57 protein-coding genes and 1 pseudogene (1 of these 58 running past the window's edge) are annotated in these 56,362 nt (G+C 74.7%); 11 read left to right on the forward strand and 47 right to left on the reverse strand.

Features of this window, described 5'->3' with window-relative positions; genetic code table 11:
• Positions 1–100: 100 nt before the first annotated feature.
• Complete coding sequence (locus ACZ6O5_RS22210; RefSeq protein ID WP_465979750.1) at positions 101–943, forward strand: GNAT family N-acetyltransferase; 843 nt, start codon at positions 101–103, stop codon at positions 941–943.
• Between the two features lie 30 nt (positions 944–973).
• Here the strand turns inward: ACZ6O5_RS22210 and ACZ6O5_RS22215 are convergent, their stop codons facing one another.
• The 5 genes from ACZ6O5_RS22215 to trpC all read right to left on the reverse strand — a co-directional run bounded on the left by ACZ6O5_RS22215 (position 974) and on the right by trpC (position 6,527).
• Positions 974–2,161 carry an FAD-dependent oxidoreductase gene (locus ACZ6O5_RS22215; RefSeq protein WP_465979752.1) on the reverse strand — a complete coding sequence of 396 codons (1,188 nt, stop codon included), beginning with the start codon at positions 2,159–2,161 and terminating at the stop codon, positions 974–976.
• 11 nt (positions 2,162–2,172) lie between these two features.
• Positions 2,173–3,408 (reverse strand): prolipoprotein diacylglyceryl transferase, encoded by a 1,236-nt coding sequence (lgt, locus tag ACZ6O5_RS22220; RefSeq protein ID WP_465979753.1) that lies wholly within the window; start codon positions 3,406–3,408, stop codon positions 2,173–2,175.
• Between the two features lie 242 nt (positions 3,409–3,650).
• Positions 3,651–4,454: a tryptophan synthase subunit alpha gene (gene trpA, locus ACZ6O5_RS22225; RefSeq protein ID WP_465979755.1), complete on the reverse strand. Its 804-nt coding sequence runs from the start codon at positions 4,452–4,454 to the stop codon at positions 3,651–3,653.
• 4 nt (positions 4,455–4,458) lie between these two features.
• On the reverse strand, positions 4,459–5,685 hold the full coding sequence (trpB, locus tag ACZ6O5_RS22230) for a tryptophan synthase subunit beta (protein ID WP_465979757.1): 1,227 nt from the start codon (positions 5,683–5,685) through the stop codon (positions 4,459–4,461).
• A 38-nt stretch (positions 5,686–5,723) separates the two neighbouring features.
• Positions 5,724–6,527, reverse strand: coding sequence for an indole-3-glycerol phosphate synthase TrpC (gene trpC / locus ACZ6O5_RS22235; RefSeq protein ID WP_281938492.1), 804 nt, complete (start codon positions 6,525–6,527; stop codon positions 5,724–5,726).
• Between the two features lie 443 nt (positions 6,528–6,970).
• On the opposite strand from trpC, the gene ACZ6O5_RS22240 reads away from it, so the two are divergent.
• Positions 6,971–7,246, forward strand: a complete 276-nt coding sequence (locus ACZ6O5_RS22240) for a hypothetical protein (RefSeq protein WP_107157569.1) — start codon at positions 6,971–6,973, stop codon at positions 7,244–7,246.
• Here ACZ6O5_RS22240 and ACZ6O5_RS22245 read toward each other — a convergent pair.
• The 4 genes and pseudogenes from ACZ6O5_RS22245 to ACZ6O5_RS22260 form a co-directional block, all read right to left on the reverse strand.
• Positions 7,239–7,802, reverse strand: coding sequence for a Trp biosynthesis-associated membrane protein (locus ACZ6O5_RS22245; RefSeq protein ID WP_465979759.1), 564 nt, complete (start codon positions 7,800–7,802; stop codon positions 7,239–7,241). The genes ACZ6O5_RS22240 and ACZ6O5_RS22245 overlap by 8 nt on opposite strands.
• On the reverse strand, positions 7,799–8,221 hold the full coding sequence (hisI, locus tag ACZ6O5_RS22250; protein WP_281938494.1) for a phosphoribosyl-AMP cyclohydrolase: 423 nt from the start codon (positions 8,219–8,221) through the stop codon (positions 7,799–7,801). The genes ACZ6O5_RS22245 and hisI overlap by 4 nt, the downstream gene beginning before the upstream one ends.
• A gap of 252 nt (positions 8,222–8,473) precedes the next feature.
• A pseudogene (locus ACZ6O5_RS22255) lies at positions 8,474–9,040 on the reverse strand (phosphoribosyl-AMP cyclohydrolase); the annotation flags it as partial.
• A gap of 162 nt (positions 9,041–9,202) precedes the next feature.
• The gene (locus ACZ6O5_RS22260) at positions 9,203–9,592 is read right to left on the reverse strand and encodes a MerR family transcriptional regulator (RefSeq protein WP_465979761.1); all 390 of its coding nucleotides are present in this window, start codon (positions 9,590–9,592) and stop codon (positions 9,203–9,205) included.
• A 106-nt stretch (positions 9,593–9,698) separates the two neighbouring features.
• Here ACZ6O5_RS22260 and ACZ6O5_RS22265 point away from each other — a divergent pair, with 106 nt between their 5' ends.
• The 3 genes from ACZ6O5_RS22265 to ACZ6O5_RS22275 are packed head-to-tail and all read left to right on the forward strand — an operon-like array spanning position 9,699 to position 11,832.
• Complete coding sequence (locus ACZ6O5_RS22265; protein WP_465979902.1) at positions 9,699–10,424, forward strand: ABC transporter ATP-binding protein; 726 nt, start codon at positions 9,699–9,701, stop codon at positions 10,422–10,424.
• Positions 10,421–11,176 carry an ABC transporter permease gene (locus ACZ6O5_RS22270; protein ID WP_465979763.1) on the forward strand — a complete coding sequence of 252 codons (756 nt, stop codon included), beginning with the start codon at positions 10,421–10,423 and terminating at the stop codon, positions 11,174–11,176. Before ACZ6O5_RS22265 ends, ACZ6O5_RS22270 begins: the two co-directional genes overlap by 4 nt.
• A complete protein-coding gene (locus tag ACZ6O5_RS22275; RefSeq protein ID WP_465979764.1) occupies positions 11,173–11,832 on the forward strand; it encodes a TetR/AcrR family transcriptional regulator in 660 nt (219 codons plus the stop codon). The genes ACZ6O5_RS22270 and ACZ6O5_RS22275 overlap by 4 nt, the downstream gene beginning before the upstream one ends.
• On the opposite strand, the gene ACZ6O5_RS22280 is transcribed toward ACZ6O5_RS22275, so the two are convergent.
• Positions 11,829–13,604 (reverse strand): ABC transporter ATP-binding protein, encoded by a 1,776-nt coding sequence (locus ACZ6O5_RS22280; RefSeq protein WP_465979766.1) that lies wholly within the window; start codon positions 13,602–13,604, stop codon positions 11,829–11,831. The genes ACZ6O5_RS22275 and ACZ6O5_RS22280 overlap by 4 nt on opposite strands.
• 55 nt (positions 13,605–13,659) lie before the next feature.
• Positions 13,660–15,528, reverse strand: a complete 1,869-nt coding sequence (locus tag ACZ6O5_RS22285; protein ID WP_465979768.1) for an ABC transporter ATP-binding protein — start codon at positions 15,526–15,528, stop codon at positions 13,660–13,662.
• Between the two features lie 193 nt (positions 15,529–15,721).
• Between ACZ6O5_RS22285 and ACZ6O5_RS22290 the strand changes: the two genes are divergently transcribed.
• The 3 genes from ACZ6O5_RS22290 (at position 15,722) to ACZ6O5_RS22300 (ending at position 19,369) form a co-directional block, all read left to right on the forward strand.
• Positions 15,722–16,351, forward strand: a complete 630-nt coding sequence (locus ACZ6O5_RS22290; protein WP_465979770.1) for a TIGR03085 family metal-binding protein — start codon at positions 15,722–15,724, stop codon at positions 16,349–16,351.
• Between the two features lie 126 nt (positions 16,352–16,477).
• Complete coding sequence (locus ACZ6O5_RS22295; RefSeq protein ID WP_465979772.1) at positions 16,478–17,425, forward strand: terpene synthase family protein; 948 nt, start codon at positions 16,478–16,480, stop codon at positions 17,423–17,425.
• 117 nt (positions 17,426–17,542) lie between these two features.
• Positions 17,543–19,369, forward strand: coding sequence for an AMP-dependent synthetase/ligase (locus tag ACZ6O5_RS22300; RefSeq protein ID WP_465979774.1), 1,827 nt, complete (start codon positions 17,543–17,545; stop codon positions 19,367–19,369).
• Between the two features lie 82 nt (positions 19,370–19,451).
• On the opposite strand, the gene ACZ6O5_RS22305 is transcribed toward ACZ6O5_RS22300, so the two are convergent.
• Both ACZ6O5_RS22305 and yczR read right to left on the reverse strand, forming a co-directional pair.
• Positions 19,452–20,759 (reverse strand): low temperature requirement protein A, encoded by a 1,308-nt coding sequence (locus ACZ6O5_RS22305; RefSeq protein WP_465979776.1) that lies wholly within the window; start codon positions 20,757–20,759, stop codon positions 19,452–19,454.
• A gap of 74 nt (positions 20,760–20,833) precedes the next feature.
• Positions 20,834–22,285: a MocR-like transcription factor YczR gene (yczR, locus tag ACZ6O5_RS22310; protein ID WP_465979778.1), complete on the reverse strand. Its 1,452-nt coding sequence runs from the start codon at positions 22,283–22,285 to the stop codon at positions 20,834–20,836.
• Positions 22,286–22,344: 59 nt separating this feature from the next.
• Here yczR and yczE point away from each other — a divergent pair, with 59 nt between their 5' ends.
• A complete protein-coding gene (gene yczE, locus ACZ6O5_RS22315) occupies positions 22,345–22,977 on the forward strand; it encodes a membrane protein YczE (RefSeq protein ID WP_465979780.1) in 633 nt (210 codons plus the stop codon).
• A 116-nt stretch (positions 22,978–23,093) separates the two neighbouring features.
• Positions 23,094–23,555, forward strand: coding sequence for a hypothetical protein (locus tag ACZ6O5_RS22320; RefSeq protein WP_405090508.1), 462 nt, complete (start codon positions 23,094–23,096; stop codon positions 23,553–23,555).
• Positions 23,556–23,601: 46 nt separating this feature from the next.
• Here the strand turns inward: ACZ6O5_RS22320 and hisF are convergent, their stop codons facing one another.
• The 12 genes from hisF to hisD form a co-directional block, all read right to left on the reverse strand.
• Positions 23,602–24,369, reverse strand: a complete 768-nt coding sequence (gene hisF, locus ACZ6O5_RS22325) for an imidazole glycerol phosphate synthase subunit HisF (protein ID WP_107157581.1) — start codon at positions 24,367–24,369, stop codon at positions 23,602–23,604.
• A 74-nt stretch (positions 24,370–24,443) separates the two neighbouring features.
• On the reverse strand, positions 24,444–25,454 hold the full coding sequence (locus ACZ6O5_RS22330) for an NADP-dependent oxidoreductase (RefSeq protein ID WP_465979782.1): 1,011 nt from the start codon (positions 25,452–25,454) through the stop codon (positions 24,444–24,446).
• A 114-nt stretch (positions 25,455–25,568) separates the two neighbouring features.
• Positions 25,569–25,994: an organic hydroperoxide resistance protein gene (locus ACZ6O5_RS22335; RefSeq protein WP_107157583.1), complete on the reverse strand. Its 426-nt coding sequence runs from the start codon at positions 25,992–25,994 to the stop codon at positions 25,569–25,571.
• A gap of 2 nt (positions 25,995–25,996) precedes the next feature.
• A complete protein-coding gene (locus ACZ6O5_RS22340) occupies positions 25,997–26,443 on the reverse strand; it encodes a MarR family winged helix-turn-helix transcriptional regulator (RefSeq protein ID WP_281936551.1) in 447 nt (148 codons plus the stop codon).
• Between the two features lie 111 nt (positions 26,444–26,554).
• Positions 26,555–26,968, reverse strand: coding sequence for a RidA family protein (locus ACZ6O5_RS22345; RefSeq protein ID WP_465979785.1), 414 nt, complete (start codon positions 26,966–26,968; stop codon positions 26,555–26,557).
• Positions 26,965–27,693, reverse strand: coding sequence for a bifunctional 1-(5-phosphoribosyl)-5-((5-phosphoribosylamino)methylideneamino)imidazole-4-carboxamide isomerase/phosphoribosylanthranilate isomerase PriA (priA, locus tag ACZ6O5_RS22350; RefSeq protein ID WP_465979787.1), 729 nt, complete (start codon positions 27,691–27,693; stop codon positions 26,965–26,967). Before priA ends, ACZ6O5_RS22345 begins: the two co-directional genes overlap by 4 nt.
• 19 nt (positions 27,694–27,712) lie before the next feature.
• The gene (locus ACZ6O5_RS22355) at positions 27,713–28,033 is read right to left on the reverse strand and encodes a hypothetical protein (RefSeq protein ID WP_281936557.1); all 321 of its coding nucleotides are present in this window, start codon (positions 28,031–28,033) and stop codon (positions 27,713–27,715) included.
• A gap of 115 nt (positions 28,034–28,148) precedes the next feature.
• On the reverse strand, positions 28,149–28,775 hold the full coding sequence (gene hisH, locus ACZ6O5_RS22360; RefSeq protein WP_465979789.1) for an imidazole glycerol phosphate synthase subunit HisH: 627 nt from the start codon (positions 28,773–28,775) through the stop codon (positions 28,149–28,151).
• Positions 28,775–28,942, reverse strand: a complete 168-nt coding sequence (locus ACZ6O5_RS22365; protein ID WP_199199777.1) for a hypothetical protein — start codon at positions 28,940–28,942, stop codon at positions 28,775–28,777. The genes hisH and ACZ6O5_RS22365 overlap by 1 nt, the downstream gene beginning before the upstream one ends.
• A 61-nt stretch (positions 28,943–29,003) precedes the next feature.
• Positions 29,004–29,615, reverse strand: coding sequence for an imidazoleglycerol-phosphate dehydratase HisB (gene hisB / locus ACZ6O5_RS22370; protein WP_281936562.1), 612 nt, complete (start codon positions 29,613–29,615; stop codon positions 29,004–29,006).
• Positions 29,612–30,685 carry a histidinol-phosphate transaminase gene (locus ACZ6O5_RS22375; RefSeq protein ID WP_465979792.1) on the reverse strand — a complete coding sequence of 358 codons (1,074 nt, stop codon included), beginning with the start codon at positions 30,683–30,685 and terminating at the stop codon, positions 29,612–29,614. The genes hisB and ACZ6O5_RS22375 overlap by 4 nt, the downstream gene beginning before the upstream one ends.
• Positions 30,682–32,004 carry a histidinol dehydrogenase gene (gene hisD, locus ACZ6O5_RS22380; protein WP_281936566.1) on the reverse strand — a complete coding sequence of 441 codons (1,323 nt, stop codon included), beginning with the start codon at positions 32,002–32,004 and terminating at the stop codon, positions 30,682–30,684. Before hisD ends, ACZ6O5_RS22375 begins: the two co-directional genes overlap by 4 nt.
• 106 nt (positions 32,005–32,110) lie before the next feature.
• Here hisD and ACZ6O5_RS22385 point away from each other — a divergent pair, with 106 nt between their 5' ends.
• Positions 32,111–32,815 carry an LON peptidase substrate-binding domain-containing protein gene (locus ACZ6O5_RS22385; protein WP_465979794.1) on the forward strand — a complete coding sequence of 235 codons (705 nt, stop codon included), beginning with the start codon at positions 32,111–32,113 and terminating at the stop codon, positions 32,813–32,815.
• On the opposite strand, the gene ACZ6O5_RS22390 is transcribed toward ACZ6O5_RS22385, so the two are convergent.
• The 22 genes from ACZ6O5_RS22390 to ACZ6O5_RS22495 form a co-directional block, all read right to left on the reverse strand.
• On the reverse strand, positions 32,781–33,824 hold the full coding sequence (locus tag ACZ6O5_RS22390) for a DUF2567 domain-containing protein (RefSeq protein ID WP_465979796.1): 1,044 nt from the start codon (positions 33,822–33,824) through the stop codon (positions 32,781–32,783). The two genes, ACZ6O5_RS22385 and ACZ6O5_RS22390, sit on opposite strands and share 35 nt — an antisense overlap.
• Before the next feature lie 48 nt (positions 33,825–33,872).
• Positions 33,873–35,456, reverse strand: a complete 1,584-nt coding sequence (locus ACZ6O5_RS22395; RefSeq protein WP_465979798.1) for a MinD/ParA family ATP-binding protein — start codon at positions 35,454–35,456, stop codon at positions 33,873–33,875.
• A gap of 141 nt (positions 35,457–35,597) precedes the next feature.
• Complete coding sequence (locus tag ACZ6O5_RS22400; protein WP_465979800.1) at positions 35,598–36,452, reverse strand: hypothetical protein; 855 nt, start codon at positions 36,450–36,452, stop codon at positions 35,598–35,600.
• 2 nt (positions 36,453–36,454) lie between these two features.
• The gene (locus tag ACZ6O5_RS22405; RefSeq protein ID WP_107157595.1) at positions 36,455–37,399 is read right to left on the reverse strand and encodes an RluA family pseudouridine synthase; all 945 of its coding nucleotides are present in this window, start codon (positions 37,397–37,399) and stop codon (positions 36,455–36,457) included.
• The gene (gene lspA / locus ACZ6O5_RS22410) at positions 37,396–38,004 is read right to left on the reverse strand and encodes a signal peptidase II (RefSeq protein WP_465979802.1); all 609 of its coding nucleotides are present in this window, start codon (positions 38,002–38,004) and stop codon (positions 37,396–37,398) included. Before lspA ends, ACZ6O5_RS22405 begins: the two co-directional genes overlap by 4 nt.
• Before the next feature lie 70 nt (positions 38,005–38,074).
• Positions 38,075–38,494, reverse strand: coding sequence for a TraR/DksA family transcriptional regulator (locus ACZ6O5_RS22415; protein ID WP_107157596.1), 420 nt, complete (start codon positions 38,492–38,494; stop codon positions 38,075–38,077).
• Positions 38,495–38,714: 220 nt separating this feature from the next.
• Positions 38,715–40,220, reverse strand: coding sequence for a potassium/proton antiporter (locus tag ACZ6O5_RS22420; protein ID WP_465979804.1), 1,506 nt, complete (start codon positions 40,218–40,220; stop codon positions 38,715–38,717).
• A gap of 22 nt (positions 40,221–40,242) precedes the next feature.
• Positions 40,243–40,551, reverse strand: a complete 309-nt coding sequence (locus ACZ6O5_RS22425) for a DUF167 domain-containing protein (protein ID WP_281936580.1) — start codon at positions 40,549–40,551, stop codon at positions 40,243–40,245.
• 2 nt (positions 40,552–40,553) lie between these two features.
• Entirely contained in the window at positions 40,554–41,411 is an 858-nt protein-coding gene (locus ACZ6O5_RS22430) for a hypothetical protein (protein ID WP_465979906.1), read from the reverse strand.
• Between the two features lie 73 nt (positions 41,412–41,484).
• Positions 41,485–42,291: a DivIVA domain-containing protein gene (locus ACZ6O5_RS22435; RefSeq protein ID WP_107157600.1), complete on the reverse strand. Its 807-nt coding sequence runs from the start codon at positions 42,289–42,291 to the stop codon at positions 41,485–41,487.
• 41 nt (positions 42,292–42,332) lie between these two features.
• Positions 42,333–42,638, reverse strand: a complete 306-nt coding sequence (locus ACZ6O5_RS22440; RefSeq protein ID WP_091059628.1) for a YggT family protein — start codon at positions 42,636–42,638, stop codon at positions 42,333–42,335.
• A gap of 28 nt (positions 42,639–42,666) precedes the next feature.
• Positions 42,667–43,377: a cell division protein SepF gene (locus tag ACZ6O5_RS22445; RefSeq protein ID WP_465979807.1), complete on the reverse strand. Its 711-nt coding sequence runs from the start codon at positions 43,375–43,377 to the stop codon at positions 42,667–42,669.
• Between the two features lie 195 nt (positions 43,378–43,572).
• Positions 43,573–44,319, reverse strand: coding sequence for a YggS family pyridoxal phosphate-dependent enzyme (locus ACZ6O5_RS22450; RefSeq protein WP_425787762.1), 747 nt, complete (start codon positions 44,317–44,319; stop codon positions 43,573–43,575).
• Between the two features lie 9 nt (positions 44,320–44,328).
• Positions 44,329–45,444 (reverse strand): cell division protein FtsZ, encoded by a 1,116-nt coding sequence (ftsZ, locus tag ACZ6O5_RS22455; RefSeq protein ID WP_107157603.1) that lies wholly within the window; start codon positions 45,442–45,444, stop codon positions 44,329–44,331.
• Between the two features lie 217 nt (positions 45,445–45,661).
• Positions 45,662–46,480, reverse strand: coding sequence for a cell division protein FtsQ/DivIB (locus tag ACZ6O5_RS22460; RefSeq protein ID WP_405090522.1), 819 nt, complete (start codon positions 46,478–46,480; stop codon positions 45,662–45,664).
• Positions 46,477–47,958: a UDP-N-acetylmuramate--L-alanine ligase gene (gene murC / locus ACZ6O5_RS22465; RefSeq protein WP_465979809.1), complete on the reverse strand. Its 1,482-nt coding sequence runs from the start codon at positions 47,956–47,958 to the stop codon at positions 46,477–46,479. The genes ACZ6O5_RS22460 and murC overlap by 4 nt, the downstream gene beginning before the upstream one ends.
• Before the next feature lie 85 nt (positions 47,959–48,043).
• A complete protein-coding gene (murG, locus tag ACZ6O5_RS22470; protein ID WP_465979810.1) occupies positions 48,044–49,150 on the reverse strand; it encodes an undecaprenyldiphospho-muramoylpentapeptide beta-N-acetylglucosaminyltransferase in 1,107 nt (368 codons plus the stop codon).
• On the reverse strand, positions 49,150–50,565 hold the full coding sequence (locus ACZ6O5_RS22475) for an FtsW/RodA/SpoVE family cell cycle protein (protein ID WP_465979903.1): 1,416 nt from the start codon (positions 50,563–50,565) through the stop codon (positions 49,150–49,152). Before ACZ6O5_RS22475 ends, murG begins: the two co-directional genes overlap by 1 nt.
• Positions 50,566–50,810: 245 nt before the next feature.
• Positions 50,811–51,938, reverse strand: coding sequence for a phospho-N-acetylmuramoyl-pentapeptide-transferase (gene mraY / locus ACZ6O5_RS22480; protein WP_343445943.1), 1,128 nt, complete (start codon positions 51,936–51,938; stop codon positions 50,811–50,813).
• A complete protein-coding gene (locus ACZ6O5_RS22485) occupies positions 51,935–53,344 on the reverse strand; it encodes a UDP-N-acetylmuramoyl-tripeptide--D-alanyl-D-alanine ligase (RefSeq protein WP_465979811.1) in 1,410 nt (469 codons plus the stop codon). Before ACZ6O5_RS22485 ends, mraY begins: the two co-directional genes overlap by 4 nt.
• Complete coding sequence (locus ACZ6O5_RS22490; RefSeq protein ID WP_465979812.1) at positions 53,341–54,903, reverse strand: UDP-N-acetylmuramoyl-L-alanyl-D-glutamate--2,6-diaminopimelate ligase; 1,563 nt, start codon at positions 54,901–54,903, stop codon at positions 53,341–53,343. Before ACZ6O5_RS22490 ends, ACZ6O5_RS22485 begins: the two co-directional genes overlap by 4 nt.
• 52 nt (positions 54,904–54,955) lie before the next feature.
• On the reverse strand, positions 54,956–56,362 hold the 3' portion of the coding sequence (locus tag ACZ6O5_RS22495; RefSeq protein ID WP_465979813.1) for a peptidoglycan D,D-transpeptidase FtsI family protein. 804 nt of this gene lie beyond the right edge of the window; the window shows 1,407 of its 2,211 coding nt (coding positions 805–2,211); its start codon lies beyond the right edge, outside the window — the gene reads right to left on this strand; it ends in the stop codon at positions 54,956–54,958.

Below are 56,362 nucleotides of genomic sequence, written 5' to 3' on the forward strand. Positions count from 1 at the left end.
TCGGCCCGCTGGGGTTTATTGAGTCTACGTTAGGGCGTGCCACGCAAGGCCAGTTCAGATTGATCACACTTCCAGATGCTGGGACGTGTAGTCTCGCGCGGTGGATCTCGTGCGTACTGACGTGCTCGACCGGTTGGAGCGGTTCTACGACGCGGTGCCCCGGGACGCGGCCCGGGTGGAGGAGTTCGACACCCTGGTGCTGTTCGTCCGGGACGGGGCCGGTTGGCCGTTCTACGCCCGGCCCCGGCCGGGCGCCACGGAGGCGGCCACGCTCGCCGAGGTGACCGCGGTCCGGGAACGGCAGCGCGAACTGGGCCTGCCGGAGGCGTTCGAGTGGGTGCACGAGCACCAGCCGAGCCTGCTGGCGGTGGCCCGCTCGGCCGGGCTGACCGTGCTGGAGGCGCCGCTCATGCTGCTGGAGGCGGAGCGGCTGCCCGACCCGGGCACGCTCAGCGACGTACCGATGCGGGTGCTGGACCCCGACGACCCCGGCTTCGCGGCGGACATCGCGCTGCGCCGGGCCGTCGCGGCGGTCGGCTTCGCCCACGGCGGCACCGCCCGGGGCGACGCCGGGCCGGCCGAACGGGACGCCGCGCTCGCCCGGCTGGACGTCGACGCGCTGGACGAGGAGGCGGCCCGGGTGGCCGACGGCCGGCGCGTCTCGGTGCTCGCCGGCACCCCGGCCGACGGCCCGCTGGCCAGCGGCATGGCGATGCGGGTCGGCGACGTGGCGGAGATCGCCGGGGTGGCCACCCTGCCGTCCGCCCGACGACGCGGGCTGGGCGCCGCGGTGACCGCCACGCTGGCCCGGGAGCTGCGCGCCGCCGGCACCGACCTGGTCTTCCTGAGCGCGGGCAGCGAGGACATCGCCCGGGTCTACCTGCGGGTCGGCTTCCGCCGGGTCGGCACCGCCTGCATCGCCGAGCCGGCCGCGGTCATCTGAGCACCCCCGGCGCAGCCCGCGCCGGGGCGGTCAGGACGGTGGTTGCCAGTCGGCCGCCGCCGCGGCGGCGGTGTTGCGCAGCCGCGGGCTGATCGTGCCCAGCGCGGCGTCCCGGGCGCGCAGCGCCAGCCGGCCCCGGGTCTGCAACACGGCCGACATCCGGCGGGTCTGCCGGACCATTGTCGCCGCCCGGGGACGCCGCAGCCGGTCGTACGCGGTCACCGCGTCCGGCAGCCGCGACTCGCGCAGCAGCCCGGCGAGCGTCGCCGCGTCCTCGAACGCCAGGCAGGCGCCCTGCCCGAGGTGCGGCGGCATGGCGTGCGCGGCGTCACCGAGCAGCACCACGCCGCCCGGACCGACCGGAAAACCGTACGATCGGGGCAACGGCCGCAGCTCGCGGACCTCCTGCTGCACCACGTCGACCGGATCGGTGGCCTCCAGCAGCGTGGCGATCGGCGCGGGCCAACCCGCGAACCAGCGCTTGAGCAGGGCGAGCTGAATCTCCGGCGGCTCGGGCCGGGGCGCGCCGGCGGCGGTCGCCACCCAGTAGATGCCGCCCCGGCGCGACGCCCCGGCGGTGCCCCGCTCGCCGAGCGAGGCGGCCACGAACCGGTAACCGGCGCCAAGCGTCTCGCCGTGCACCGGCTGGTCCTCGGGAAGCTGCGGGGCGCGGTACCAGGGGATGACCGCGCGCCAGGCGGCACACCCGGAACTCACCACGGCGGTCTCCGGGGCGAGCTGCCGCCGGATCTCGCTGTCCGTGCCGTCGGCGGCCACGACCAGGTCGGCGGAGAACGTGTGCCGGCCGTCGTCCACCGCCGGCCGTTCGCCGTCGACCGCGCGCACGCTGCGCACCGTCACCCCGGTACGCAGCTCCACCCGCTCGCCCAAACCGGCGATGAGCGCGTCGTGCAGGTCCTCCCGGTGCACCACCACCGGCATCCGCTCGGCCGGGACGGGGCGGGGCTGCACCAGCCACTGCCCGTCCGGGCGGCGGATCCCGCCGTCGGGCAGCGGTGTGGCGATCGCGTCCAGCCCGCCGCCGAGGCCGAGCGCGCGCAGCGCGCGTACCCCGTTCGGCCAGAGCACCACGGCGGTCGCCTCCGGCCGGACCCGGTCGGCCCGCTCCAGCAGCGTGACCTCCCACCCGGCGCGGGCCAGCGCGCCGGCCACCGCCATTCCGCCGAGGCCGGCGCCGACCACCACCGCGCTGCGCATGACTCCCCCGCTCAGCTGTCCCGGTCCGCCGGGCGCCCGACGCCGTCCGCCCGCCCGGCGTCCGCGTCGGCCCGGTCGGCGTCGTCGGCCCGGTCGGTGTCCGCGTCGATCCGGTCGGCGTCGTCGATCCGGTCGGCGTCGTCGGCCCGGTCGGCGTCGTCGGCCCGGTCGGCGTCGTCGGCCCGGTCGGCGTCGTCGAGCGCCGTGCCGTCGGCCGCCGTGGGCTCCGTCGGGGGCAGCGCGCCGGTCTCCCGGTACGTGCGGAACTGGTCCTCGGTCACCACCCGGTAGCCCTCCGGCGCCACCGTGGCCGCGGCGGGCTCGCGGGCGGCGAGGTCGACCTGGGACACGTCGCCGGCCGGCGACGCCGGTACCGTCGGCTCACCGATCGGGACGAGGTACTCCCGGGGGCCACGGACCCGGACGAAGTAGGCGAGCGCGCCGAGGAAGACCAGCGCCGCGGTCCACACGTTGAGGCGTACGCCGAGGATGTGGTTGGCCTCGTCGGTGCGCATCAGCTCGATCCAGAACCGGCCCGCCGTGTAGCCCATCACGTAGAGCGCGAACGCCCGGCCCCGGCCCAACCGCAGCTTGCGGTCGAGCACCAGCACCAACGCCGCGACGCCGACGTTCCAGAGCGCCTCGTAGAGGAACGTCGGATGGTAGAGCCCGGGTTGCAGGACCGGGTTGCCGGCGTCGTCGCGGAGCGCGCGGCCCGGATTGTCCGGGTCCATCACGTGCACCTGGAGGCCCCACGGCAGGCTGGTCCGCCCGCCGTAGAGCTCGTTGTTGAACCAGTTGCCCAGCCGGCCCACGGCCTGCGCCAGGGGCAGGCCGGGGGCCAGCGCGTCGGCGACCACGGAGAGCGGCATGCCGAGCTGACGGGCGGCGAGCCAGGCGCCGACCGCGCCGCCGGCCACCGCGCCCCAGATGCCGAGCCCGCCCTCCCAGATGGCGAACGCCTTGAGCGGCTGGCCGTCGGCGCCGAAGTATTTCTCCGGGGAGGTGATCACGTGGTAGAGCCGGGCGCCGATGATGCCCGCCGGCACCGCCCAGACGGCGATGTCGAGCACGGCGCCCGGTGCGACGCCGCGGCGACGCAGTCGGTACTCGGTGACCACGCAGGCCACCACGATGCCGACAATGATGCAGAGCGCGTACGCCCGGATCGGAACCGGACCGAGCTGCCAGACGGCGGTGCTGGGGCTGGGCATGGCCGCCAGGGGAGTCATCGGGGCGAGGGTCACGGGTGCACACGGTACCGGTGCGGACCGTGTGCGCGGCACCCCGGTCCGCCCTGTCCGGGCGTCGGCGCGCCGCAGCCCGCGCGCCCACCACCAGTGCCCCCGGTTGCCCACGAGCTTGCTGGCACGGATGACTCAGCGCAGGCCCGGGGTGGTCCGGCACCGCCCGGGTCGTTCACGCCATCAAGTTCGTAGGCGAAGAACCAGCACCAGGCCCGCCGGCGCGGCAGGATTCGACGACGAGGTCAGCGGGCCGGGTTGCGGACGCCCTCGGCGAGTTCGGCGCTGAGCGTGCGCAGCGCGGCCAGGCCGGCGGCCTCGTCCGGCGCGTCGAGCACGCAGCGGACCAGCGCGCTGCCCACGATCACCGCGTCGGCGTACCCGGCGACGGTGGCGGCCTGCGCGCCGGTGCCCACGCCCAGCCCGACGCCGACCGGCAGGTCGGTGACCTCGCGCAGCCGGGAGACCAGGACCGGCGCGGCCTCGGAGGTCTGGGCGCGGGCGCCGGTCACGCCCATGATCGCGGTGGCGTAGACGAAACCGCGGCAGTGCTCGGCGGTCATCCGCAGGCGGGCGTCGGTGGAGGACGGCGACACCAGGAACGTCCGGTCCAGGCCGTGCGCCTCGGAGGCGGCCAGCCACTCGGCCGCCTCGTCGGGGATCAGGTCCGGCGTGATCAGGCCGGTGCCGCCGGCGGCGGCCAGGTCACGGGCGAACGCGTCGACGCCGTACTGCTCGATCGGGTTCCAGTAGGTCATGGTGACCACCGACGCGCCGGTCGCGGCCACCGCCTCGATGACGCGCAGCGCGTCGGCGGTGCGCACGCCGCCGGCCAACGCGATGTCGCTGGCCTTCTGGATGACCGGCCCGTCCATCACCGGGTCGGAGTAGGGGATCTCCACCTCGACGACGTCGACGCCCGCCTCGACCATGGCGGTCATGGCGGCGATGCTGCCCTCGACCGTGGGGAAGCCGGCCGGCATGCAGCCGACCAGCACGGCCCGCCCGTCGGCCCGGGCCTTGTCGAAGGCGACCCCGATGCGACTCACGCTCTCACTCCTTGTCGAGGATGCCGAAGTACGCGCCGGCGGTGTGCACGTCCTTGTCGCCACGGCCGGAGAGGTTGACCAGGATCACCGGCTCCCGGCCCAACTCGGCGGCGAGTTCCGGGGCGATCTTGCGGGCGCCGGCCAGCGCGTGCGCGCTCTCGATCGCCGGGATGATCCCCTCGGTGCGGCAGAGCAGCTCGAACGCGGCCATCGCCTCGGCGTCGTCGACGGGCAGGTAGGTGGCCCGGCCCGTGTCGTGCAGCCAGGCGTGCTCCGGCCCGACGCCCGGGTAGTCCAGACCGGCCGAGATCGAGTGCGACTCGATGGTCTGGCCGTCGGCGTTCTGCAGGACGTAGGTGCGGGTGCCGTGCAGCACGCCCGACGAGCCGCCGGTGATGCTGGCCGCGTGCCGGCCGGACTCGACGCCCTCGCCACCGGCCTCGAAGCCGTAGAGCCGCACCCCGGTGTCGGGCACGAAGGCGTGGAAGATGCCCAGCGCGTTGGAGCCGCCGCCGACACAGGCCGCGACCGCGTCCGGCAGCGCGCCGGTCAGGTCCAGGCACTGCTGGCGGGCCTCCACGCCGATGCCGCGCACGAAGTCCCGGACCATCTCCGGGAACGGGTGCGGCCCGGCGGCGGTGCCGATCAGGTAGTGGGTGTCCTCGACGTTGGCGACCCAGTCGCGCATCGCCTCGTTCATCGCGTCCTTGAGCGTGCGCGAGCCGGCCGTCACCGGGATCACGGTCGCGCCGAGCATCCGCATCCGGGCCACGTTGAGCGCCTGCCGCTCGGTGTCCACCGCGCCCATGTAGACCACGCACTCGAGGTCGAACAGCGCGGCGGCGGTCGCGGTGGCCACGCCGTGCTGGCCGGCGCCGGTCTCCGCGATCACCCGCCGCTTGCCCATCCGCCGGGTGAGCAGCGCCTGGCCGAGCACGTTGCGGACCTTGTGGGCGCCGGTGTGGTTGAGGTCCTCCCGCTTGAGCAGGACGCGCGCCCCCACCTGGGCGGAGAGCCGCCGGGCCTCGTACAGCATCGAGGGGGTGCCGGCGTAGTCGCGCAGCAGCGCGTCGAACTCGGCGAGGAACTCCTCGTCCCCCATCGCCTTGCGGTACGCCGCGTCCAGCTCGTCCAGCGCGGCGACCAGCGCCTCGGGGACGAACCGGCCGCCGAACCGGCCGAAGTGGCCGGCGGCGTCGGGAACCTGGCCGGCAGCGGGTGCGGCGCTCATCGCGGGCGTCCTCTCGGTTCGGGTGGACCCGGCGCGGGTCAGCGCACCGGGCGGGGCGTGGCCGGGTGGTTCCCGGCGTTGACCAGCTCGGCGACCGCCTCGCGGGGGCTCTTCTGGGTGACCAGGCCCTCGCCCACCAGGACGGCGTCGGCGCCGGCCGAGGCGTACCGGATCAGGTCGTGCGGACCGCGCACACCCGACTCGGCGATCTTGACGACGCGGCTCGGCAGCCCGGGCGCGATCCGCTCGAACACCGACCGGTCGACCTCCAGGGTACGCAGGTCGCGGGCGTTGACGCCGATCACCTGCGCGCCGGCCTCCAGGGCCCGGTCCGCCTCTTCCTCGGTGTGCACCTCGACGAGCGCGGTCATGCCCAGCGACTCGATCCGCTCCAGCAGCCCGACCAACGCGTTCTGCTCCAACGCGGCGACGATCAGCAGCACCAGGTCGGCGCCGTGCGCGCGGGCCTCGTGCACCTGGTAGCTGGAGACCACGAAGTCCTTGCGCAGCACCGGCACGTTCACCGCGGCCCGGACCGCGGCCAGGTCGTCCAGCGACCCGCCGAACCAGCGGCCCTCGGTCAGCACGCTGATCGCCCGCGCCCCGCCGGCCGCGTAGTCGCTGGCCAGGTCGGCCGGGTTCGCGATCTCGGCCAGCCGCCCCTTGGACGGCGACGAGCGCTTCACCTCCGCGATCACGGCCACGCCCGGTCGGCGCAGCGCCGCGTACGCGTCGATCGGCGGCGGCGCGGCGGCGGCCAGCTCGCGGATCCGCTCCAGCGGGAGCTGCTCCTGCCGCCGGGCCACGTCCTCGCGCACCCCGGCCAGGATCTCGTCGAGCACCCCTGCGGACGGCGCCGCTCCGGCGTCGTCCCCCTCCGCGTGCGCATGCTCAGCAGTCACCAACGGACTCCCCTCTCCGGGTGTCATGGGCCGATGCTAGGTGGCGCCACCTGGCGACACGTGCCGGGGGGTATGGCGCACCTCACGACATGGGCTGTGGCATGATGGCCGACTTCGGGTGAACGCGGTGTCACGCAGCGCCACCGCATGCATCGACCATCGCCCATGACCCATCTCACCATGCCCGGCCCGACCTCGCAGCCCGACGTCCGGCCCGCTGTGACCAAGGTCAAGGACTTCCGCCCCTGTGCAGGTCGCCCCGCGTGCGGGAGCGTTGACCTGCGCTTCACGGTGGCGAAACGTGAGCCGGACACCATCGTCGCAGGGCAGACTCGACGAGGCCGCTGCCGACCGAAGCCGAACGATCTCGTGTGGGGTGAACCATGAGCGCCAACGGGCCGCACCAGAACATCGGGTTGACCACCGTCTCCCGAACCGTCGCCGCACTCGCCGTCGGCGTGGTGCACACGCTCGAACGCGCGGTGGCCGGTGACGGCCGGACGCGTACCGCCCAGGGCAACGCCTGGGAGGCGGTCTGCGCCGACCGGGCCCGGGCCGCGCAACGCCGCGAGCTGGAGCGGCTGGTGGCCGAGCTGGCCGCCGCCCGGGCCGCGGCCCGCGACCGCCGGGCGACGCGCGAGGCCCAGCCGGTCAGCTGACCGTCGGGTCCTCGCCCCGGTCCAGCGCGTCCCACGCGTCCCGGGTGCCCCGTTCGACCGCCGGCCGGTCCGCGTCGGCGGGGCCGGTCGACCCGACCCGCCGCTCGTACCGGGCGCCCATCGCCGGCCACCGCCCGGCCCGCCACGCGGTGCACGCCCCGCCGGTCGCGAGCGCCAGCCCGCCCGCCAGCACCAGGGCCGGCCAGAGCCGGCTGACCCCGGTCTCGCCGAGACCGACCCCGCCACCGACCGCGACGGCCAGCCCGACGACCGCCAGCAGCACGCCGAGCAGCCGGCGCAGCCGGCCCCCGGTGGCCAGCACCGCGCCGCCGCCGGCCAACCCGACGTAGGCCAGCGCCGACACCCACGGCAGCAGGTCCGCGCCGGTGCGGCCCGAGCGCCCGGGCCCGAGGGAACCGCCGGCGGTCGGATCGGCCGACCAGCTCCGGGTCACCGCCCAGGCGGCCAGGCCCGCGCCGGCCAGGCAGAGCAGCACCGCGTACGCCAGCTCGCGCCGGCCCCGGACGGCGGGCGGGCCGACCGCGGTTTCGGTCACGGGGTCACCCCCGGCGAGCTGACCGGCAACTCGGTGAAGAAGCAGGTGCGGTGACCGGTGTGGCAGGCCGCGCCCACCTGCTCCACGCTGACCAGCAGCGCGTCGCCGTCGCAGTCCAGCGCGACCGAGCGGACGTACTGGTGGTGGCCGGAGGTCGCACCCTTGACCCAGTACTCCCCCCGGCTGCGCGACCAGTAGGTGGCCCGGCCGCTGGTGAGCGTGCGGTGCAGCGCCTCGTCGTCCATCCAGGCGACCATCAGCACCTCACCCGAGTCGTGGGCGCGGACCACGGCGGCGACCAGACCGTCCGGGGTGCGGCGGAGCCGGGCCGCGATGGCCGGGTCGAGCTGGGAGGGCCGGGCCGGGCCGGCGGCGGAGCGGGCGGAGGCGCCGGTCACGGGCGCGTCAGAGGCGGGCACGGTTGACCATTCTCCCGCACGTGGCGCCGGCACCGTCGACGTGTCCCGGGTCGCCGGTGGCGCCGCGTGCAGCGTCCGGCTGAGTTGACCGAGGTAGCGGTCCACCCGGCCGTCGGCGAGCGCCTCGGCCAGGTCCGCGCCGGCCGCCGCGGCGACCTCCCCGGCGTACGGGCGGACCAGCGGGACGATGCCGGTGACCAGGCGGCCGGCGGCGGCCCCCACCTCGGCCGGGGCACCGGTGCGCAGCCCGAGGCAGAGCAGCATGTCGGCGCGGTAGCCGGGCGGGGCCACCGGCAGGTCCAGCGCGGCGGTCAGCGCGGCCCGGCGGGACACCACCCGGACGGCCGGGTTGGCCAGCCGGAGCACCGACGGGCAGAGCCGGGCCAGGTCGGCCGCCGCGAGCCGGACCCCGGGGACGTCGCCGGCCCAGTGCGCCCCGGCCACCTTGCCCAGCGTGGCGATCAGGTCCTCCAGGCGCGGCTCGTCGGCGGGCTGGCAGAGCACCGGCAGGTCGATCCGGCGGCGCCACTCCGGCACCGCCCAGAGCAACCGGGCGGGCGCGGTGACCGGCAGTCCGAACGCCCAGTCGGCGGGCTGGCCGAGCCGGCGCACCCAGGAGCGGACGTCCCGGGAGGCCACCGAGACGTGCACCAGCCGGCCGTCGAACTCGGCCAGGTAGGCGTCCCGGCTCGCGTACGCGCCGGTGGGGCGGGCCGGGGCCGCCGAGGCGGGACGCTCCTCCTCGGTGGCGACGAGCACGTCCACGTCGACGTCGCTGTGCTCGGTGGCGGCCCGTCGGGCGTGGCTGCCGCGCAGCATGATCCCGACGACCGGTCGGTCCGCGGCCCGGCGCAGGCGGGTGGCCCAGTCGTCGAGGAATCCGGACTCGGGCAACGAAGCGGGACCCACCGCGACATGGTGCCGGAAGTCCGATCTCAAGCGCAATGCCCGATGGCGGACCGGGTGTCCGGTGCGGGCGGCTTAGCCCAGTTCCTCTTCGGCCTGCCGGTACGCGTCGATCTTGTGGTCGAGGGCCTTGAGATCCTCGGCCAACTCGGCCATCCGGGCCAGCACCCGGGCCCGGTGCGCCTCGAACAGCGCCCGCCGCGCGCCGAGCGTACGGTCGCCCTGCCGGGCCAGCTCGGCGTAGCGGCGCATGTCGCGCACCGGCATCCCGGTCCGGCGCAGTCGGAGGAGCAGGAACAGCCAGTTGACGTCCGCCTCGGTGTAGCGCCGACGGCCGGCGGAGTCCCGTCCGACCGGCGCGACCAGCCCCTCCTGCTCGTACCAACGCAGCGTGTAGGTGGTCAGGCCGACCCGCTGCGCCGCCTCGCCGACGCTGAGGCTCTTCTCCCGGATGCCGATGTCCACCGATCCAGGCTTCCAGTTCGAGCCCACTCGAAGTCAACAGCATTGCCCGGCCGGTGGAATTCATCTACCGTTGATTTCAACGGTGGATGAATTGTTGGAGGCGGACATGGACGACGCGGTGGCGGTCCGTGGCCTGGTGGTCGACCGGGGCGGGCGGCGGGTGCTGCACGGCATCAGCTGCGCCGTGCCCCGCGGCACGGTCACCGGGCTGCTCGGGCCCAGCGGCAGCGGCAAGACCACGCTGATGCGCGCGGTGGTCGGCGTGCAGACGGTCGACGCCGGCACGGTCGACGTGCTCGGTCGGCCCGCCGGCACGGCCGAGCTGCGCCACCGGGTGGGCTACCTGACCCAGGCCCCGAGCGTCTACGCCGACCTCACGGTCCGGGAGAACGCCCGCTACTTCGCCGTACTCCAGGGCCGGGGCCGCGCCGACGCCGACCGGGCGGTGTCCGACGTCGGGCTGGCCACGGCGGCCGACCAACTGGTCGGCACGCTCTCCGGCGGCCAACGCAGCCGCGCGTCGCTCGCCTGCGCCCTGGTCGGCGACCCGGAGCTGGTCGTCCTCGACGAGCCCACGGTCGGCCAGGACCCGGTGCTGCGGGCCGACCTGTGGGCCCGCTTCCACGCCATGGCCGCCACCGGCACCACGCTGCTGGTCTCCAGTCACGTGATGGACGAGGCGGCCCGCTGCGACCGGCTGCTGCTGATCCGCGAGGGCCGGCTGGTCGCCGACGACACCCCGGCCGCGGTCCGCGCCGCCACCGGCGTGGACGACCTGGAGGAGGCGTTCCTGCGCCTGATCCGCGACGGCGAGTCGGAGGCCACCTCGTGAACGGGCGCATCCTGGCCGCCACGACCTGGCGGATCCTGCGTCAGCTCCGGCACGACAGGCGCACCGTCGCGCTGCTCGTCGTGGTGCCGGCGGTGCTGCTCACGCTCGTCTACTTCATGTACGTCGACCAGCCCACCCCGCCCGGCGCGCCGCGCACCTTCGACCGGGTCGCGCTGATCATGCTGGGCTTCTTCCCGTTCATCATCATGTTCCTGGTGACCAGCATCGCCATGCTCCGCGAGCGCACCACCGGCACGCTGGAACGGCTGCTCACCACGCCGCTGGGCAAGCTGGACCTGCTCTTCGGCTACGGCATCGCGTTCGGGCTGGCCGGGGTGCTCCAGTCCACCGTCGCCTCGCTGGTGGCCTACCAGGTGTTCGGGCTGGACACCGTCGGCAGCCCGTGGCTGGTCGTGCTGATCGCCGGCGTGAACGCGGTGCTGGCCGTGGCGCTCGGCCTGTTCTGCTCGGCGTTCGCCCGCACCGAGTTCCAGGCGGTGCAGTTCATGCCGGTCGTGGTCGCCCCGCAACTGCTGCTCTGCGGGCTGTTCGTGCCCCGCGGCCAGATGGCCGGCTGGCTCCAGGCCGTCAGCGACGCGCTGCCGCTGTCGTACGCGGTCGAGGCGCTCCAGGAGGTCGGCGCGCACGCCGCGCCGACCGGCACCATGTGGCGCGACGTGGCGATCGTGGCCGGCGCGGCGGTGGTCGCGCTGGTGCTGGCCGCCGCGACGCTGCGCCGGCGCAGCGGATGACCCCACGTCGCGACGCCGAGCCGGCGGCGCAGCCGAGAAGACCGCGTCGCACCGGGCGGCGGCCCGGCAACCCGGACACCCGGGAGGCGATCCTCGCCGCGGCCCGGGACGCGTTCGCCGAGCGCGGCTTCGACGCCACCGGAATCCGGACGGTCGCCGCCGCCGCCGGCGTGGACCCGGCGCTGGTGCACCACTACTTCGGCGCCAAGGAGGAGCTGTTCCGCGCCGCCATGGCGATCCCGGTCGACCCGGCCGAGCTGGTGCCCCGGGTGCTGGCCGGCGGCCGGGACGAGGTCGGCGAACGGCTGGTCCGCACGTTCCTGGGCGTGTGGGACTCGCCGGCCGGCGCCGCCGCGGTGGCGCTGCTCCGCTCCGCGGTGAGCAACCAGTGGACCGCCCGCCTGCTGCGCGAGTTCCTCACCACCCAGATCCTGCGCCGGGTCGTCGACCAGCTCGACCTCGACCCGGCGGAGGAGCCGCTGCGGGGCGCGCTGGTGGCCACCCAGGTCGCCGGCCTGGCCATGATGCGTTACGTGATCCGCCTGGAGCCGGTCGCCTCCGCGACCCCGGACATGCTGGCCGCCACCATCGGCCCGACCGTGCAGCGCTACCTCACCGGCCCGCTGACCCCGGGCGGGCCGACCGACCCCGGCTAGCGGGTCTGCTCCAGCCACGAGGCGAAGAGCAGGGCGTAGACCGAGTCGGCGTCCCGGACCAGCTCCTCGTGCGGGCCGCGCTGCACGATCCGGCCCCGGTCCACCACGATCACCTCGTCCGCCGACTGCGCGGTGGAGAGCCGGTGCGCGATGGCCAGCGTGGTGCGCCCCCGGGTCACCGCGTCCAGCGTGCGTTGCAGGCGCACCTCGGTGGCCGGGTCGACCGCGCTGGTCGCCTCGTCGAGCACCAGCAGGTCCGGGTCGGCCACGTACGCGCGGGCCAGCGCCACGAGCTGCCGCTCGCCGACGCTGAGCGCCTCGCCGCGCTCGCCCACCGGGGTGTCCAGCCCGGCCGGCAGCCCGTCCAGCCAGTCGGCCAGGCCCAGCTCGGTGAAGGCGGCGGTGAGCCGGGCGTCGGACAGGTCCGGCCGGGCGAAGCGGACGTTCTCCCCGACCGTGGCGTCGAACAGGAAACCGTCCTGCGGCACCATCACCACCCGGGCGCGCAGCGAGTCGAAGCGGACCTGACGCAGGTCGACGCCGGAGAGCAGCGCCTCGCCCTCGGTCGGGTCCATCAGCCGGGTGAGCAGCTTGGCGAACGTGGTCTTGCCGCTGCCGGTCTCGCCGACCACCGCCACCCGGCTCTTCGCCGCGATGTCCAGCGTCACGTCGTGCAGCACCGGCGGCCCGCCCGGATAGGCGAACGTCACCCCAGCGAAGCGGACGTCGAGCGGACCGGACGGCAGCTCCCGGCCCCGCTCGCCCGGGTCGGCCACGTCCGGCTCGACGTCCAGCACGTCGAGCACCCGACGCCAGCCGGCGATCGCGTTCTGCGCCTCGTTGAGCACCTCGGTGGCGATCTGCACCGGCTGGATGAAGAGCGTGACCAGGAACAGGAACGCGGTGAGCTGCCCGACCGACAGCGTCCGGTCGACGCCCAGGCTCACCCCGACCACCACCACGCCGGCCAGCGCCAGGCCGGCGGCCAGCTCGCCGACCGAGCTGCCCAGGATGCTGATCCGGATGGCCCGCTGCTGGGCCACCCGCTGCCCGTCGATCGCCGCGTCCAGCCGGCGGGCGGTGCGCCCGGCGATCCCGTACGCCCGGATCACCGGCGCGCCGACCACGCTCTCGCCGATCGTGCCGAGCAGCGCGCCGGTCCGCTGCCGGACCAGCCCGTACGCGCCGGCCAGCCGGCGCTGCAACTGCCGGATGATCAGCACCGCGGGCGCGAACGCGACGAGCACCACGAGCGTCAACTGCCAGGAGTACGCCAGCATCACGGCGGTGGTCACCAGCAACTGTCCCAGGTTGACCAGGAGGATCACGCCGCCCCACTGGAGGAACTGGGTGATCTGGTCGACGTCGCTGGTGACCCGGGAGACCAGCGACCCGCGCCGCTCGGACTGCTGGTGCAGCATGGACAGGTCGTGCACGTGCCGGAACGCGCGGGTCCGCACGCCGGCCAGCGCGGTCTCGCTGACCGTGAACAGCCGACGCATCATCAGGTAGCCGCAGGCGGTGGTGACCACCAGCACGGCGACGGTGACCGCCACGGTCAGCGAGATGACGCCCAGGTCGAGCCCGCCGACGATGCCGTGGTCGATGCCGCGCTGCACCGCCACCGGCACCGCCACCCGGCCGACCATGTAGACCAGGGCCAACGCCAACGTGCCGGCCAGCCCGGTCTTCAGCTCCGGGGAGAGCGCCAGCCCGCGCCGCAGCGTCCCCCAGGTCGACTCGGCCCGTTCCTCGACCACCGCAGCGCTCACCGGACTCGCCTTCCGTTCGCGACTGCGGGGCTCCGCTTCGCTGCACTCCTCGCGCTCACCGGTCCACCTCCATCTCCAGGCCGGAGGGCACCGGCGTGACCTCGTCGTACGTGCGGTTCTGCTCGCGTTCCTGCTCGGCCTGCTCGTACGCGGTGACCAGGTCGGCGTACCCGGGCACGGTGGCCAGCAGCTCGGGGTGCGTGCCACGGGCGACCACCCGGCCCTGCTCCACGTAGATCACCTCGTCGGCGAGCGCGATGGTGGCCCGCCGGTACGCCACCACCAGGATCGACGCGCCCCCGTCGCCGGGGGCGCGCAGGCCGGCCAGGATGGCCGCCTCGACCCGCGGGTCGACGGCGCTGGTGGCGTCGTCGAGCACCAGCAGCCGGGGCCGGCCGGCGAGCGCCCGGGCCAGCGTGAGCCGTTGCCGCTGCCCGCCGGAGAGCGAGGTGCCCCGCTCACCGACCATGGTGTCCAGCCCGTCCGGCAGGGCGGCGACGAAGCCGTCCGCCTCGGCCAGCCGCAGCGCGGCCCAGACCTCGTCGTCGCCGACGCCGGCCCGGTCGAGCGTGATGTTGGCCCGGACCGTGTCGTCGAAGACGAACGGCACCTGGGCCACCAGCGCCACCGTGGCGGCGAGCGAGGCGGCGGTCAGCTCGCGCACGTCGACGCCGTCCAGCGTGACGCGGCCACGGTCCGGGTCGACCAGCCGCACGGCCAGCGACGCGATGGTGGACTTGCCGGCGCCGGTCGGACCGACCAGGGCCACCGTCTTCCCGGCCGGCACCGTGAACGTCACCTCGCCGAGCACCTCCGTGCCGGGCTGGTGCGCCTCGGCCGGCTCGTACCCGAAGTGGACGTCGGCGAAGCCCAGCGTGGCCGGCTCCCGGCGGGCCGGGTCGAGCGTCACGTCGCCGTACGGCATCTCGCCGGTGGCGTCCAGGACCCGGCTGACCCGCTCCCAGCCGGCGACGCTGCGCGGCAGCTCGGCCAGCACCCAGCCGATCGCCCGCACCGGGAAGGCCAGCACGGTGAACAGGAACGCGACGCTGACCAGCTCGGTCACCGTGATCGCGCCCTGTTGGAGCCGGACCGCGCCGACCACCAGCACGGCGAGCGTGCCGAGGCTGGGCAGTGTCTCCAGCATCGGGTCGAAGACGCCGCGTAGCCGGCCGACGGAGATCAACGCATCGCGCAGGTCACCGGCGCGGGCGGCGAAGCGGGCCGTCTCCTGGGACTCCCGGCCCATGGTCTTGACCACCAACGCGCCGTCGAAGCTCTCGTGCGCGATGCCGCTGACCTCGGCGCGCAGCCGCTGGGCCCGGGCCTGGCGGGGCGCCATCCGGCGGGAGTAGACCACGTTGAGGGCGAACAGCGCGGGGAAGACGGCGAGGCCGACCAGGGCGAGCGCCCAGTCGGTGACGAACAGCGAGGCCACGGCGCCGACCAGCATCACCAGCGTGCCGACCGCGAACGGCAGCGGCGCGATCGGGTACCAGGCGGCCTCCACGTCGGAGTTGGCGTTGGACAGCAGCGTGCCGGTGGAGTTGCGGTGGTGCCAGGCCAGCGGCAGGTCGAGGTAGCGGCGGGTGACCCGGCGACGGTAGGCGGCCTGGAGCCGGTACTGCATGTAACCGGCGCCGAGCCGTCGGCCGAAGATGCCGACCACCCGCAGCACGCTGATCCCGAACAGCGCCGACGCGGCGAGCGCGAGGGCTCCGCCGGCCACCGCGCCGCGTTCGACCGCCGGCACCACCACGTCGCCGACCACCGCGCCGACCACGTACGCGCTGGCGATGACGAGGAGGCCGAAGAGCACACTGCCGCTGACCGCCACCGCGAAGATCCGGGGTTGCTCCCGGATCGCCCGGCCGAGCACCCTGAGCCCCTTGCCGAGCACGTCCCGACTTGTCCCGCTCGCCACGCTCTCCCCCGCCGTAAGCCACAGTTTTCTCCCCCATCCTTACCGCTCGTCGCCGCGTACGCCGACCCGGCGGGGATATGTCCGCCGTCACGTTCGCGCCGACCGGGGCCGGACGGCGGGCGGCGACCGGCGGCCCGGGACGCCGCGTCGGCCATGGCGCGCCGATCGGGCCGGGCGGGCCTACGATCGGGCCATGCCGCGGTACGCCCGAGCGGAGCGCGAAGCGCTCGCCGATCTGATGCTGGAACTGGGACCGGACGCGCCGACGGTCAACGAGGGGTGGAACACCCGTGACCTGGCGGCGCACCTGCTGGTGCGGGAGCGCCGGCCGGACGCGGCCGGCGGGATCCTGCTGCCGCCGCTGCGGGGCTATGCCGAGGCGGTGCGCCTGCGGATCGCCGCCGGTCCGTACGCCGACCTGGTCGCCCGGGTCCGCCGCCCGCCGGTGTGGAGCCCGGTGAGCAATCCGCTCACCGACGAGCTGGCCAACGGCATGGAGTTCTTCATCCACCACGAGGACGTGCGCCGCGCCCGGCCCGGCTGGCACCCGCGCGACCTGCCGGCCGGGCAGCAGGCGGTGCTCTGGAAGCGGGTCGCCCTGCTGGCCCGGATGGCGCTGCGGCGGTTTCCGGCCGAGGTGCTGGTGCAGGCGCCGGGGCACGGCGAGCGGCGGGTCGGCCGGGGCGGCGAGCGGCTGCGGCTGGTCGGGGCGCCGGGCGAGCTGGTGCTGTTCCTCACCGGCCGGCAGCGGGTGGCCCGGGTCCAGGTGGAGGGCCCGGTCGGGCCGGCGGAGCGGCTGCGCGCGGCCGAGCTGGGGCTCTGACCGAGCGTAGGCATCCCGTAACCGAACTATCACGAAAAGCGCACATCCCAGTGATGAGTGCCGATCCATTCTGCCGTACGCTCCTGCCCGCCGCCCCGCTCCGCGGGCGGCGGACAGGGGGCACGGATGCGTGGCTTCGCGCTCTCGGCGCTGCACGAACCGCCCTTTCCGGCGCGACGGCACCCCGCCGTCGAGCGGGTCACCGCGGAGAGCGCCGGCTGGGTACGCGACCTCGGCCTGGTCCGTGACCCGGCCGGGCGGCGCCGACTGGCCGGCGCGCACGCCGCGGAGCTGGCCGGACGGGCCGGCCCGGAGGCATCCCCGGCCGGGCTGCGCCTGCTCACCGACCTGATCAACTGGCTGTTCGTGGTGGACGACGCCTGCGACGACGACGGCCTGGGCGCGGACCCCACCCGGCTGGCCCCCACCGTGGCGGCGCTGCTGAGCGTGCTGGACCGGCACGGCGACCCGGCCGCGCCCGTCCCGGCCGGCGGCCCGCTGGCGGTGGCGCTCGACGACCTGTGCCGGCGGGCCCGCGACGCGCAGCGGCCCGCGCTGCTGCTGCGCCTGGTCGGCCAGTTGCGCGAATACCTGCTGGCGCTGCTCTGGGAGGCGGCCAACCGGGAGCACCGGCGGGTGCCCGGGGTGGCCGAGTACGTGCAGATGCGCCGGCACACCGGCGGCGTACGCCCCGGCTTCACGGTGACCGACCTGACCCACCCGGCGCGCCCCGGCCCCGCCCGGCGGGCCGACCCGGCGCTGGCCGCGTTGGACGCCCTCGCCGCCGACCTGGTCTGCTGGTGCAACGACCTGTTCTCCTACGGCAAGGAGCGCGGCGTCGCCCCGCCGGCGCACAACCTGGTCACCACCATCGCCGGCGAGACCGGTCAGGACGAGGCGGCGGCGCTGCGCGAGGCGGCGGCCCGGTTCAACGCGGCGCTGGCGGCGTACGCGGAACGGGACGCGGCGCTGACCGTCGCCGCCGACGACGGGGTTCGCGCGTTCCTCGCCACCCGCCGGGACTGGATCCGGGCCACCTACGACTGGTCCCGCGCCGCCACCCGGTACGCCTGAGCCCGAACCCCGGCCGATCCGCACTAGCCGCTGCCCCGGTGCAGGCAATACTCTTCGGTAACCGCAGACCGGCGTGACCCCCGTCACGTCCCTCCACCCCTGAAGGCGGCTTCCACGATGGCTCTCGATGTACCGTACCGTTCCGTACCGGACATGTTCCTCAAGCGCGTGGCGGACTCCCCCGACCGGCACGCCTTCGCCCACCCCGCACCCGACGACTCGGGCCCGGTCTGGTTGACGTGGGAGCAGGTCGGGCAGCGCGCCAAGGCGATCGCGGCCGGGCTGCACGGGCTGGGTGTGGGCCTCGAGGACCCGGTGGCGATCCTGGCCAACACGCGGCTGGAGTGGGTGCTCGCCGACTTCGGCGTGATGTGCGCCGGCGGGGCCACCACCACCGTCTACCCCACCACGGAGCCCGAGGAGGCGGCGTACATTCTCGCCGACTCGGGGTCGCGGGTGCTGTTCGCGGAGAACCCGGCCCAGGCCGCGAAGATCGCCGGCGCGGAGCTGCCGGCGCTGACCCACGTGGTGCTCCTCGACGGCGCGGCCGACCCGGCGGCCGGCGTTCCCCAGCTCACGCTCGCCGAGCTGGAGGAACGCGGCGCCGCCGCGCTGGCCGCCACGCCCGGCCTGATCGACGAGCTGGTCGCCGGCATCGGCCCGGACCACCTGGCCACCCTTATCTACACGTCGGGCACCACCGGCCGACCCAAGGGCGTGGAGCTGCTGCACGGCGGGTGGTGCTGGGAGGGCGTCGCGCAGGCCGAGCTGGGCCTGCTGCGCGTCGACGACCTGCAATATCTGTGGTTGCCGCTGTCCCACTCGTTCGGCAAGACGCTGCTCTGCGGCGCCACCCACGTCGGGCTGCCCACCTACGTCGACGGCCGGGTCGACCGGCTGGTCGACCTGCTCGGTGTGGTCCGGCCGACGCTGATGTGCGGCGCGCCCCGGGTCTTCGAGAAGGTCTACAACAAGGCGGTCACCACCGCGCAGGGCGCGGGCGGCGCGAAGGCGAAGATCTTCGGCTGGGGCGTCGCGGTCGGCAAGGAGAAGGTCGCGCTGGAGCAGGCCGGCAAGCCGGTCCCGGCCGGGCTGCGGATGAAGTACGCGCTCGCCGAGAAGCTGGTCTTCAGCAAGCTCCAGGCCCGGCTCGGCGGCCGGATGCGGGTCCTGGTCTCCGGCGCGGCGCCGCTGAGCAAGGAGATCGCCACCTTCTTCGCCGCCGCCAACCTGCCCATCTCGGAGGGGTACGGCCTCACCGAGACCAGCGCCGGCGCGTTCGTCAACCCGCCGGACGGTCTCAAGATCGGCAGCGTGGGCCGGGCCATGGGCGACCTGGAGTGCCGGATCGACACCGACGGCGAGATCCTGGTCCGGGGCCGGCCGGTGATGCGTGGCTACCACAACCTGCCCGGGGAGACCGCCGAGGCGTTCACCGACGACGGCTTCTTCCGCACCGGCGACATCGGCACGCTCGACGACGACGGCTACCTGCGCATCACCGACCGCAAGAAGGACCTGGTCAAGACGTCCGGCGGCAAGTACGTCGCGCCGTCGCACATCGAGGGCATGTTCAAGGCGATCTGCCCGTACACCTCGCAGGCGGTGGTGATCGGGCAGGCCCGCAACTACTGCACCATGCTGGTCACGCTGGACCCGGACGCGATCAAGGGCTGGGCCGCCGGCACCCCGCTGGAGGAGCGCGACTACACCACGATCGTCACCTCGCCCGAGGCGCGGACGATGGTCGAGGGCTACGTGGACGAGCTGAACGCCAAGCTCAACCGCTGGGAGACGATCAAGAAGGTGACGATCCTCCCCCGCGACCTGACCATCGCCGACGGCGAGGTAACCCCGTCGTTGAAGATCAAGCGCCGCAGCGTGGAGACCAACTTCGCCGGCGAGATCGACAAGATGTACGAGGGCACGCTCGCCGAGCTGTGACGTGCCCCCGGCGCCGCGCCGGCCGTGCCCCACCGTCCCGGGGCACGGCCCGCGCGGGACCGGCCCCGGCGGCCCGCGCCGGTCACAGGTGTTCCCGACGCCACCGGCTCTGCTCGGCCTCGGCGGCCACCTGCTCCTCCAGCGCGAGCTGACGCACCCGGCGGCGGCGGCCGTCCTCGCTGCGTGTCTCCCAGGTGACGCCGGCGCCGGCGAGCACGGCCAGCACGCCCAGCGCGGCCACCTCCGGGATCCGGAACGCGAGCGGGCCGACCACGACCAGCGCCGCCACCGTGACCAGCAGCGGACGGTGCACCTCGCGCACCGCGAGCCACCAGCAGCCGGCGATGCTGAGCAGGTAGAGGGCCACCCCGCCGAAGAGGACGGCACCCCAGAAGCCACCGAGCGACCACCCCCAGGTCGGGGTGGCCGGGTCCGCGACCTCGGCGAGCAGGTCCTTGAGGCCGAGCGCGTAGAGGATCGTCCCGGTGACCATCGGCAGGTGCAGGAACGTGTAGACCGAGCGGCTCAGCCGCAGCCGGGCGAGCCGGTCCCGGGCGTGGTGCAGCGCCTGCTCCAGCGCGAACGCCAGCGTGTCGAAGTACGCCCACCAGAGCGCCGCCACGATCGCGATGCCGAGCAGCGCGGCCACCGCCACCGGGCCGGTCAGCGGCAGCCCGGTCTTCGGTCCGAGCCCCAGCGCGATGATCGACTCACCGAGCGCGACCAGCACCATCAGCGCGTGCCGTTCCGCCCAGTGTCCGGCCGAGACCACCACCCACCAGTGCCAGGCCACGGTGGTGCCGACCACGTACTCGACAAGCACCGCCAGCGTCCAGAGCGCCAGTTGCAGCCCGACCGCGAACCGGCTCTCGGGCAGCCAGCCCCGGACGGTGCCGGCGGCCACGAGCAGCACGGTGGCCACGACCGGCACCAGGACGCGCAGCAGGAACCGTCGTCGACGCACCGGGTCGGCCCGGTCCACCCGGCCGAACACGGTGAGCTGGGCCATCCGGATCACGAAGTAGCAGCCGGCGAAGACCAGCGGGCCGGGCAGGCCGCCCGGCCGGTCCTGGAACGCGCCGGGCGCGCTGAGCACGAGCAGGAACGTGGCCGCCACGGTGACGAAGCCGACAAGCGGCAGCATGCCCTGGTCGGCGCGGCAGGCGTTGCCCACCCGCGCGAAGCCGGTCCACGACCACCAGAGCAGCGCCAGCACCAGCAGGAAGCGGTAGAGGTTGACCGGGGTCAGCTCACTGGCGGTCAGCGTGGTGACGCTGAGGAACGCGAAGACGAATACCAGGTCGTAGAAGAGTTCCAACCGGGTGGTGCGGGAGCCGGGCGCGGCGGCGCGTAGCGCCCACGACCAGCGGGCGTCGCTCCGGTTCCCCACCCGGGCAGTCTGCGGCCCCGCCGCCGGGCGGGGATCCGGTTCGGCCGGCAACCACCGGAACGGGGCACGGTCGCTCAGGCGATGACGCTCGGCTCCCGCCACTGCGGCCGGCCGGCCCGGTCCAGGTCGTAGCGGACCGCGGCGAGCCGCCCGACCGCCTCCGCCAGCTCCGCGGCGGGCAGCGTGAACGGCAGCCGGAGGAACCGCTCCAGCGTGCCGTCCAGGCCGAACCGGGGGCCGGGCGCCAGCCGTACGCCGACCTCCTCGGCCGCCCGGGCCAACGCGCTGGAGATCGGGCCGTCCAGCTCGGCCCAGAGCGTGACGCCGCCGCGCGGGACCCGGAACCGCCAGTCGGGCAGCCGGTCGGCGAGCGCGGCGACCAGCGCGTCCCGCTGGCCGGCGAGCTGGGTCCGGCGGGCCGCCACGATGGCCGGCGCCTGGGCCAGCAGGTGCACCGCGACGAGCTGGTCGAGGACCGGACTGGCCATGTCCACGCCGACCCGGGCCGCGGCCAGCCGCTGCACCTGCGGCGCGGAGGCGCGGACCCAGCCGATCCGCAGCCCGCCCCAGTAGGGCTTGCTCATCCCGCCGATGCTGATCACCCGGGAGTGCCTGTCGAAGACCGCCACCGGCGGGGGCAGCGGGGTGTCGTCCAGCGGCAGGTCGACGAAGGACTCGTCCACCACCAGGTCGGTGCCGGCGGCGTGGGCCGCGCCGACCAGCCGCTCGCGCAGGTCGGCCGCCATCAGGTGGCCGGTCGGGTTGTGGAACTCCGGGATCACGTACGCCAGCTTGGGCCGGGTCTGCCGGAGGCTGCCGAGCAGCAGGTCGGCGTCCCAGCCGTCGTCGGAGAGCCCGTGCGTGGCGATCCGGGCCCGCCGGGCGGCGAGCGCGGCGAGCGCGTTGGGGTAGGTGGGCGACTCCACCAACACCCCGCCGCCGGGGGACAGCGCCAGCCGGAGCACCAGGTCCAGCGCGTGCTGGGTGCCGCTGGTGACCATGATCTGCTCGGGGCTGGTGGGAAGGCCACGCTCGGTGTAGCCGTGGGCCACCGCCTCGCGCAGCTCGATGATGCCGGTGGGGTGGTAGCCGGCGCCGCCGAGATAGCGGGGCAGGTCCTCGGCCGCCGCGCGGGCGGCGGGGACGAGCTGCGGCGGGGCGGAGAGCGCGGCGACCCCGAGGTCGATCATGTCCCGGTCGTCGAGCGGCGTCCAGAGTCCGGTGCTGGCCACCCGGTGGGTGCCCGGCAGCATGGTCCAGCTCCCGGCGCCGCGCCGGCTCGCCAGGTGGCCGCTCTCCCGCAGTTCCCGGTACGCCGCGGTGACGGTGGTCCGGCTGATCCGGAGCGCCTCGGCCAGTTCCCGCTCGGCCGGCAGGCGTACCCCCAGGGGCAGCCGGCCGTCGGCGAGCAGGCCACGGACGGCGGCGGCGAGCGCGACGTAGTCCGGGCTGCGCCGCCGGCCGGGCAACGCGTGCCACTGGCCGAGCAGCCGCGCCAATTGGACACCGCGCACCTGGCTTGTCATGGCCACTCCTCCCCGATTGGCCTCTCCGGCTCGGCCGATTGGACCCTAGGGTGGCATGCATGGCACAGCTTGGCAATCTCCGGGACCGGCCGGTACGGCGACTCACCCAGCTCTACGCCGGCCTGGTCCTCTACGGGCTCAGCATGGCGTTGATGATCCGGTCCGGGCTGGGCCTGGATCCCTGGGACGTGTTCCACCAGGGGTTGGCCCGGCAGACCGGCCTCTCCTTCGGCACGGTCACCATCGCCGTCGGCGCCGTGGTGCTGCTGCTCTGGATCCCGCTGCGGCAGCGCCCCGGGCTCGGCACGATCAGCAACGTGGTGGTGATCGGGCTGGTCGTCGACGGCACCCTGACCGTGCTGCCGCCGGGCGAGGGCCTGCCGGTACGCGCCGCGCTGCTGGTGGTCGGCATCGTCGCCAACGGCGCCGCCACCGGCCTCTACCTGGGCGCCGGGCTCGGCCCCGGGCCGCGCGACGGCCTGATGACCGGCCTGGTCGCCCGCCGCCCGCGCCTGTCGATCCGGCTGGTCCGGACCGTCATCGAGGTGACCGTGCTCGCCCTCGGCTGGCTGCTCGGCGGCACCGTCGGTCTCGGCACGGTGGCCTACGCGCTCGCCATCGGGCCGCTCGCCCAACTGTTCATCCCGATCTTCGCGATCCCGACCCGACCGGTCCGCGCCTACGCTGCGTGAGCGCGTTCGGGCCGACCGCCACCGTAGGGTCCGGCCCGCAGCGCGCTGAGCTGCGACGACGCGCGCCGGCAAAACCGGGTGTTTTCTCCGCCGTCGCGGGCGGGCATCATTCGTGCATGGGGGACAACGGATGGCGTTGGAGCGACGCCTGGATCTTCGTGGCGTTGGTCATCGCGAGCGGCGCCGGCCGGCACCGCCGGGCCGCCGCCACACGCCGCCCCGAGGGGGTACGCCTCGCCGACGTCCTCTCCACCGCCGACCACCTCAACCAGGCCATTCCCGAACGACACGAGGTCGAGGGGGCGGTTCGGCGGCTCGTCGGCGCCGGCCTGGTCAGCGTCGCCGACGGCTGGTTCCGGGTCACCCCGGACGGCGAACAGCTCTGGCGCACCCGGCCCAGCGCCGGGCTCGGCACCACTGTCGACACCGTGCAGGGCGCGCTGACCCGCCGGCACCCGCCGGGTGAGTCCGAGTGGCAGCTCGCCGAGGACGACCACGCCGCCGCCGTCCAGGAGTACGTGGTCCGCTCCATCCCGATGCCCCGCCGCTCCCCGGAGGGGCGCTCCGGGCGGCCGTGACCCGTGGGCCCGGCCCGGCGGCCGTGACCCGTGGGCCCGGCCCGGGTCAGCGCACCGGGTGCCCGGCGCCGCGCAGCGCGTCCTTGACCTCGCCGACGGTCAGCTCGCCGAAGTGGAAGACACTGGCCGCGAGCACCGCGTCGGCGCCCGCGCCGACCGCCGGCGGAAAGTGCGCCACCGCGCCCGCGCCACCGCTGGCGATCACCGGCACCTCGACCACGTCCCGGACCGCCTGGATGAGCGGCAGGTCGAACCCGGCCTTGGTGCCGTCCGCGTCCATCGAGTTGAGCAGGATCTCGCCGGCGCCCAGCTCGGCGCCGCGCGCGGCCCACGCCACCGCGTCCAGGCCGGTGCCGCGCCGGCCGCCGTGCGTGGTGACCTCGAAGCCGCTGGGCGTCACCCCGGCCGGGGCGCGCCGCACGTCCAGCGAGAGCACCAGCACCTGGCGGCCGAACCGGTCGGCGATCTCGGCGATCAGCTCCGGCCGGGCGATGGCCGCGGTGTTCACCCCGACCTTGTCCGCCCCGGCCCGCAGCAGCGTGTCGACGTCGGCGACCTGCCGGACGCCGCCGCCCACGGTGAGCGGGATGAAGACCGACTCGGCGGTGCGCCGAACCACGTCGAGCATCGTGCCGCGGTCGCTGGACGACGCGGTGACGTCGAGGAACGTCAGTTCGTCCGCCCCGGCCCGGTCGTACGCCGCCGCCAGCTCCACCGGGTCGCCGGCGTCGCGCAGGTCGACGAAGTTGACGCCCTTGACCACCCGTCCGGCATCCACGTCCAGACACGGAATGACCCGCACCGCCACCGTCATGCCGGAAAGCCTAGCCAACGCGGAAGCGGCGGTGGCCGGCCGGTGAGGCCGGTCACCGCCGCTCGCGTGGGGTGTCAGAGGCGGACGAGCATCTTGCCGAGGTTCTCGCCGCGCAGCAGGCCGAGGAAGGCGTCCGGGGCCTGCTCGATGCCGTCGACCACCGTCTCGTCGTACGACAGGCGACCCTCGCGCAGCCAGCCGGCCACCTCCTGCACGAACTGCTCACGCAGGTGACCGTGGTCACCGACGAGGAAGCCGCGCAGCGTCAGCCGCTTGCCGATCACCAGCGCCAGGTTGCGCGGGGCGGCCGGCGGCTCGGCCGAGTTGTACTGGGCGATCATGCCGCAGATGGCGGCCCGGCCGTGCAGGTTCATCGCCCCGATCGCGGCCTCCAGGTGCTCCCCGCCGACGTTGTCGAAGTACACGTCGACACCGTCCGGGGCGGCGGCCTTGAGCTGCTCGTACACCGGCCCGTCGTGGTAGTCGAAGGCGGCGTCGAAGCCGAGTGCGGCGAGCCGCTCGACCTTCGCCCGGGAGCCGGCGCTGCCGATCACCCGGCCGGCGCCGCGCAGCTTCGCGATCTGCCCGACCATCGAGCCCACCGCGCCGGCCGCGCCGGAGACGAAGACCGTCTCCCCCGGCTTCATGACGGCCACGTCGAGCAGCCCGGCGTACGCGGTCAGCCCGGTCATGCCGAGCACGCTCAGGTAGGCGCTGACCGGCGCGAGGCCGGCGTCGACCTTGCGGACGGCCGTCGCGTCGACAAGCGCGTACTCGCGCCAGCCCAGGCCGTGCAGCACGACGTCACCGGGCTTGACGCCGGCGGCCTCACCGGCCACCACCTCGCCGATCGCGCCGCCGTCGAGCGGGGCGTCGAGCGCGAACGGCGGCACGTACGACTTGACGTCGTTCATCCGTCCCCGCATGTACGGGTCGACGGACATGAACTGGTTGCGCACCACGACCTGACCCGGCCCCGGCGTCGGCACCTCGGTGGTGACCAGCCGGAAGTTGTCGGCGGTCGGCCAGCCCTCGGGGCGGGACGCCAGGTGGATCTCCCGGTTCACGCTGCTGTCGCCGCTCACAGGGCCTCCTTCGATCGCGACTGCGGGGCTCGCAGAACCGGCTCGCTCCTCGCGCTCACAGGGCCTCCTTCGATCGCGACTGCGGGGCTCGCAGAACCGGCTCGCTCCTCGCGCTCACAGGGCCTCCCGGACGGTCAGCGCGACCTCGATGTTGCCGCGGGTCGCGTTCGAGTAGGGGCAGACCTGGTGGGCCGCCTCGACCAGCTTCTCGGCGGCCGGGCGCTCGACGGCGGGCAGGTCCACCACCAGTGTCACGGCCAGGCCGTAGCCGCCGCTGCCGTTCGGGCCGATGCCCACCTCGGCCTCGACGACCGAGCCGGCGACGTCCGCCTTGGCCTGACGGGCGACGATGCGCAGCGCGGAGTGGAAGCAGGCCGCGTAGCCGGCCGCGAAGAGCTGCTCGGGGTTGGCCGCGCCGCCGGCGCCGCCCATCTCCTTCGGCACGGCGAGGTTCAGGTCGACGGTGCCGTCGGAGGTGCGGACGTGGCCGTCGCGACCGTCGCCGGTGGCCTTGGCGGACGCGGTGTAGAGGACCTGCATTGTCACTGCTCCTTCTGTCGGTGGATCGTCTCGGTGACCCGGGTGAGCGTGTCGCGGAGATTGACCAGTTCGGCCGCCGTGAGACCGGTGGCCACGGCCACCCGCATCGGCACGTCCGCCATCCGCTCCCGCAGCGCCCGGCCGCGATCGGTGAGGCCCACCTCGACCCGGCGCTCGTCGGCGGCCGAGCGGGTTCGCACCACCAGGCCGGCCCCCTCCAGCCGCTTGAGCAGCGGGGAGAGCGTGCCGGAGTCGAGCCGGAGCCGCGCGCCGAGTTCGGAGACCGTGGGGGCGTCGTCGTCACGCTCCCAGAGCACCAGCAGCACCAGGTACTGCGGGTAGGTCAGGCCGTGCTCGTCGAGGATGGGCCGGTAGACGTCGGTCAGGGCGCGCGACGCCGCGTAGAGCGCGAAGCACACCTGCCGGCGTAGCACCAGATCATCGGTCACCCGTCGAACTGTAGCGCGCAATCAAGTTGTGCACAACTTGATTGCGCGCGGGTGCGCACGCTCACACCGGTAGCCGCTCTTGCCCGGAAAGCGGGCGCACCGCCTCTGGGGTCAGGGGTGCGGGAGCCACGCCTCCAGCTCGATCTCGACCAGGTGCTCCGGGTCGAGCAGACCGGCCACCACCACCATGGTCGCCACCGGACGAACCGGGCCGAACACCGCGTTGTGCGCCCGGCCCACCTCGTCGACGTAGAGCCGGTCGGTCACGTACATCCGGGTCCGGACCACGTCGGCAGGTTCCGCGCCCACCTCGGCCAGCGCGTCCAGGCCGATCCGGATCGCCTGCGCGGTCTGCGCCGCCGCGTCCCCCACGTGCGCCACCCGACCGTCCACCGTGGAGGTGCAGCCGGCGGTGATCGCCAGCGCGCCGGCCCGGACCACCCGGGAGTAGCCGTAGAGCGCCTCCCACGGGGCGCCCGAGCCGAGCCGGGTCACCACCGGCGACCCGCCCGCCTCGATCGTCACGCGCCGGCCCGCAGCGTGGTGAGCGCCTGGGCGACCGTGAACGCGCCGGCGTAGAGCGCCTTGCCGGCGATCACACCCTCCACGCCGGCCGGCTCCAGCGTGGCCAGCGCCCGCAGGTCGTCGAGCGTGGACACCCCGCCGGAGGCGATCACCGGCGCGTCGGTGCGGGCGCACACCTCGCGCAGCAGGTCCAGGTTCGGCCCCCGCATGGTGCCGTCCTTGGTGATGTCGGTGACCACGTACCGCGCCGCGCCGGCCGCGTCCAGCCGGGCCAGCACGTCGTAGAGGTCACCGCCGTCGCGGGTCCAGCCCCGCGCCGAGAGGGTACGTCCGCGCACGTCCAGCCCGATCGCCACGCGGTCCCCGTACTCGCCGCAGATCCGGTCGCACCACTCGGGATCCTCCAACGCGGCGGTGCCGATGTTGACCCGGGCCGCCCCGGTGCCAAGCGCCGCCCGCAACGACTCGTCGTCGCGGATCCCGCCGGACAGCTCCACCTTGGCGTCGAGCTTGCCGACCACCTCGGCGAGCAGTGCCGCGTTGGAGCCCCGACCGAACGCGGCGTCCAGGTCGACCAGGTGGATCCACTCCGCGCCGTCGGACTGCCAGGCGAGCGCCGCCTCCAGCGGGTCGCCGTACGCGGTCTCGCTGCCGGCGGCGCCCTGCACGAGCCGGACGGCCTGGCCGTCGGCGACGTCCACGGCGGGCAACAGGTCAAGGCTCAACGGTTGTCTCCTCGCATCCTCAACGACGGTCCAACGCGATCACCACGATCGCCGGCAGGACCAGCAGCAACAACACGACCAACGCCAGACGCAGCGCGAGGTCGTCGACGAAACTCCAGATGCCGATCACCGCCACGGCGGTGAGCAGCACGATGGCCGCCCGCTCCCGCCGGCTGTGCCGGCGCAGCCGACCGGTGCGCCCCCGCCGCAGCCGGGGCGTCAGCCGGCGTACCCAGGCCCGGCGCCGCTCCCGACGGGCCACCCGCCGGGCCCGGACGGCGCGTTCCCGCTCCTGCTCGGCCTCGCGGGCCGCCCGACGGCGGGCCCGCTCCTTACTCATCAGCCACCGTTCGTTCGCGACTGCGGGGCTCGCAAGACCGGCTCACTCCTCGCGCTCACCCAGCCACCGTTCGTTCGCGACTGCGGGGCTCGCAAGACCGGCTCACTCCTCGCGCTCACCCAAGCGTCCCGAGCCAGTTGCGCAGGAGCGCCGCGCCGGTGTCGGCCGACTTTTCCGGGTGGAACTGCGCGGCGGACAGCGCCCCCCGCTCCACCGCCGCGACGAAGTCGCCGCCGTGGTGCGCGGTGGTCACGACGGCGCCGGCGGCGGCGAGCGCGGCCGGGTCGGTGACCCCGTAGGAGTGCACGAAGTAGAACCGGACGTCGGCCGGCAGGCCGGCGAAGAGCACCGACCCGTCCGGCGGGCGCACCGTGTTCCAGCCCATGTGCGGCAGGCGCGGCGCGGGCAGCTTCGTCACCCCGCCGGGCAGCAGGCCCAGGCCCTTGGTCACGACGCCGTGCTCGTCGCCGTGTGCGAAGAGCACCTGCATGCCGACGCAGATGCCGAGCACCGGGCGGCCAGCCGCCACCCGGTCGGCGATCACCGGGCCGGCGCCGAGCGCCTCGATGCCCGCCATGCACGCGGCGTACGCGCCGACGCCCGGCACCACCAGGCCGTCGGCCCCGGCGGCGGCGGTCAGGTCGTCGGTCACGGTGACCTCCGCACCGGCCCGCTCCAGCGCGCGCTCGGCCGAACGCAGGTTGCCCGAGCCGTAGTCGAGCACCACCACCCGCCGGGCCATCAGCCCTCCCCGGGCAGCAGCCAGAGCAGCCCGCCTGCGGTGGCCAGCACGGCCAGCAGGCCGGTGACCACCACGGCGGCGCGGGCGGCGCCCTGCTTGTAGAGCGACCACGTCCCACCGACCAGCACCCCGGCCAGGATCAGCAGCAGCGTCGGCAACACCTTCACAGACAGCGCCGCCTTTCATTCGCGACTGCGGGACTCCGCTGCGCTGCGTTCCTCGCGCTCATCAGAGCGCACCCTTCGTGGAGGGCACCACGCCGGCGCTGCGCGGGTCGATCGCGGTCGCCTCACGCAGCGCCCGGGACACGGCCTTGAACTGGGCCTCGACCACGTGGTGCGCGTCCGGGTGGCCGCCGGGCCGGGCCGCCCGCAGCACGTCCACGTGCAGCGTGACCCGGGCCGACTGGCCGAACGACTCCCAGATGTGCCGGGTCATGCTGGTCGGGTAGACCGGCCCGATGTACGGCGACAGCGCCGGCTCGTCGTGCACCACGTACGGCCGGCCGGACAGGTCGACCGCGGCCCGCACCAGCACCTCGTCCATCGGGACGGTGGCCGAGCCGTACCGCCGGATGCCGGCCTTGTCGCCCAGCGCCCGGTCGAACGCCGAGCCCAGCGCGAGCGCGGTGTCCTCCATGGTGTGGTGCGCGTCGATCTCCAGGTCGCCGACCGTGTGCACGGTCAGGTCGAAGCCGCCGTGCCGGGCGATCTGGTTCAGCATGTGGTCGTAGAAGCCGACGCCGGTCTCGATGTCGGCCTTGCCGGTGCCGTCGAGGTCGATCTCGACGAGCACCTTGGTCTCGTTGGTGACCCGCTCGATCCGGGCGGTGCGGTTCATGACAACTTCTCCATCGCGGACAGAAAGGCGTCGGTCTCGGCCGGGGTTCCGGCGGTGACCCGCAGCCAGCCGGGCAGGCCGACGTCGCGGACCAGCACGCCGGCGTCGAGCAGGGTACGCCAGGCGGCGTCCTGGTCGCCGCCGACGTGGAACAGCACGAAGTTGGCGTCGCTGTCGGCCACCCGGCGCCCCCGCGCGCGCAGCTCGGCGACGATCCGGTCGCGCTGGACCATGATCGCGGAGACGGTGCCGAGCAACGCGCCCCGGTGCGCCAGCGCCGCCCGGGCGGCGGCCTGGGTGAGCGCGGAGAGGTGGTACGGCAGCCGGACCAGTTGCACCGCCGCCACCACCGCCGGGTCGGCGGCCAGGTAACCCAGCCGGCCGCCGGCGAACCCGAACGCCTTGCTCATGGTGCGGGTGACCACCAGTCGGGGGTGGCCGGGCAGCACGGCGAGCGCGCTGACCGTGCCGGGCCGGGCGAACTCCGCGTACGCCTCGTCCACCACCACCATGCCGGGCGCCTCGGCCAGCACGGCGGCGACCACGGCCGGGTCGAGCGCGGTGCCGGTCGGGTTGTTCGGCGAGCAGAGGAACACCACGTCCGGGCGGTGCGCGCGCACCTGGTCGACCGCGTCGGCGGCGGCCAGCCCGAAGTCGGCGCCCCGGACGCCGGGGATCCACCGGGTGCCGGTGCCGAGCGCCAGCAGCGGGTGCATCGAGTACGCCGGGGTGAAGCCGAGCGCGGTGCGCCCGGGGCCGCCGAACGCCTGGAGCAACTGCTGCTGGATCTCGTTCGAGCCGTTGGCCGCCCACACGTGGTCGGCGGTCAGCTCGTGGCCCAGGTACGCCGCCAGGTCGGCGCGGAGCGCCACCGCGTCCCGGTCCGGGTAGCGGTTCAGGTCACGCAGCTCGGCCGCGACCGCCTTGCCGATCGCGTCGACCACCGGCTCGGGCACCGGGTAGGAGTTCTCGTTGGTGTTCAGCCGCACCGGCACGTCGATCTGCGGCGCGCCGTACGGGGAGCGCCCGCGCAGGTCGTCCCGGATCGGCAGGTCGTCGAGCGTGGTCACGAGTCGTCTCCGGGGAAGCGGACGCGGACCGCCTGGCCGTGCGCCGGCAGGTCCTCCACGCCGGCCAGCGTGACCACGTGCGGGGCCACCTCGCGCAGCGCCTGCTCGGTGTACTCCACCAGGTGGACGCCGCGCAGGAAGGACTGCACGGACAACCCGGAGGAGTGCCGGGCGCAGCCGCCGGTGGGCAGCACGTGGTTGGAGCCGGCGCAGTAGTCGCCGAGCGACACCGGCGACCAGGCGCCCACGAAGATCGCACCGGCGTTGCGCACCCGCAACGCCCACTCGCGGGCGTTCTCGGTCTGGATCTCCAGGTGCTCGGCCGCGTACGCGTCGACCACCCGCAGCCCGGCCGCCAGGTCGTCGACGAGGACCACGCCGCTCTGCTCGCCGCGCAGCGCGGTGCCGATCCGCTCGGCGTGCTTGGCCGCCGGCACCTGCCGGGCCAGCTCGGCGTCGACCGCGTCGGCCAGCTCGGTCGACGGCGTGACCAGCACGCTGGCCGCCAGCGGGTCGTGCTCGGCCTGGCTGATCAGGTCGGCGGCGACGTGCGCCGGGTCGGCGGTGTGGTCGGCCAGGACGGCGATCTCGGTCGGGCCGGCCTCGGCGTCGATGCCGACCACGCCGCGCAGCAGCCGCTTCGCGGCGGTGACCCAGATGTTGCCCGGCCCGGTGATCATGTCGACCGGGTCGCAGCGCTCGTCTCCGGCCGGGTCGACCGTCGCGCCGTACGCGAGCATGGCCACCGCCTGGGCGCCGCCGACCGCGTACACCTCGTCCACGCCGAGCAGCGCGCAGGCGGCGAGGACCCGCGGGTCGGGCAGGCCGTCGTTGTCCTTCTGCGGCGGGCTCGCCACCACAAGCGAGCGCACCCCGGCCGCCTGGGCCGGGACCACGTTCATCACCACCGTCGACGGGTACATGGCCAGGCCGCCGGGGACGTAGAGGCCCACCCGGTCGACCGGCACCCACCGCTCGGTCACCGTGCCGCCGGGCACCACGGTCGTGGTGTGGTCGGTCCGGCGCTGGTCGGCGTGGACCTTGCGGGCCCGGGTGATCGACTCCAGCAGCGCGGCGCGGACCTGCGGGTCCAGCTCGCCCTCGGCGGCGCGGATCACCTCGACCGGCACCCGCAGATGCTCCGGCGCGACGCCGTCGAACCGCTCGCTGGCCTCCCGGATCGCCGGGTAGCCATGCTCGCGGACCGCCTCGACGAGGGGGCGGATCCGCTCGACCGCGACGGAGACGTCGAGCTGGGCACGGGGCAGCAGGCGGCGCGGGTCGGGCACCCCGCCGCGCAGGTCGATCCGATTCAGCACACCTGGAGTCTAGGCCGCCGCCGGTCGGGCCGACCGGGGCCGCCCGCACGCCGGGACGGTGAGCCGGGACACGCAGGCCGGGCGCGGGGGAGCTACGCTCGATCACGTGAGCGCACGGCTGCCGGTGTTCCCGCTCGGGACCGTCCTCTTCCCCGGGCTGGTCCTTCCGCTGCACATCTTCGAGGAACGCTATCGAGCCCTGGTCCGCCACCTGGTCGGGCTGCCCGAGGGCGCGCCACGCGAGTTCGGCGTGGTGGCGATCCAGGCCGGCTGGGAGGTCGCGCCGGCCGGGCCGCCGGGCCGCTCCGGGCTGGCCGGTGGCGAGATCACCCTGCACGAGGTGGGCTGCACGGCCGAGCTGCGGCAGGTCACCGAGCTGGCCGACGGCGGGTTCGACATCGTCACGGTGGGCCGGCGCCGGTTCCGCATCGCCGAGATCGACGACGACACCGAGCCGTACCTCACCGCCGAGGTGGAGTGGCTGTCCGAGCCGACCGGCCCGGACGAGGTGGCCGACGTGCTGGCGGCCCGGGTGATCTCGGTGTTCCGGCACTATCTCGGCCTGATCCGGCCGGACCAGGAGGAGATCTCCGAGCAGCTCCCGGAGGACCCGACCGTGCTGTCGCACCTGGTCGCGGCGACCGCCGCGCTGACCGTCGCCGACCGGCAGCGACTGCTCGCCATCGACGACACCCCCGGCCGGCTCCGCGCCGAGCTGCGCCTGCTCAACCGCGAGTCGGCGCTGCTGCGTCAGGTCCGGGCGGTGCCGGTGCCGCTCAGCGACCTGGCGGGTCTTCCGGCGCCGAACTGAACCCCGGCGGGTCCGCCCGGTCGCCGTCCCCCGGCCCCGGGCCGGCCGGCCCGTGACCAGCGCCCTCCGACGCCGCCGGCCACCCAGCGCCCTCCGACGCGGGTGGCCGCCCGCCGCCCGGGCCGGGCGGGGCCGGCCAACCGCCGTCCGGGCCCGACGCCGCCGGCCACGCACCGTCCGGGCCCGACGCCGCCGGCCAACTGCCGTCCGGGCCGGGTGGGGCCGGCCAACCGCCGTCCGGGCCGGGCGGGGCCGGCCACGCACCGGGCTCCGGCTCGGGGCGCAGCGACGGCCATCGCGACCAGCCGGCCAGCAACGTGTACGTGACGGCCGCGCCGAACGCCGCGAGCAGCAGGTTGCCGTGCGGCAGGGGCAGCGGGCCGAACCAGTCGACCCCGCCGGCGCGCAGGTCGGCCGGCTTGCTGAAGTCGGTGCCCGGTGGCGCGGTGTCCAGCAGCCGCTGGAAGGTGCCCAGCCCGATCCGCCGGCCCACCTGCCAGGCCACCACCGCCGCGCCGAGGCCGCCCAGCGTCGCCGCGAGCAGGCCGACCGGGCCGCGCCGGCGGCGCAGCAGCACCCACAGCGCGATGGCGGAGAGGACCCCGAAGCCGAGCGCGAGGAGGCTGAACCAGCCGTCGGCCGCGATCGGTTGCTCCGGCTGCGGGACCGCGTACACCGCGCCGTCCGGCGTCTGCCGCACCGGCGTGCCCGGCGCGGCCCACGCCCACAGCAGACCCAGCGGCACGCCGAGCGCGGTGAGCAGCGCCGCCACGCCGAGGACCGTCGCCACCGGCCGGCCGCCGTCGCGGCGCGGATCGGGCGTCGCGCCGGGCAGCTCCCGGACGACGTCCGGATGGCCGGCGAGCGGGGCCGCGCCGGGCGCGGTGACCGGGGTGCCGGCGGGCACCGGAAGGCCACCGGGCCAGCCGGACGGCTGCTCGGCGGGCGGCTGCTCCGCGGCGCCGGGACGGTCGGCGGTCCGCTCGGGATCAGGGGTCTCCGGGCTCACCCGGTGATCCTCTCAGGCCCGGGCACGGCGTGGGGCGGTGGTCGGCGCTCAGCGCGCGAACGGCTCCACCATCACCGCCGCCGCCTTGAGCCAGGCGTGCCGGGTCTCGGCCTGGAGCTGGTGGTACTCGATCGAGGAGCCGGTCTCCAGCGCCGGGTCGTAGGGCACCACGGTGACCGCCCGGGTACGGGTGGCGAAGTGCCGTTCCAGGTCGTCCTGGAGCGAGGTGCGCCCCGGCGTCGGGCAGGAGATCAACGTGACCGCGTTGTCGGCCAGCTCGCCCATGCCCACCTCGTGCAGCAGGTCGAGCATCCAGTCCGCGCTGAAGGCGGCGTCCTCACGCGGCACGGTGGTCACCACGAGCTGGTCGGCGGCCTGCATGACGGTGCGCCAGTTCGGGCTCTCCACGTTGTTGCCGGTGTCCACGCAGACCACCTCGTGGGTGCGGCGCAGCAGCTCCAGCACCCGCTTGACGGTGAACTGGTCGAGTCGCTGGGCGAAGCGCGGGCTCTCCTCGCCGGCCAGCACGTCGTACGAGCCGTCGGCGGCGTGCCGCAGGTAGTCGTCGAGGTGGGACAGCAGGGTGTCGCCGTCGAGGATCTCGATCTGCGCGAGGTCGTGGACCAGGTGGCGGATGGTGCGGGCGTGCCGGGCGCTGCCGGCGCGCAGGCCCAGCGTGCCCCGCAGCTCGTTGTCGTCCCAGGCGAGCACGCCGCGCCCGCGCACGCTGCCCACGGTCGCGGCGGCCAGCACGGTGGCGGTGGTCTTGTGCACCCCGCCCTTGGGGTTGGCGAACGCGAGCACCCGGGGGGTGCCCAGCTCGCGGCGGAGCACGCCGGTGGCCCGTTCCAGCTCGGCGTCGGGCGCCGGGGCGCGCCACCGCGCCGGGGCCGCCTCGATCCGGCCCGGCCGCGCCTCGACCGACCGGCGCGGGGTGGGCACGACGGGTGGTTCCGGCGTCGGCGGGATGTCGGGCCGGTACCGGCCGCGGTCCAGCAACGCGTAACGGGACTCGGCGGGCGGCGGTGCGGGACGGTAGCCGCCGTCGAGCAGGGAGTATCGCGACTCGACGGGCGCCTCGGCCCGCCCGCGCGGCTCCGGCTCGGCCCGCCAGGACGGCTCGGCCGGCGGCTCCGCGGGGTACGACGGCTCGGGTCGCCAGGACGGCTCGGCGCGCGGCTCGACCGGGGACTCCGTGGCGTAGGACGGGTCGACGCGCCAGGACGGCTCGCGCGGCTCCGGGGCGTAGGACGGCTCGGCCCGCCAGGACGGCTCGCGCGGCTCCGGATCGGTGCGGTACGCCGGTTCCGCCCGGTACGCCGGCTCGCCGTCGAGTCGCGGGTCGGCGCGGAAGGCCGGGTCCACCCGGAACGTGGCCTCGGCCCGGTAGCCGGGCTCGGCGGCGTACGACCCGTCGGCGGCGCGACCGACGGCGGCGGCGCGGCCGGTCCAGCCGGTGCCCGCGCCACGACGCGGCAGCGCTTCGGGGGGCGGCGGCACGGATTCCTCGGCGTGCCGGTCGGCGTCGGCGTGCTCCGCGCCGCGACCGCCGAGCCGGGCCCGGTCGAGCAGCGCCCGCCACCGCGGTGCCGGCTCACCCTGCCGACCCCAGCCGGTCTCGCTGCCGTCCAAGGATTCGCCCTCCCCCAGCCCATCGATCTGACGCCTGACAGGCTACGAACGAAACCCTATTCGGACCACTCCCCGCGCCGCACATCGCCCGGTGGCTCTGCTCACCGTGGCACCCGACGGACCGGCGCGCATCCGGGCGTCTCAGGAGGTGGGAGTGGCATTGGCCGGAGCGGAGCCGGGGACCGGCGACCGACCGGCCGGTGAAGGTCCGCTCACTGTCGGTGCGGCTTCCGACGAATCGCCCATTCCGCCGTCCCCGGTCGGGCCGGTGTCGGCCGGTGGCCGGGCCACGTCCCGCTGCTCGGGCAGCGGTGGGGTGAACACGGCCCGGTCCAACCGGGTCACCTCCGGCGCCGGATCCACCACCCGTACGCCGGGACGGTCGGCGAGCGCGCGCAGCGCGTCCGGCGCGGCCCGGACCACCGCGGCGTAGACACAGGCGCACCCGGCCCGGTAGCCGGCCGCCTCCCGGGCCGCGACCGCCGCGCCGGTGTCGTACTCCCGACGGAGCCCGGGATCGGCGGTGGCCGCCGGGGCGGCGGCGCGGGCCCGGTAGTCGGCGGCCTCCCGGTCCTTGCGCGCGGCGACCCCGGCCATCCCGCCGACCACGTCGTCGGGCAGCCGCAGCGCGGCGATCCGGACGATCTCGGTCTGCCGGCCGGGCAGCGGCACGCGCGCGATCACCGCCGAGACCGGTGTCCCGGCCAACGCGGTCGCCACCCGGCCCGGCGTCAGGTAGGCGGCGAACGTGACGAGCGCCCAGCCGTCCGGCGCGTCCAGCCGGGCCAGCTCCGCGCCGGCGGCCCGCTGGTACGCCGGAACGGACCCGCCGGCGGCCACCCCGACGCGGGTCACCTCGCCGACCGTGCGGTCACCGACCGGCCGGTCCCGCCGCTGCGCGACGGCCACCACCAGCACCAGCAGCGCGCAGCCGAGCGCGAGCCAGGTGAGCGCGGTGGCACGCGCGCGGCGCGGCGGCGCGGTGTCGTCGTCCACGGTCAGTCGCGCAGGATCTCCAGCGCCCGGGCCAGGTCGTCCGGGTAGTCGCTGACGAACGTGACCTCGTCGCCGGTGCGCGGGTGCCGGAAACTCAGCGAGCGGGCGTGCAGCCACTGCCGGGACAGCTTGAGCCGGCCCGACAGGGTCGGGTCCGCGCCGTAGGTCAGGTCGCCCACGCAGGGGTGCCGCAGGGTGGAGAAGTGCACCCGGATCTGGTGCGTACGCCCGGTCTCCAGCCGCACGTCGAGCAGGCTGGCCGAGGGGAACGCCTCCAGCGTGTCGTAGTGCGTGATGCTCGGCTTGCCGCCGGAGACCACGGCCCACCGGTAGTCGTGGTGCGGGTGCCTGTCGATCGGCGCGTCGATGGTGCCGCGCAGCGGGTCCGGGTGGCCCTGCACCACGGCGTGGTAACGCTTCTCCACCTCGCGCTCCTTGAAGGCGCGCTTCAACGCGGTGTAGGCCAGCTCGCTCTTGGCCACCGCCATGATCCCGGTGGTGCCCACGTCGAGCCGGTGCACCACGCCCTGCCGTTCGGCGGCGCCGCTGGTGGAGATGCGGTGGCCGATGCCGGCCAGCCCGCCGATCACGGTCGGGCCGGTCCAGCCGGGGCTCGGGTGCGCGGCCACCCCGACCGGCTTGTCGACCACCACGATGTCGTCGTCGGCGTAGACCACGGTCAGGCCGGGCACCGCCTGCGGCACCACGGTCGGCGGGGCGACCGGCGCGGGCAGCGTGACCTCCAGCCAGGCGCCGGCCTTCACCTTGTGCGAGTTGGCCCGGGCCACCCCGTCGACGAGCGCGTCCCCGGCGTCCACGAGCGCCGCCGCGGCGGTGCGGGACAGCCCGAACAGCCGGGACACGGCCTGGTCCAGCCGCATGCCGTCGAGCCCGTCCGGGACCGGCAGGGAACGGTGGTCGCCACCGGTGGCGTACGCGGCGGTCACGCGCGCTCCTTCTCGTCGGCCCGGGCGTCGTCGGTGGTGGGTTTCGCGCCGGCCCGGGAGCCGTCGCGCTGCCGGCCGGTCAGCTCCAGGAAGACAGCCAGCACCACGCCGCAGACCAGCGAGCTGTCGGCCAGGTTGAACACCGGGTAGTGCTCGCCGTACGGGCCGAACAGGCTGATCATGTCGACCACGTGGCCGACGAAGTGCCCCGGCGCCCGGAAGATCCGGTCGGTGAGGTTGCCCAGCGCCCCGCCCAGCACCAGGCCCAGCGACACCGCCCACGGCAGGGAGCGCAGCCGCAGCGCCATCCAGCCGATCCACCCGATCACCGCGAACGTGATCAGCGGGAAGATCCAGGTGTGGTCCGCGCCGATGCTCCAGGCAGCCCCGCTGTTGCGGGTGAGGGTGAAGTAGACGGCGCCGCCGAGCACCGACAGCGGCTCCTCCCGGCCGGGCAGCTCGCTGAGCGCGAGCTGCTTCGTGCCCAGGTCCGCAAGAAGCGAGAAGAGGGCGACGCCGAGCAGCAGGCCGACCGCCGTACGGCGGGGCGCGGCGCCGGCCCCCGACTCGGTGGTGCCGGGCCCGGCGGGCGGTGCTGCGGTCATCTGCTCCCCATCGACGTTCGCGACGGTGGCGGTCACCGTCTGCGGTTCGGCCGCCGGGGAGCGGACGATGTCAGCGCCGCTCCGCCAGCTGCTTGCAGCTCACGCAGAGGGTGGCCGACGGGAACGCGGCGAGCCGCTCCACCGGGATCGGGTTGCCGCACCGCTCGCACCAGCCGTAGCCACCCTCGTCGAGCCGCTCCAACGCGCGCTCGACCTGCGTGATCCGCTCCTTGATGCTGTTGGCGAGAGAAATCTCCTGCTCACGCTCGAACGTCTTGGTGCCGGTGTCGGCCTGGTCGTCCCCGGCCGAGTCGGTCAGCCGGTCGCGCTGCAGCTCGGTGATCTCGCTCAGCGTCTGATCGTACTCGGCGTTGAGCTCGTCCCGCCGCGCCGCCAGCGCGGCCCGGATCTTCTCGGTCTCCGCCGCGCTGCGGGTGGCCTTCGCCACCGGCTTGCGACCGGCGGTCCTGGTGTCGGCTGGCTTCGCCATCGTCAGCTCCCTCAGCCGCAGTGGCGCGGCGGTCAGCGGTACGTGGGCAGGGGGCACCGGCGCGTCCCCCGCGAACGGAACGGGGCACACGGCGACCCGCCGTGCACTCCGGAGGTTGGCAAGAATACGGAACGTACAGGCGTCCGACAACGTGCCGCACCGTCGCTCCCGGTTTCCGCCCCGAAGTGCCAACTATCGGGGCAAAAGGAACGCTAGCAGATCAGCCGGTCCGGTCCTCGCCGTACTCCCCAAACCACCGGGCCAGGCGACCGCGACGACTGACCGCCCGCAGCCGCCGCTCCGCGGCGTCCCGCACCCCCGCGGTGGCCACGATGAGCAGGCTGTCCCCCACCTTCAGCCGGGTGTCCGGGCCGGGCACGAACCCGACCCCGTCGCGCAGCACCAGCGTGACCGCCGCGCCCACCGGCAGCCGCAGCTCGTCCACGTGCACCCCGCCCAGCCGGGAGCCGGACGGCACCTCCAGCTGGAGCAGGTCGGCCCGCATCCGCTCCAGCGGCGCGGTCTCCAGCAGGATCTCGCTCGCCTCCGCCGGCGCGGTCACGCCCAACCGGCGGGCGGCCGGAGCGAGCGTGCCGGCCTGGAGCAGCGTGAAGATCACCACCAGTACGAAGACCGCGTCGAAGAGCCGGTCCGCGCCGGGCACCCGCAGCGAGAGCGGGATGGTGGCCAGCACGATCGGCACCGCGCCGCGCAGCCCGGCCCAGGAGAGGAAGAGCTGCTCGCGCCGGGAGACCCGGAACGGCAGCGCGGAGACCGCCACCGACAGCGGCCGGGCGAACAACAGCAGGGCCAGTCCGGTGATCACGGCCGGCAGCACCGCCGCGTCCAGCCGGGTCGGCGAGACCAGCAGCCCGAGCAGCACGAACAGGCCGATCTGGGCCAGCCAGGCCAACCCGTCGGCGAACCCGAGGATGGCCTGCCGGTGCGGCAGGTTCGAATTGCCGAGCAGCACCCCGGCCACGTAGACGGCGAGGAAGCCCGAGGCGTGCAGCACCGAACCGGCCGCGTACGCCAGCACGGTGAAGCCCACCACCGCGATCGGGTAGAGGCCGGCCGAGGGCAGCGCGGCGCGACGCAGCGCGTACCGCCCGGCCAGGCCCGCGCCCACGCCGACCGCCGCGCCGGCGCCCAACTCGTACCCGAGCAGCAGCACCTCGTACCACCAGGGGTGCGCCGCCGCCACGCCGGCCCGGGACAGCAGCAGCACCAGCAGGACCACCGGGGCGTCGTTCATCCCGGACTCGGCCTCCAGCGTGGCCACCAGCCGGGGCGGCAGGCGCAGCCGGCGCAGCGTGGCGAAGACCGCCGCGGCGTCGGTGGAGGAGAGCACCGCGCCGTAGAGCAGGGCCAGCCGCCAGTCCAGGCCGAGCAGCAGGTGCACCACCACGCCGACGACCACGATGCTGACCACCACGCCGACCGTGGAGAGCACGGCCGCCAGGCCGAGCACCGGCCGCAGCGTGCTCCACCGGGCGCTCAGGCCACCCTCCGCGATGATCACGATGAGCGCGCAGAAGCCCAGCACCCGGGTCAGCTCGACGTCGTCGAAGCGGATGCCCAGGCCGGCCTCGCCGATGAGCACGCCGAGCGCCAGGTAGACCAGGAGGCTGGGCACGCCGAGCCGGGTGGAGACGCGCACCGCGCCCACCGCGACCAGCAGCACGGCGGCGCCCACCAGCAGCGCGAGGTTCAGCCCCGGCGTCATCGCGTACCGGCCCGCCGGACCCTCATTCCGCGCTGCCGTCGCGCAGCCGACGCAGCACCTCGGGCAGGCGGTCGGCCGGGCGCTCGACCAGGAAGAGCTTGTCCCGGCTGGCCGCGCCGGACCGCAGCGACACCACCGCCGGCCGGACGCCGAGCGCGTCGGCCAGCGCGCGCCGGGCCGCCTCGGTGGCCCGGCCGTCCACCGCCGGCGCGTGCACGGCGACGACCAGGGCCGGGCCGTACGGCCCGTCGAACCGGCCGCCCACCCGGGCCCGGGCCGCGCCGGGCTTCACGCGCACCGCGACGGTGAGCGGGGTGTCCGCGGTCGTCATGGTCAGCGTGGCCGGGCGTCGGTGAGCAGCGTGCTGGCGGCGGCGCAGTACGCGCACGGCGTGAAGCCGAGCCCGACCGCCTCGGCGACCGGCAACGACTCGGCCGGCCGGCCCACCAGGTGGGGACAGTCGGCCAGGTGGAAGCGGGGATGGCCGTCGACCACCCGGACCTCGTCGGGCAGTCGCACCAGCCGGGCGACCTCCCCGGCGGAGAGGAACTCGGCCGACGGATCGCCGGCGAGCGGCCCACCCGGCGCGGGCGAGGTGGGCGTCGACTCGGCGTCCGGCTCGACCGGCGAGTAGGCCACGAACGGCGCGGCATCCGGCCCCTTCGGCGACGAGTGGGCGCCGGCCGACGGGACGTCCGACCCCATCGGCGAGGAATAGTCGCCGGCCGACGGGGCGTCCGGTCCGTCCGACGGCGGGAACCCGCGGGCGTCCGGCTCGTCCGGCGGAAAGTAGGCGCGGGCGTCCGGCTCGCCCGACGGCGAGTAGGCGCGGGCGTCCGGCTCGCTCGACGGCGAGTAGGCGCGGGCGTCCGGCTCGTAGGGCTCGGCCGCCGGCGGACCGGGCGGTTGCCGCCACCCGGGTCCACCGGCACCGACCGTGGACGTGTGATGCGGGACCGGGCTCACCGGCTCGTCCGGAGACGGGCCGGCGGGAACGGTCCGGGAACGCGGGCCGGCCTCCCGGCCCGCCGCCCGGGCCGCGGCCGCCTGGCGGGCGAACACGACGAAGGCGACGGCGGACAGCAGGCTGGCCGCGATCGAGACGATCAGCAGCGAGCTGGACCCACCGGCCAGCCCGACCACCAGCAGCACGACCGCGACGAGGATGAGCAGGACGCTGGCGGCTATCACGGCTCACCCCCGGCCGCGTCGTGTCGGACTGGTGCCGTCGGTGGCCGCCACGGGGACGGCCACCGACGTGGGATCAGCGGCCGGACTCGAGCGAGCCGGCGCCGCGGCCCCCGCCGAAGGAGCCGGCGAGGCCGGCGGTGGCGAGGCCGTTGCTGCCGCCGACGGCACGGGTGCCCTCGCGGTTCATCTCGACCTCGATGCCCTGGCCACGACCGTCGAGGTCCCGCAGCTGGCTCTCCAGGTACGCCTTGAGGCGCGTGCGGTACTCACGCTCGAACTGCTTGAGTTCCTCGATGTGCTTCGACAGCGCGGTGCGCTTGGCGTCCAGGCCGCCCATGGCCTCCTGGTGCCGCTGGCGGGCGTCCCGCTCCAGGGCGTCGGCCTTGGCCCGCGCCTCGCGGGTGACCTCCTCGGCCTTGGACCGGGCCTCGGAGAGCAGGCTGTCGGCCTCGCGCCGGGCGTCGGAGACGTGGTCGTCGGCGGTGCGCTGGGCCATCATCAGCACCCGCAGCGCCTGCTGCTCGCCGTCCCCGGTCACGCCCACCGGGCTGCCCTGGGTGCGGACCTGCTCCAGCTCGGCCTGCATCGCGCGGGCCGCCTGCTCGGCGGCCGCCTTGTCGCGCTGCACGCGGTCGAGCTGGGCCTTGACGTCGTTGAGCTCCGCCGCGAGCCGGGCGTCGCCGCCGGGGCCGGCGGGTGCGCCACCCCGACCGCCGCGCTCCACCTGGGCGCGCAGCTCGTTGTTCTCCTCGATCAGACGGGCCAGCTCTCGCTCGACCTCGTCCAGGAAGGCGTCGACCTCCTCCTCGTCGTACCCCCGCTTGCCGATCGGCGGCTTTTTGAAGGCGACGTTGTGGACGTCGGCCGGGGTCAGCGGCATCGAAACTCCTCGGGTCAGTTGCGGCCGCGAAAGCGCTCTGGTCAGGCGAACGCCACGATCAGGCGCTGTAACACGAACTCCATCAGCACGAACAGGATAACCAGGAGCACAAGGGAGGCCAGGTCGATGCTCACGGTACCAATTCGCAGTGGTGGGATCACACGCCTCAACGCTCGCAGGGGCGGATCAGTGACGCTCCACACGACTTCCAGTCCCGCCGATGCCCCCCGCCCGGGTTGCCAGCGACGGCCGTAGGCGAGCACGGCCCCGAGGACAAATCGAGCCAACAGGACAAGCAGGAAGAAATACAGCAGCAGGTAGAGCACCTGGAACAGGATCGACAACACAGCAGGCGACGTCCCTCGGTCGTGCGGGCTAGCTCAGGCTGAAAAAGCCGCCCTCAGCGATCTTGGCCTTGTCCTCCGCGGTGACCTGGACATTGGCCGGTGAGAGCAGGAACACCCGGTTGGTCACGCGCTCGATCGTACCGCGCAGGCCGAACGCGAGCCCGGCGGCGAAGTCGACCAGTCGGCGGGCGTCCGCCTCGTCCATCTCGGTGAGGTTGATGATCACGGGAACGCCGTCCCGGAAGTGCTCGCCGATGGTCCGCGCCTCGCGGTACGTCGTCGGGTGCAGCGTGGTGATCTGGTAGCGCTGCTCGTCCTCCGGGACCACCGTCCGCTCGCGCGGCGGGGCCTGCGGCGCCAGGGCCAGATTGTCCCGGGTGTGGTACGACAACGAGCCGGAACCCTCGCCGGCGGAGGACCGGGTGATGGAGCGGACACTGCTGGACCGCTCGGCCCGCTCCGGACGCTCCGGGCGCTCGACCTCGGAGCGGTCGGTGTCGACCGCGCGGCTGGTGGCGCGCTCGGTCAGCCGGCCCCGCTCACCGGCCCGGGACCGGGGCGCCGGCGGCTCCTCCGACTCCTCGTCGTCCTCGTCGGCGAACTCCTCGGCGTACCGGCTCGACCGGTAGCGCGACGAGTCACGGTAGCCACCCTTGTCGTAGCCACCGTCCTCGTACGCCCGCTCGTCGTCCTCCTCGACGAGACCGAGCCAGACCCCCGCCTTGCGCAGTGCACCCATCCCCGCGCCCTTCCGTCCGCCGTGCGGCACGCGCCCCCGTGCCGTGTCGCTTGATCACGAGTGGACGATCATGCCCACCGGACCGGACCGGCAATCCCCTGACGTGCGGTTCGCGGCCCGCCCGCCACGGCCCCCGGGCTTCGGGAGACGCCGTCCTGAACAACACTGATGTAATTTGCTTCCGTCCGGGCCAGGCTACCCCAGCGTGGGGCGCATTCCGAGCAACGCGCTGCCGACGCGGACATGTGTCGCGCCGTGACCGATCGCGCTCTCCAGGTCGCCGCTCATCCCCGCCGACAGCACCGTCGCGTCCGGATGGTCGGCACGCAGCCGCGCCGCCACCTCGGCCAGCCGGGCGAACGCGCGGTCCGGCTCCCAGCCCAGCGGGGCCACCGCCATCAGGCCGGCCAGCCGCAGCCCGCCCGCCCCGGCCACCGCGGCGGCCACCGGGTCGAGGCCCCGCTCCGGGTCGGCCACGCCCGGCAGCGCGCCACCCCGGGCCGGGTCACCGTCCACGCTCACCTGCACCAACACGTCCAGCGGGCGGTCCCGGGCACCGGTCGCGGCGGCGTCCAGGGCAGCCGCCAGCCGTACGCTGTCCACCGACTGGACCACGTCGGCGTACCGGACCACCGAACGGGCCTTGTTGCGCTGCAACTGCCCGATGAAGTGCCAACGCGGCACCGCCCCGGCGCCGGCCACCGCCGCCGCCTTTCCGGCCGCCTCCTGGTCCCGGTTCTCCCCCACGTCCGTCACGCCGAGCCCGGCCAGCGCGACCACGTCGGCGGCCGGGTACGTCTTGGTGACCGCGACCAGGGTGACCTCGTCGGCGTGGCGACCGGCCGCCGCGCAGGCGTCGGCGATCCGGGCCCGGACCCGGGCCAGCCCGGCCGCGAGTTCGGCGCGACGCTCGGGTCGCACCGCGGTGGATGAATCCGTCATCGGCGGGGCTCAGGACCCGTTCTTGAGGAAGTCGGGCACGTCGACGTCGTCGAAGAGCACCCGGCGGGACGGCTGCTGCGGCGCCGGCATGGTGGCCGGCGGGTTCGCCGGCGCGTTCGGCTGGGTGGGCGGGTTCTGGTTGCTCTTGCGCGGCGGGTCGACCGCCTTGTAGGCCGGGGTGCCACCGTCGAAGCCGGCCGCGATCACGGTCACCCGCACCTCGTCGCCGAGCGCGTCGTCGATCACCGCGCCGAAGATGATGTTGGCGTCCGGGTGGGCCGCGTCGGTGACCAGCTGCGCCGCGTCGTTGATCTCGAACAGGCCGAGGTCCGAGCCGCCGGCGATGGAGAGCAGTACGCCCCGCGCGCCGTCCATGCTCTGCTCCAGCAGCGGGCTGGAGATGGCCGCCTCGGCCGCCTCGACGGCGCGGTTCTCGCCCCGCGCGCTGCCGATGCCCATGAGCGCGCTGCCCGCGCCGCTCATCACGCTCTTCACGTCGGCGAAGTCGAGGTTGATCAGGCCCGGCGTGGTGATCAGGTCGGTGATGCCCTGGACACCGGAGAGGAGGACCTGGTCCGCGGTGCGGAACGCGTCCATCATGGAGATGTTGCGGTCGCCGAGCGCGAGCAGCCGGTCGTTCGGGATCACGATGAGCGTGTCGCACTGGTTGCGCAGTTCCTCGATGCCCGCCTCGGCCTGCACCTGGCGGCGCTTGCCCTCGAACGAGAACGGCCGGGTGACCACACCGATGGTGAGCGCGCCGAGCTTGCGGGCGATGTTCGCCACCACGGGCGCGCCGCCGGTGCCGGTGCCACCGCCCTCGCCGCAGGTGACGAACACCATGTCGGCGCCCTTGAGCACCTCTTCGATCTCGTCGCGGTGGTCCTCGGCGGCGTTCTTGCCGACGTCCGGGTTGGCGCCGGCGCCCAGCCCCCGGGTCAGTTCCCGGCCGACGTCGAGCTTGACGTCGGCGTCGCTCATCAGCAGCGCCTGCGCGTCGGTGTTGATCGCGATGAACTCGACGCCCTTGAGCCCAACCTCGATCATCCGGTTGACGGCGTTCACGCCGCCGCCCCCGATGCCGACGACCTTGATGACCGCCAGGTAGTTGTGCGGAGGTGTCATCTCCGGTCCTTTCCCTTCGAGATTGGCATGGGCCGACCCCACACGGCTTGGCCGGACCAGAGGAGAACCCTCACCCTCTACTAGAGGCTTAGAGTTATGTCAACCACTGATCTCTTCGGGGCAACGTATGCGCCGCCGCGCCAGGAGCCAAGGACCCTTTCCGGCGTGTCGCCGACCGAGCGACCGGTCACACACTGCCCGTTCGCTGAGTGAGCGGTCACTGGAAGGTGACCACGTCCGGCGCGCTGACGTCGATCCGGTCCGCCCGGCGCGGCAACAACGCGGTCGCCACCGCCGACTTGTCCGCGCTGCGCGCGGCGTCCCCCCAGAAGACCTGTCGGTCGTCGCGCAGCAGCAACGTGATCCGGGCCAGCCCGGCCACGTCCACCGTGACCAACTCCGCGCGCAGCTTCTCCCCGAGCGCGGCGAGCACCGCCAGCCCGGCCCGGGTGCCCGGATCGTCCGGCCCCGGCCGGGCCACCCGGACCAGCGGCAACCCGGCCGGGGCCCGGTCCAGGCGCTGGAAGACCACGCCGGCGGCGTCCACCACGGCGAAGCGCCCGCCCTGCGGCACCGCGGCCACCGGCACCCGCTCCTCGACCCGGATCACCAGCGTCGCCGGCCAGTCCCGCTCCACCGTGGCCCGGGCCACCGGCGGCAACGTGCCCACCCGGCGGGCCGTCGCGGCCAGGTCCACCCGGGCCAACGGCGCGTCGTCCGGAACCGCCGCGGCGTCCCGGATCTCCACCGCCGTGACCAGCCGCGCGCCGACCACCCGCACCTCCCGGACGCCGAACAGCCCGGTGCCGAGCACCGTCCAGGCGACAAGCGCGGCCAACGCGGCCACCGCCGCGGCCAACGCCCACGGCAACGCGGCGCGCATCCGCCGCTGCCGGGCCCGGGCCATGAACCGACGGGTGGACGGCGGCACGGCGTCCGCCCCGGCCCGGACCAGTTGCCAGCGCCGGACCGGGCTACGCCGCCCCGCGCCACCGTCCTGGCCGGGCGTGCGGCCCCGGGCCGGGCCGGGACTCATCCGGCGGTGGCCGCCGCGCCGTCCGGACCGACGCCGGCGCGGAGCGCCGTGGCGCCGCCGGCGCGGGCCAGCAGGGCGTCCAGCAACTGGTCACCCATCAGCGAGATCGGCGGCGCGCCCATGGTCACCACCACGTCGCCGGTCCGGGCCCGGCGGGCCACCTCGGCCGGCACGTCGTCCCACGCCTCGACGAAGACCTTCCGGTCCGCCGGCAGCGGCACCGCCTCGATCAGCGCGACCGACCCCTCACCGGGCTGGCGCGGCTCGCCGGGACCGAAGACCTCCAGCAGCACCAACTCGTCGGCGATGCCGAGCGCGGCGGCGATCTCCGCCTGGAGGTCCCGGGTGCGGTACAGCCGGTAGGGCTGGAAGACCACGATCAGCCGGCCGTCGCCGGCAACCTCGCGCAACGTCTGCAACGCCAGCGTCATCGAGGTGGGGTGGTAGGCGTACTCGTCGTAGACCAGCACGCCGTCCGCCACGCCCTTGCGCTCGAACCGCCGCCGCACGCCGGGGAACGCGCCGAGCGCGGCCTCCGCCGCCGCCACCGGCAGCTCCAGCAGGTACGCGGCGAGCACCGCGGCGGCGCTGTTGAGCGCCATGTGCCGGCCCGGCATCGGCAGCCGGATCTCGCCCAGCGACCGGCCCTCGACCTCGGCCAGGTAGCGCACGCCCTGCGCCGAGGAGACCACGTCGCTCATCCGCAGGTCGGCGTCGGCGGCCTCGCCGTACGTCCACACCCGACGGCCCTCCGCCCGGAGCGTCTCGGCCAGCCGCCGGCCACCGGCGTCGTCGGCGCAGGTGACGACGAAGCCGTCCGGGTCGGTGAGCCGGGCGAACTCGGCGAACGCCGCCTCCAGCGTGGCCAGGTCGCCGTACGTGTTGAGGTGGTCCGCCTCGACGTTCGTGATGATCGACACGTACGGGCGGTAGATGAGGAAGGAGCGGTCGCTCTCGTCCGCCTCGACCACGAAGTGCTCGCCGGTGCCGTGGTGCGCGCCGGAGCCGACCTCGGAGATCTCCCCGCCGATGACGAAGGACGGATCGGCGCCGGCCTGCTGGAGCACCATGGTCACCATCGACGTGGTGGACGTCTTGCCGTGCGTGCCGGCCACCGCCACCGTGCGCCGACCGGTCATCGCCGCCGCCAGCGCCTCGGAGCGGTGCAGCACCCGCAGGCCCCGCCGCCGCGCCTCGACCAGCTCCAGGTGGTCCTGCGGGATGGCCGAGGAGTAGACGACGGTGTCCACCCCGTCCAGGTTGGCCGCCTCGTGGGTGGAGTGGATCGTCCCGCCCAGCGCGCGCAGGCCGGCCAGCGACGGCCACTCCCGCAGCTCGCTGCCGGAGACCGGCAGGCCACGGGTGAGGAAGAGCCGGGCCAGCCCGGCCATCCCGACCCCGCCCACCCCGATCAGGTGGATGCGGCCCAGGTCCTCCGCGGTCATCGTGCCGGCGGGCGTGAACTGCGCGGTGTTCATGAGGGGTACCTTCCCGTCGCGGCGACGCCCATTACGGAGCCACCGTTGTTCGCGACTGCGGGGCTCGCAAGCTCACTCCTCGCGCTCACCGGCTCACCGCCTCGTAGACGAAGTTCAGCAGCGCCACGTCGCCGTCGCGGCGACCGTAGCCGGCCGCGGCGTGGCTCATCGCGTGGAGGCGTCGCGGGTCCCGGATCAGCGGGATCACCGTGCGCTCCACCCAGGCCGGGGTCACCTCGGCGTCGTCGACGAGCAGCCCACCGCCGGCCTCCACCACGGGCAGCGCGTTGCGCTTCTGCTCCTGGTTGCTGTGCGGGTAGGGCACGTAGACCGTGGGCAGGCCGATCGCGGCCACCTCGGCGCAGGTCATCGCGCCGCCCCGGCCCAGCATCAGGTCCGCCGCCGCGTAACCCAGCTCCATCTCGGACAGGTACGGCAGCGTCACGTACGGCACCGGCAGGTCGCTGGGGACGGAGACCGGCTCGTTGCGGGCGCCGATCACGTGCAGCACCTGCACGCCGTTGCGGGCCAGCTCCTTCGCCGCGCCGGAGACGGCCAGGTTGATCGAGCGGGCGCCCTGCGAGCCGCCGGCCACGAAGAGCACCGGCAGGTCGGGCCGGAGCCCGAAGTGCGCGCGGGCGGCGTCCCGCAGCGCCACCCGGTCCAGCCCGGCGATGCCGCGGCGCAGCGGCACCCCGACCACCAGCGCCTCGCGCAGCGCCTCGGACTGGGCCGGCTGGTGCGGGAAGCCCACCGCGACGTGCTTGGTGAACTTCATGCCCATCCGGTTCGCCACGCCCGGCGGCACGTTCACCTCGTGGATGACGATCGGCAGGTCGCGCCGCCACGCGGCCAGGTAACCGGGGACCGAGACGTACCCGCCGAAGCCGACCACCGCGTCGGCCCGCACCTCGTCGATCACCTTGCCCGCGGCGCGGGCCGCCTTCCACATCCGGTCCGGGGTGCGCACCAGGCTCATGTTGACCGATCGGGGCAGCTGGTAGGCCGGGATCTGCCGCAGGTCGTAGCCGGCCGGCGGGATCAGCTCGTTCTCCAGCCCCTTCGGGGTGCCCAGGCAGGTGATCCGGACGCTCGGGTCGTGTCGGCGCAGGCAGTCGGCGAAGGCGAGCAGCGGGTAGATGTGCCCACCCGTGCCCCCTCCGCAGAGCACCACCGAACGCAGCGGACCCATCAGCGTCTCCTCTCGTTCGCCGCGCCGGCGCGCGCCCGGTCGGGCCGGGCGCCGCGGGTCGCGGCCTGATCGTCCTGCCGACGCTGTCGGGACCGGGGCACGGGCCCTCGGTCCGCCGGGGGCGGCGCCGGTCGGCGACGCCGGCCGGGAAGCGGCGGCAACGGGGCCCACACTAGTCGGACCCATCGGGCCGGCGGACGGGCGTTCAGGGCTCGGGCCGCGTCCGGCTCGGCGCGGGCGAAGGAGGCGAGCATGCCGATCGCGGCCAGCGTCACCACCAGCGCGCTGCCGCCGTCGGAGATGAACGGCAGCGGCACGCCGGTCAGCGGCAGCAGGCCGGTGACGCCGCCGATGTTGATGACGGCCTGACCGACCAGCCAGGCGGTCACGCCGGCCGCGGCGAGCCGGCGGAACGGGTCCTCCACCCGGCGGGCGATCCGCATGCCGGTGTACGCCAGCACGGCGAAGAGCACCAGGATCACGGTGCAGCCCACCACGCCCAGCTCCTCGGCGACGATGGCGAAGATGAAGTCGTTGTGCGCCTCGGGCAGCCAGTCCCACTTGAAGACGCTCTGGCCCAGGCCGACGCCGAACCAGCCGCCGTTGCCGATCGCGTACCGGGCCATGATGGGCTGGTAACAGTTCTCCAGCTTCAGCTCGATGCAGGTCTGCGGATCGGGCGGGTCGAGCCACATGGTGAGCCGGCCCAGCCGGTAGTTCTCGGCGTCCCGGGAACCGGAGCCGGCGCCGAGCGAGGCGGCGGCGACCAGCAGGCCGATGCCGGCCAGGCCGATCGCGGAGAGCGCGGCGAAGACCCGGGTCCGGACGCCGGCCGCCCAGAGCAGGCCCACCACGAGCGCCAGCAGGCACAGCATGCTGCCCAGGTCGTTGTAGCCGACCAGCACGAAGATCAGACCGACCACCGGGAACAGCGGCGTGGCCAGCTCCCGCCACCAGCCCAGCGCGGCCCCCTTGCGGGCCAGCACGTGCGCCGCCCACAGCACCAGCGCGAACTTGGCCACCTCGGCCGGCTGAAGCGAGATCGGGCCGAGGGAGAGCGAGAGGAGTTCGCCCTTCAACGGCCCGATGGACGCCACCCCGAACAGTGATTCCAGCGCGACCAGCAGGTTGAGCAGGAGCAGCAGCGCCACCGCCACGCCGAGCGCGGGGCGGCTCACCGCCCGGAACGTGCGCGCGGGCAGCCGCTGGCAGGCCCAGAACGCGCCGACGCCGATCACCGCGAACACGGCCTGCTTGGTCAGCGAGGCGGAGGCGTCACCGCCCTCGGCGTAGTCCCGCACGCTGGTCGCGGAGAAGACCATGGTGAGGCCGATCAGCAGCAGCAGGCCGGCGCTGGAGAGCAGCAGGTAGTAGGAGGCCAGCGGCCGGGCCAGCAGGCCGCGCAGCGCGGCCAGGCCGCCCGCCGGGTCCCAGCGCGCGCCGGCCGGCGGATCGCCCGGCGGCGTGGCCGCGGGCGCGCGGCGGGCCGGCGGTTCGGTGCTGACCTGGATGTCTCGTCCCTCCCCCACCCGCTCATCATGGCGGCTCGACCCGCCCGCCCGTGGCGCAACCCCACGGTCGGCGTGTCGGATCTGAAGGAGGGGCCCCCTTTTAACAGACGTCTGTTAAAAGGGGGCCCCTCCTTACACAGCCGGGGGCGCTAGCTCACCGCGGCGAGGAACTCGCTGTAGAACAGGCCCAGCGCGATGGCCACACCGATGCCGGCGATGATCCAGAACCGGACCACGATGTTGACCTCGCTCCAGCCGGCCAGCTCGAAGTGGTGCTGGAGCGGCGACATCCGGAACACCCGCTTGCCGGTGGTCCGGAACGAGATGATCTGGATGACCACGGACATCGTGATGATCACGAACAGACCGCCCAGGATCGGCAGCAGCAGGATCGTCCGGGTGGACATCGCCATGCCGGCGATCAGGCCACCGAGGCCGAGCGCGCCGGTGTCGCCCATGAAGATCCGGGCCGGCGAGGTGTTCCACCAGAGGAAGCCGACGCAGGCGCCGGCCGCCGCGCCGGCGATCAGCGCGATCTCCAGCGGGTCGCGCACGGTGTAGCAGTACGCCTCGGTGTAGTTCGGGTCCGCGCACCAGTGCCGGTACTGCCAGAACGCGATCAGCGCGTACGCGGCGAGCACCATCACCGAGGCGCCGGTGGCCAGGCCGTCCAGGCCGTCGGTGAGGTTGACGCCGTTGGTCGCCGCCATCACCACCATGATGATCACGATGACCGCGCCGATCTTGCCGATCTCCAGCGCCGGGATGTCCCGGATGAAGCTCAGCGTGGTGCTGCCCACCGTCGCGGTGTTCGTCGCGTTGCCGCTGACGTCGGTCATGCTCGACGGGAAGTAGAGCGCCACCACGCCGAAGACCGCGCCGACCAGGATCTGCCCGGCCAGCTTGCCGCGCTTGTTCAGGCCGCCGCTGTGCCGCTTGCGGACCTTCAGGAAGTCGTCGATGAAGCCGACCGCGCCGGAGAACACCATCAGCCCCAGCAGCACCAGCGCCGTGATGGTCGGCTCGACCTGCGCGATCTGCGCGTCCGGCAACGTGGTCAGGGCCAGGTGCCCGGCGACGTACGCGATGACGGTGGCCAGGATGAAGACCACGCCGCCCATCGTCGGCGTGCCCTTCTTGCCCTCGTTGCTGGCCAGCCCGAGGTTCGACCGGATCGGCTGGCCGGCCTTCAGCCGGGCGAACACCTTGATCGCGATCGGGGTGCAGAACAGCGAGATCAGGAACGCGACGCCGATGGCGACGATGACCGCCCTCATGCGGCGCCGCCCTCCGTCGCCGTCTCCCGGGCGTCCGCGCGCAGCGCGTCGGCCACGTCCCAGGTCCGGTACCGGGAGCCCTTCACCAGCACCACGTCCGACGGACGCAGCTCGCTCCGCAGCACCTCGACGGCCGCCGCCTGATCGGTGAGCAGCACCGACTCTCCTCCCCAGTTGCCTACCGCTGTCGCGCCCTCGTGGATCGGCGCCGCCGGCTCGCCCACCACGAGCAGCCGGTCGATTCCCAGCTCGGCCGCGAGCCGGCCGACCTGCTGGTGTCCCTCCCGTTCGAAGTCGCCCAGCTCGGCCATGTAGCCGAGCACCGCGACCGTACGCCCCTCGCCGCGCATGCTGGCCAACGCCCGCAGCGCCACGCCGGTGGAGGCCGGGTTGGCGTTGTACGAGTCGTCGATCACGACCACGCCGTCGGGGCGTTCGAACACGTCCATCCGGCGCGTGGAGACCAGGCCCAGCTCGCCCAGCGCCGCCGCCAGCTCGGTCAGGGGCAGGCCCAGCTCGCGGGCGACCGCCGCGGCGGCGAGCGAGTTGGACACCTGGTGCCGGCCGGTCAGCCCGAGCCGCACCGGGGCGTTCCCCTCCGGCGTCACCAGCGTGTACGACGGCCGGCCCCGCCCGTCCAGCGTCACGTCCACCGCGCGCACGTCGGCGTGCGCCGACTCGCCGTACCGGACCACCCGGGCCGCGGTCCGGGCCGCCATCGCGTCGACCCGCGGGTCGTCGGCGTTCAGCACCGCCAGCCCGTCGGCGGGCAGCGCCTCGACCAGCTCCCCCTTGGCCAGCGCGATCGCGTCGACCGAGCCGAACTCACCCAGGTGCGCCACCCCGACGTTGAGCACCACCGAGATCCGCGGCGGCACCACGTCGCACAGGTAGCGGACGTGCCCGACGCCCCGGGCGCCCTTCTCCATCACCAGGTACCGGGTCTCCGGCGTGGCCTGCAACGCCGTGTACGGGTGCCCCAGCTCGTTGTTGAACGAGCCGGGCGGCGCCACGGTCGGGCCGAGCCGGACCGCGAGCTGGGCGATCAGGTCCTTGGTGGTGGTCTTGCCGGACGAGCCGGTCAACCCGATCACGGTCAGTGCGGGCAGCCGGTCGACCACCGCGCGGGCCAGCCGGCCCAGTGCGTCGAGCGCGTCGTCGACAAGCACCATCGGCACGCCCGGCAGCTCGCGGGAGCCGAGCACGGCGACCGCGCCGGCGTCCACCGCCCCGGCCGCGTAGTCGTGGCCGTCCACCCGCTCGCCGGGGAACGCCACGAAGAGACCACCGGAGGTCACCTTGCGGGAGTCGAACTCCACCGTGCCGGTGACCCGGGCGTCCGGGTCGGCCCCGGCCAGCCGGCCACCGACCGCGGCGGCCACCTCGGCCAGCGTCAGCGGGATCATCGGCCACCCACCAGGTCCCCGAAGCGGGCCCGCAGCGCCACCGCCAGCTCCACCCGGTCGTCGAACGGCAGCACCTCGCCGCCGATCTCCTGGCCGCGCTCCTGTCCCTTGCCCAGCACCGCCACCACGTCACCCGGTTCGGCCAACCGGACCGCCTCCTCGATCGCTGCCCGCCGGCCGGGCACCTCGATGACGCGGGCCGGGGTGGCCGCCGCGTACGCACCGGCCAGCACCTCGGCCCGGATGGTGGCCGGGTCCTCGGTCCGCGGGTTGTCGTCGGTCACCAGCACCACGTCGGCCCCCCGGGCCGCCACCTCGCCCATCACCGGCCGCTTGCCCCGGTCCCGGTCGCCGCCGGCGCCGAGCACGCAGACCAGCCGCCCACCGGTGAGCCCGCGCAGCGCCGTCAGCACCGCCTCGATCGCGTTCGCCTTGTGCGCGTAGTCGACCACGCCGCGCACCGGGGCGTCGCCGCTGACCAGCTCCAGCCGGCCGGGCACGCCGCCGCAGGCGGCCACGCCGCGCGCCGCGGTGTCCGGGTCCACGCCGGCCGCGACCAGCGTGGCGACGGCCAGCAGCGCGTTGGCCACGTTGTGCCGGCCGGGCAGCGCCACGCCGGTGGGCAGCGCCACCGCGTCCGGGCCGTGCAGCGTGAAGTGTTGCGCGTACCCCTCGCCGGAGACCTGGTCGGCCCACCAGGTCGCGTCGCGGTCGCCGGCCGCCGAGTAGGTCACCGTGCCGGGCTTGTGGAGCGGGCGCAGCGCCGGGTCGTCGTGGTTGAGCACCTCGACCCGGCAGCGACCGTCGAAGAGCCGGGCCTTGGCGGCGAAGTAGTCCGCCTCGTCGGCGTGGAAGTCGAGATGGTCGGAGCCGAAGTTGGTGTAGCCGCCGACGTCGAACCGGACGCCGCCCACCCGGCCCATCACGAGCGCGTGGCTGGACACCTCCATCACCACGGCGTCCACGCCGCGCTCCCGCGCCACGGCGAGCATGGCGTGCAGGTCGGTGGCCTCCGGGGTGGTCCGGACGCTGTCCACCACCAGGTCGCCGAGGCGGGTCTCCACGGTGCCGATCAGGCCGGTGACGTGCCCGGCGGCGCGCAGCCCGGACTCGATCAGGTAGCTGGTGGAGGTCTTGCCGGCGGTGCCGGTCACGCCGATCACGGTCAGCCCGGCGGTCGGGTCGCCGTAGATGGTGGCGGCGACCGTGCCGAGCACCCCGCGGGCGTCGTCGACGACCAGCACGGGCAGGCCGGCGTCGGCGGCCAGCGGCACCCCGGCCGGATCGGTCAGCACGGCCACCGCGCCGGCGGCGGCCGCGGCGGCGCTGAACTCCGCGCCGTGCCGGCGGGAGCCGGGCAGGGCGGCGTACAGGTCACCGGGGCGGACCTCGTGGCTGGCGTGGGTCACCCCGGTGACGGCCAGCTCGGCGGCCCCCTCCGGCGTGGGAACGGCCAGTCGGTCGGCGAGGTCGCCGAGCCGGACGGGGAGCACGGTGGCGGGACGTGGATTGCCGGGCACGGCGTCAGACCCTACCCGGTCGTCCGGTTCCGACCGCACAGCCGCCCCGGTGGTTCGTCGCCACCCACCGATGATGTCGCGCCCGGCCCGTTCAGCGCGGAAAGACCTCGAACTTCGGCGACTTGTCGGTCAGCGACGGCGGCACCCGGTAGTGCCGGAGCGTGAAGCCCATCATCTCCCGGAACGCCGGCGCGGCGACCGCGCCGCCCCCGCCGTCGGGGCTCCAGACGAAGACCGCCACCACGTAGCGCGGCTTCTCCGCCGGGGCCATCCCGATGAACGAGCCGACCTCGCCGGGCTGCTGCCTGCCGTTGTCGTAGCGCAGGCCGGTGCCGGTCTTGCCGGCCACCCGGTAGCCCGGCACGGCGGCGGCCAGGCCGGTGGCCCGCCCGTCCGGGCCGTCGACAGTGGTGACCGCCTCCAGCATCCGGCGCAGCGCGGCGGCGTTGGCCGGGCTGAGCACCGAGCGGGACGCCGGGGCGGCGCCCGGCGTCCGGGTGCCGTCCGGCCCGATGGTCTCCTTGATCAGGTGCGGCTGCACGTACGTCCCGTTGTTGGCGACCGCGTTGTACGCGGCGGCCATCTGCAACGGCGTGGCGTCCACGCTGTGCCCGATCGGCACCGACCCGTACGCCGACCCGCTCCACTGGTCGGCCGGGAGGATCCGGCCCGGCGCCTCGCCCGGCAGGCCCTCACCGGTCGGCTGGCCCAGCCCGAACCGCTTCTGGTAGTCGATCAGCCGGTCCCTGCCGAGCTTCTCGGCGATCTCGATGGTGCCCACGTTGGACGAGAACGCGAGCATGCCGGGGATGCTCATGGTGCGGCCGTCGGCCGGGTGGGTGTCGCGGAACGGGACCCCGCCCCGGACGATCGTGTTCGCCACCGGGAACGTGGTGCTCGGCGTGATCACGCCCTCCTGGAGCGCGGCGCCGTACGTGATCGCCTTGTGGATCGACCCCGGGTCCACCACGAAGCTGGTGGCCGCGTCGTCCCGGTCGGCCGGCGAGTTGACCTTCGTCGGGTCGGCCGCGTCGTAGGTGGGCTGGCTGGCCTGGGCCAGCACCTCACCGGTCGGGACGTCCATGATCACGGCGGCGGCGACGCTGCCCTTCACCTGGGCGACCTGCTTGACCAGGATCCGCTGCGTCATGAACTGGAGGTCCCGGTCCAGGGTGAGCTGCAACGAGCTGCCCGGCCTCGGCTGGGTGGTGCTGCTGTAGCCGCCCGGGATGGGCGCGGCCAGGTCGCCCTGGCCCACCTCGTAGGTGCGCTTGCCGGCCTCGCCGCGCAACAGGTCGTCGTACTTCGCCTCCAGGCCCTCCAGACCGATCATGTCCTGGCTGACGAAGCCGAGCAGATTGGCGGCCAGGTCGCCACCGGGCACCTCGCGTCGCTCGTCGCGGTGCACGTCGATGCCGGCCAGGTCGAGCGCCATGATCTGCTTCGCGGTGCCGATCTCGACGCCCCGGGCCAGGTAGACGAACTGGAGGTCGGTGTC

The organism is Micromonospora sp. NPDC049201 (assembly GCF_055586805.1).

Coding starts and splice junctions, on each gene's coding strand:
- ACZ6O5_RS22215 (WP_465979752.1), bottom strand. CDS start 2,161: ATGCGCAGCGCGGTGGTGGTCGGCGCCGGCCTCGGCGGAATGGCGGTG.
- trpB (WP_465979757.1), bottom strand. CDS start 5,685: ATGAGCGCCGCACCCGCTGCCGGCCAGGTTCCCGACGCCGCCGGCCAC.
- ACZ6O5_RS22240 (WP_107157569.1), top strand. CDS start 6,971: ATGAGCGCCAACGGGCCGCACCAGAACATCGGGTTGACCACCGTCTCC.
- ACZ6O5_RS22265 (WP_465979902.1), top strand. CDS start 9,699: ATGGACGACGCGGTGGCGGTCCGTGGCCTGGTGGTCGACCGGGGCGGG.
- ACZ6O5_RS22275 (WP_465979764.1), top strand. CDS start 11,173: ATGACCCCACGTCGCGACGCCGAGCCGGCGGCGCAGCCGAGAAGACCG.
- ACZ6O5_RS22290 (WP_465979770.1), top strand. CDS start 15,722: ATGCCGCGGTACGCCCGAGCGGAGCGCGAAGCGCTCGCCGATCTGATG.
- ACZ6O5_RS22295 (WP_465979772.1), top strand. CDS start 16,478: ATGCGTGGCTTCGCGCTCTCGGCGCTGCACGAACCGCCCTTTCCGGCG.
- ACZ6O5_RS22300 (WP_465979774.1), top strand. CDS start 17,543: ATGGCTCTCGATGTACCGTACCGTTCCGTACCGGACATGTTCCTCAAG.
- yczR (WP_465979778.1), bottom strand. CDS start 22,285: ATGACAAGCCAGGTGCGCGGTGTCCAATTGGCGCGGCTGCTCGGCCAG.
- yczE (WP_465979780.1), top strand. CDS start 22,345: ATGGCACAGCTTGGCAATCTCCGGGACCGGCCGGTACGGCGACTCACC.
- ACZ6O5_RS22320 (WP_405090508.1), top strand. CDS start 23,094: ATGGGGGACAACGGATGGCGTTGGAGCGACGCCTGGATCTTCGTGGCG.
- hisF (WP_107157581.1), bottom strand. CDS start 24,369: ATGACGGTGGCGGTGCGGGTCATTCCGTGTCTGGACGTGGATGCCGGA.
- ACZ6O5_RS22335 (WP_107157583.1), bottom strand. CDS start 25,994: ATGCAGGTCCTCTACACCGCGTCCGCCAAGGCCACCGGCGACGGTCGC.
- ACZ6O5_RS22355 (WP_281936557.1), bottom strand. CDS start 28,033: ATGAGTAAGGAGCGGGCCCGCCGTCGGGCGGCCCGCGAGGCCGAGCAG.
- hisH (WP_465979789.1), bottom strand. CDS start 28,775: ATGGCCCGGCGGGTGGTGGTGCTCGACTACGGCTCGGGCAACCTGCGT.
- hisB (WP_281936562.1), bottom strand. CDS start 29,615: ATGAACCGCACCGCCCGGATCGAGCGGGTCACCAACGAGACCAAGGTG.
- lspA (WP_465979802.1), bottom strand. CDS start 38,004: ATGACCGCAGCACCGCCCGCCGGGCCCGGCACCACCGAGTCGGGGGCC.
- ACZ6O5_RS22415 (WP_107157596.1), bottom strand. CDS start 38,494: ATGGCGAAGCCAGCCGACACCAGGACCGCCGGTCGCAAGCCGGTGGCG.
- ACZ6O5_RS22420 (WP_465979804.1), bottom strand. CDS start 40,220: ATGACGCCGGGGCTGAACCTCGCGCTGCTGGTGGGCGCCGCCGTGCTG.
- ACZ6O5_RS22425 (WP_281936580.1), bottom strand. CDS start 40,551: ATGACGACCGCGGACACCCCGCTCACCGTCGCGGTGCGCGTGAAGCCC.
- ACZ6O5_RS22435 (WP_107157600.1), bottom strand. CDS start 42,291: ATGCCGCTGACCCCGGCCGACGTCCACAACGTCGCCTTCAAAAAGCCG.
- ACZ6O5_RS22445 (WP_465979807.1), bottom strand. CDS start 43,377: ATGGGTGCACTGCGCAAGGCGGGGGTCTGGCTCGGTCTCGTCGAGGAG.
- ACZ6O5_RS22450 (WP_425787762.1), bottom strand. CDS start 44,319: ATGACGGATTCATCCACCGCGGTGCGACCCGAGCGTCGCGCCGAACTC.
- ftsZ (WP_107157603.1), bottom strand. CDS start 45,444: ATGACACCTCCGCACAACTACCTGGCGGTCATCAAGGTCGTCGGCATC.
- ACZ6O5_RS22460 (WP_405090522.1), bottom strand. CDS start 46,480: ATGAGTCCCGGCCCGGCCCGGGGCCGCACGCCCGGCCAGGACGGTGGC.
- murC (WP_465979809.1), bottom strand. CDS start 47,958: ATGAACACCGCGCAGTTCACGCCCGCCGGCACGATGACCGCGGAGGAC.
- murG (WP_465979810.1), bottom strand. CDS start 49,150: ATGGGTCCGCTGCGTTCGGTGGTGCTCTGCGGAGGGGGCACGGGTGGG.
- mraY (WP_343445943.1), bottom strand. CDS start 51,938: ATGAGGGCGGTCATCGTCGCCATCGGCGTCGCGTTCCTGATCTCGCTG.
- ACZ6O5_RS22485 (WP_465979811.1), bottom strand. CDS start 53,344: ATGATCCCGCTGACGCTGGCCGAGGTGGCCGCCGCGGTCGGTGGCCGG.